The following is a 55,760-nucleotide window of genomic DNA, read 5'->3' as shown; positions in this document are numbered from 1 at the left end:
ATCGCGCTGCAGCCCGGCGTGGGGGCGGTCGGTGCCAAGCTGCTCTACCCGGACAACACGGTGCAGCATGCCGGCGTGCTGCTGGGCCTTGGCGGCATCGCCGGACATGCCCACAAGCACCTCGCGCGCGCCGACGGCGGCTACTTCAATCGCGCGCAACTGGTCCAGTCCTTCGTGGCCGTGACCGCGGCCTGCCTGGTCGTGCGAAAGGCGGTCTACCAGGAAGTGGGCGGGCTCGAGGAAACGAAGCTCAAGGTGTCGTACAACGACGTCGACTTCTGCCTGCGGCTGCGCGAGGCCGGCTATCGCAACGTGTGGACCCCCTATGCCGAGCTCTATCACCATGAATCGGCGACCCGCCCGCGCGACCAGGACCCGGCCCAGCGCGAGCGCGTCGAGCGCGAGGAGGGCTACATGAGGACGCGCTGGGGCGCACTGCTCGAGCAGGACCCGGCCCACAACCCCAACCTGAGCCTGGCGGCGGAAGACTTCCGCCTGGCCTGGCCACCGAGGCCGCTGCCGGAGCTTCGGCCATGAGCACCCCCAACCGCCTCTGGCGCGCCCTGGCCTTCATCCCCAACGCCCTCTACAAGGGCGGCGGCCTCGGCGGCACCGCGCGCCGCGCCGTGAAGATCCTGCGCCAGTCGGGCCTGCGAGGCGTGGTGCGCTCGGTCAGCGTGCTGCTGCGCAACGACGGCCCGCCGCTGATGGCCGATGCCTCGCGGCCCGACCGCTTCCAGTACCGCGAATGGGTCAAGCGCCATGACGCCCCCCTCGCGCCGGCGCAGCGCCAGGCGCTCGAAGCGCGGGCCGCCGGCTGGCCGCGCCAGCCCGGCTTCGTGCTGGTGATGGCGCTCGATGGCGCCGATGCGCAGCAGGCGGAGCGCGCCGTGGCTTCGGTGCGCGACCAGGTCTTCGCGCACTGGCGGCTGGTGCTCGCGGCCGGACCGGGCACGGCGCAGGCGGTCAAGGCGCTGGCCGGCCGGCTGGCCGCGTCCGAGCCGCGCATCGAGCTCGCCGAGGCGACGCTCGCGCAGGCCTTCAACGCCGCCGACCCCGGTGCCGACGGCTGGCTCGCCGCCTGCGACGCGCGCGATGCGCTGGCCGCCGATGCGCTGTGGCGCGTGGCCGAGGCCGCCGTGGCCCGGCCCGAGGCCGCGCTGATCTACACCGACGAGGACCGCATCGCGGCCGACGGGCAGCGCTCGGCGCCGTACTTCAAGCCCGACTGGAACCTCGACCTGCTGCGCTCGCAGGACTTCGTCTCGCGGCTGGCCTTCTTCGCGGCGCCGCTGCTGCGCGAGGTGGGCCGGCTCGACGAGCGCTTCGGCGACGCGGCGCGCTACGACCTGGTGCTGCGCGCGGCCGAGCGCCTCGATGCGGCGCGCATCGTCCACGTGCCGAAGGCGCTGTACCACCGCCATGTCGCCTCCGAAGAGGCGGTGCATGCGATGGACCCGGCCGAGTACGCGCCCGAGGGCGGCGAGCGCGCGCTGCAGGCGCACCTGGCGCGCGGCGGCATCGAGGCCACGGCCGAGCGCGCGGGCGCGGGCTTCCGCGTGCGCCATGCGCTGCCGGCCGAGCCGCCGCTGGTGTCGCTGTTCATCCCCACGCGCAACGGCCTGAAGCTGGTGCGCCAGTGCATCGAGAGCATCCTCGAGAAGACCCTGTACCCGCGCTACGAGATCATCCTGATCGACAACGGCTCGGACGATCCCGAGGCGCTGCGCTACTTCGAGGAGATCTCGGCGCGCGCGGGCGTGCGCGTGCTGCGCGACGACAGCCCCTTCAACTACTCGGCGCTCAACAACCAGGCCGCGGCGGTCGCCAAGGGCGAGGTCTTCGGCCTCATCAACAACGACATCGAGGTGATCTCGCCCGACTGGCTCGGCGAGATGGTCTCGATCGCGCTGCAGCCCGGCGTGGGCGCGGTGGGCGCGCGGCTCTGGTATCCCGAGAACACGCTGCAGCATGCGGGCGTGGTGCTGGGCTACCGCGGCGGCGTGGCCGACCATGCGCACCGCCGGCTCGGCCAGGGCGATGCCGGCTACTTCGGACGCGCGGCGCTGCTGCAGGGCTTCTCGGCTGTGACGGCCGCCTGCCTGATCGTGCGGCGCGCGCTCTACGAACAGGTGGGCGGGCTCGACGAGAAGCACCTCAAGGTCGCCTACAACGACGTCGACTTCTGCCTGCGGCTGCGCGAGGCCGGCTACCGCAACGTCTGGACGCCCCATGCCGAGCTCTACCACCACGAATCGGCCACGCGGCCCTCGGACCTGTCGGAGGCGCAGATCCAGCGCTTCCTCGGCGAGGAGGGCTACATGAAGCAGCGCTGGGGCGAGTTGCTCTTCAACGACCCGGCCTACAACCCGAACCTGAGCCTCGCGATCGAGGACTTCAGCTACGCCTGGCCGCCGCGCGCGGCGAAGGTGGCGGCGCCATGAGCGTGGTTCCTGCTTCTTCCGCCGAGGCGTTGACCGTTTCGGTTGCCCTGTGCACCTACAACGGCGAGCGCTTCGTGCGCGAGCAGGTCCGCAGCATCTGCCTGCAGACCCGGCCGCCGATCGAGATCGTGCTGTCCGACGACGCCTCACGCGATGCCTGCGTCGAGGTGGCGCGCGCCACCGTCGAGGAATGCCTGCGCGAGCGGCCCGGCCTCGCGATCGCGCTGCGCGTCATCGTCAATCCCGTCGGCCTGCGCGTGGTCAAGAACTTCGAGCAGGCGGTGCGCGCCTGCGGCGGCACGCTGATCGCGCTGTCGGACCAGGACGATGCCTGGGTGCCCGAGCGGCTCGAGCGGCTGGTGGCCGAGTTCGAGCGCCGGCCCGAGCTGCGGCTGTTGCACTCGGACGCGCGCCTCGTCGACGCCCAGGGCGCGCCGCTGGGCGGCACGCTGTTCCATGCGATCGAGGTCACGGCCAGCGAGATCGAGCGCATGCATGCGGGCCAGGCCTTCGACGTGCTCCTGCGCCGCAACATCGTCACCGGCGCGACCACGGTGTTCCACCGCGATCTGCTCGACGCGGTGCTGCCGTTCCCGGTCGAATGGGTGCACGACGAGTGGATCGCCACGGTGGCCTCGGCCTTCGCGCGCATCGACACCGTCGAGGCGCAGCTGATCGACTACCGCCAGCATGGCGGCAACCAGATCGGCGCGCGGCGCGACACCTTCATGGAGAAGGTGCGCAAGGCCCTGGCCTCGCGCGGCACCACCCACGTCGAGCGCGCGCGCAAGGCCGAACTGCTGCTCGAACGCCTCGAGCAGGTGGCGCGCGCCGGCCGCCCGGTGACTGCCGACACCCTCGACAAGCTGCGCGGCAAGATCGTGCACCAGCGCTTCCGCACGCAGCTGCCGGCCTCGCGCTGGGCGCGCGTGCTGCCGATCCTGCGCGAGGCCCGAACGGGTCGCTACGACCGGTTCGGCCGCGGTTTTCGCGGCGTGGTGCGCGATCTGTTCGAATCCGTCTGATCCATTCCAGAGCCATCCGTGAGCCACATCCCCCAGACCTCCGTCCCCGTGCCGCCGACCGTGGTGGTCGTGATCCCGTTCTACAACGGCGCGGCCTTCATCGAGCGCTCGGTGGCGAGCGTGTTCGCGCAGTCGATGCCGGCCAGCGAGGTCATCGTGGTCAACGACGGCTCGCGCCCCGAGGAGCGCGCCAGCCTCGACGCGCTGGCCGCGCGCTTCCCGTTCCGCATCCTCGACAAGGAGAACGGCGGCCAGGGCTCGGCGCGCAACGCCGGCGTGGCGGCCTCGACGGCCGAGTACATCTGCTTCCTCGACCAGGACGACTTCTACCTGTCGAACCACATCGAGATCCTGGTCAAGGGCATCCCGGCGGACGACCCGCGCCTGGGCTTCGTCTATGCCGACCTGGCCGAGGCCGACGGCGAGGGCAACATCATCCGCGCGGCGATGGTCAAGGACCACACGCTGCACCATCCGAAGACCAACATCTTCGAGATGCTGCGCCACGACATCTTCGTGTTGCCCTCGGCCGCGATCGTGACGCGCAAGGCCTTCGAGGCGGTGGGCGGCTTCGACACCCAGTTCATGGGCTTCGAGGACGACGACCTGTTCCTGCGCATCTTCCGCAAGGGCTTCACGAACCACTTCATCGACAAGGTGGTCACGGTCTGGTGCATCCACACCGGCAGCACCTCGTTCGACATGCGCATGATCCGCAGCCGCTTCAAGTACTTCAAGAAGCTGGTCGGCATGTTCCCCGACGAACCGAAGCGCAACCGCTACGTGCTGCGCGACTGCCTGATGCCGCGCTTCGGCCGCTTCTTCATGGACCACGTGATCGAGGCGGTGAAGGCCAACGACCCGAACCGCGCCGAGATGAGCGCGGTGCTCGCCGAGTACGCGGCGATCGTCTATGCGAGCCCGGCGGTCAGCGGCCGCAAGAAGCTCGAGCTGCGCGCCACCGTCTTCATGGCCGAGCACAGCCCGCCGGGGCTGATCCGCGCCATCGGCAAGCTGACGCGGCTGCCCGGGGTGCGCTCGCTGCGCCGATTGCTGGGCTGAGGGGCGGGCCGATCAGGCCGCCGGGCGGCGCAGCCGGCGATAGCGCCAGAACGCGCCCGACGCCCAGATCTTCAGCAGGCTGGTGACATGCCAGTAGAGGTACTTGCTGCTGCGGTGGCTCGCGCGCTGCGCGTCGTGCCGCGCGCGCAGCTGCTCGCCGACCTGCAGCCGCCAGCCGGCCAGCTGCACCCGCGCGCAGATGTCGAAGTCCTCGCCGTACATGAAGAAGCGCTCGTCGAAACCGCGAACGGCGGCATAGGCCTCGGCGCGGAACAACATGAACAGGCCCGGCACCCAGGCCGGAACCGTGGGACGCGCATAGCCGGGCTTCTTGCGCGTGAGGATCTCCAGCGGCGTCAGGATGTCGCGGTGCTGCTCGGGCTCGCGCTTGCCGGGCTCCATGATGCGCGGCGTGAGCAACCCCGCGTCGGGTGCCGCCAGCGCCATCAACGGCGCCAGCACGTCGGCATCGAAGCGGATGTCGGGGTTGAGCACCAGGAACCATGGCGTGGCGCAGCGCTCGAAGGCCTGGTTGTGGTTGGCGCCAAAGCCCTTGGGCTGCGCGTTCTCGATGCGTTCGAGCGCGAAGCCCCAGGCGGCGCCGGCCAATGGCGCGTCGGACTCGGGGATGTTCAGCGTCAGCACCACCTTGGCCACCTGTTCGCGGCTGAAGCGGTCGATCTGGTCGAGCAGGGGGCGCACGAGTTCGAGCTGCCCGTGGCTCACGATCGAAATCGTGACGGCGGGGGAGGTCGTAGCGGGGGTGGCCATGGTCTAATTTCGCCCGGGGATTCTAGGGGCCCCGCTACCACCCATGATTGCCCTGATCGTCATCAGCTTCTTCGTCGCCGCCTTCGCGGTCCAGATCTTCATGCGCCGCGCGCGCCGCCATGCGCGGCTGTACGGCGCCGACATGCCGCAGCGCTTCCACAAGGGCCATGTGCCGCGCCTGGGGGGCGCGGGCATCATCCTCGGCATGGGCGTGGCCTGGCTCGCGGCCGGCATCACCGGCACCGATCCGTTCAACGTCTCGTGGCCCGCGTCGGCCTCGATGCTGATGCTGGTCTGCATCCTGCCGGCCGTGCTCGGCGGCATCGTCGAGGACGTCACCCAGCGTGTGCAGGTGCGCTGGCGGCTGATGCTCACCCTGGGCGCGGCGCTGCTGGTGTGCTGGGTGCACGGCCTGAGCCTCGCGCGCACCGGCATCCCGCTGGTCGACGGCTGGCTCGCGGCCGTGCCCTATGCCTCGGTGCTGTTCGCCGCGCTCGCCATCGGCGGCCTGCCGCATGCCTTCAACATCATCGACGGCTACAACGGCCTCGCGGGCACGGTGGCGGTGCTGGTCTGCCTCGCGATCTCGCACGTGGCGCTGCAGCTCGGCGACCGCCAGCTCGCGGCCATGATGGTCTGCCTGGTCGGCGCGACCTTCGGCTTCCTGATCTGGAACTACCCGCGCGGCAAGATCTTCGCGGGCGACGGCGGCGCCTACGTCTGGGGCATGGTGATCGCCGTGGCCTGCGTGACGCTGGTGCAGCGCCACCGCGTGGTCTCGCCCTGGTTCCCGATGCTGCTCTTGATCTATCCGGTGTGGGAGACCCTGTTCTCCATCTACCGCAAGCTCGCGCGCGGCCAGTCGCCGGGCACGGCCGACGCGCTGCACTTCCACCAGCTGATCTTCCGCCGCATCGTGCGCGTGGCCTTCGCCGACGACGAGGCGCGCCAGCTGCTCGCGCGCAACAACCGCACCTCGCCCTACCTGTGGATCTTCGCCGCGATGTCGGTGGTGCCCGCGGTGCTGTTCTGGAACAACACCTGGGTGCTGATGTTCTTCTGTCTTCTGTTCGTCACGACCTATGTCGGCGCCTACCTCATGATCGTGCGATTCAAGGTGCCGCGCTGGCTGCGACCCTGATCGTTCGTCTTTGCGAGAATCCCGTCCCATCGTCCACCGTCCCGGAGCCTGACCGCCCATGACCGACCCCGTCCTCAACATTCCCCCGCGCGACAAGGCCGAGATCCTGGCCCAGGCGCTGCCGTACATCCGCAAGTTCCACGGCAAGACCATCGTCATCAAGTACGGCGGCAACGCCATGACCGACCCGGCGCTGCAGGCCGACTTCGCGGAAGACGTGGTGCTGCTCAAGCTGGTCGGCATGAACCCGGTGGTGGTGCACGGCGGCGGCCCGCAGATCGAGGCCGCGCTCAACCGCCTGGGCAAGAAGGGCAGCTTCATCCAGGGCATGCGCGTGACCGACGCCGAGACCATGGAAGTCGTCGAATGGGTGCTGGCCGGCGAGGTGCAGCAGGACATCGTGGGCCTGATCAACCAGGCCGGCGGCAAGGCCGTGGGCCTGACCGGTCGCGACGGCGGCCTGATCCGCGCGCAGAAGCTCAAGCTGGCCGACCGCGCCGATCCCAACGTGCACCACGACGTGGGCCAGGTCGGCGACATCGTCTCGATCGACCCGAGCGTGGTCAAGGCGCTGCAGGACGACGCCTTCATCCCCGTCGTGAGCCCGATCGGCTTCGGCGAGGAGAACGAGAGCTACAACATCAACGCCGACGTGGTGGCCGGCAAGCTGGCCACCGTGCTCAAGGCCGAGAAGCTGATGCTGCTGACCAACACGCCCGGCGTGCTCGACAAGGACGGCAAGCTGCTCACCAACCTGAGCGCGCGCGAGATCGACGACCTGTTCGCCGACGGCACGATCTCGGGCGGCATGCTGCCGAAGATCGAGGGTGCGCTCGACGCGGCCAAGAGCGGCGTCAATGCCGTGCACATCATCGACGGCCGCGTGCCGCACGCGATGCTGCTCGAGATCCTGACCGATCAGGCCTACGGCACGATGATCCGCGCGCGCTGAGCGCGTGGGGCCGGCCCCGAGGCGGGCCGGCGGCCAGCGGGCGCGCGGGGAGGCGCGCGCTCACTGCTGTGCGAGAATCAATTGTTTACATCTTCCGCACGCGCCTCCCATGCAAAACGAAGAGACAGTCGTCCCCGGTGCAGAGACCCAGGCCGAGACCGCGCCGGCCGCTCCGGCGCGCAAGCGTCCCAAGCCCGGCGAGCGGCGCGTGCAGATCCTGCAGGCCCTGGCCGCGATGCTCGAGCAGCCCGGCGCCGAGCGCGTGACCACCGCGGCGCTGGCCGCCCGCCTCGAGGTCAGCGAGGCCGCGCTCTACCGCCACTTCGCGAGCAAGGCGCAGATGTTCGAGGGCCTGATCGACTTCATCGAGCAGAGCGTGTTCACCCTGGTCAACCAGATCCTCGAGCGCGAAGCCACGGGCAAGGAGCAGGCGGCCCGCATCATCGCGATGCTGGTGCAGTTCGCCGAGCGCAACCCCGGCATGACGCGCGTCATGGTCGGCGATGCGCTGGTCTACGAGAACGAGCGGCTGCAGCAGCGCATGAACCAGTTCTTCGACAAGATCGAAGCCAGCATCCGCCAGGCGCTGCGCGAGGACCGCGCCGCCGAAGGCTCGGCCACGCCGAGCGTCGATGCGCAGGTGCGCGCCTCGGCGCTGACCTCGCTGGCGGTCGGCCGCCTGCAGCGCTTCGCGCGCTCGGGCTTCCGGCGCGAACCCTCGGAACACCTCGACGCGCTGCTCGCGCTGGTGCTCTGAACCGCTGAGGACAGGGCCGCGCAGCGGGCGTGGCTTATCGTCGGCATAGGCAATCACAATCGAAACTGGTCATTCGATTGCTGAAAATAAACGGGCTCCCACAACCGATAGGAAAAGCCCAATGACCGATCCCCGCAAGCTCACCACCGAGAACGGCGCGCCCGTCGAGAACAACCAGCAGTCGCAGACCGCGGGCGTGAACGGCCCCGTGCTGATGCAGGACCATCACCTGATCGAGAAGCTCGCGCGCTTCGACCGCGAGCGTATCCCCGAGCGCGTGGTGCATGCGCGCGGCTCGGGTGCCTTCGGCGCCTTCGAGGTGACGGCCGACGTCACGAAATGGACCAAGGCGAAATTCCTCGGCCAGGTCGGCCGGAAGACGGAGGTGCTGGCGCGCTTCTCGACCGTGGCGCTCGAACTCGGCTCGGCCGACACGGTGCGCGATCCGCGCGGCTTCGCGCTCAAGTTCTACACCGAGGAAGGCAACTACGACCTGGTCGGCAACAACACGCCGATCTTCTTCATCCGCGATCCGCTCAAGTTCCCCGACTTCATCCATTCGCAGAAGCGCGACCCCTACAGCCACGTGCAGGAGCCCGACAACGCCTGGGACTTCTTCTCGCACTCGCCCGAGGCCACGCACCAGTTCACCTGGCTGTTCGGCGACCGCGGCATTCCGAGGAGCTACCGCCACATGGACGGCTTCGGCTCGCACACCTTCCAGTGGGTCAACGCGCAGGGCGAGGCCTTCTGGGTCAAGTACCACTTCAAGACCAACCAGGGCATCGAGACCTTCGTTGCGCAAGAGGCGCAGCGCGTGGGCGGCGAGAACCCGAACCACCACCACCTCGACCTGCTGCACTCGATCGAGCGCGGCGAGTTCCCGAGCTGGCGCGTGCAGGTGCAGATCATGCCGGTGGCCGAGGCGCAGACCTACCGCTTCAATCCCTTCGACCTGACCAAGGTCTGGTCGCACAAGGACTACCCGAAGATCGACATCGGCATCCTCACGCTGAACCGCAACCCCGACAACTACTTCGCCGAGATCGAGCAGGCCGCGTTCAACCCGGCCAACTTCGTGCCCGGCATCGGCCCCTCGCCCGACAAGATGCTGCAGGGCCGCCTGTTCAGCTACGGCGACACGCAGCGCTACCGCCTGGGCATCAACCACACGCAGCTGCCCGTGAACCGGCCGCACGCGACCACGGCGCAGAACTACGGCCGCGACGGCGCGATGCGTGGCGACGGCAATGGCGGCCGCGGCCCGAACTACGAGCCCAACAGCTTCAGCGATGCGCCCAAGCAGAGCAACGAGCCGGTCTACGCGCCGCTGCAGATCCACGGCTGGACCGGCAGCCACCAGTGGCAGCAGCACCCCGAGGACACCGACTTCGTGCAGGCCGGCGACCTCTACCGCCTGATGGACGAGGCCGCGAAGGAGCGCCTGATCCAGAGCATCGCGGGCGGCCTGGGCGCGGTCACGCGCCAGGACATCATCGACCGTTCGGTGAGCTACTTCCGCCAGGCCGATGCCGACTATGGCGCGCGGCTCGAGAAGGCGATCAAGGCCGTGCAGGCCAGGATCAAGGGCGACGACAACAGCGTGCAGGTCGGCAAGCCGGCGCACGAGGCCAGCAAGAGCTAGGCGCCGACGCGAACTCAGGCGGCGACCGCGACCCCCACCTTCGCCCCCGCCGCCACGATCTCCCCCCAGGTCGCATCGTCGACCCAGATCCCGTCGCGCTGGCGCGCCGCGCGCGCCTTGCGCTCGGGCTCGCCTGCGATCTGCACCGTGTCGAAGCCCTGGCCCGGCGGGCTGCGGCGCAGCCACTCGACGAATTCGCGCGCCTCCTGGTCGAAGCTGGCCTGGGTGCCCAGGCGCTCGGGATCGATCAGCACGGTGAGCATGCCGTTGAGCACGCTGCGGCTGGTGTCGGCCGGCCGGTGCCAGGTGCCGCCGCCGGTCAGCGCGCCGCCCAGCAGTTCGCAGGCCAGCGCCATGCCGTAGCCCTTGTGCTCGCCGAAGGTCATGAGCGCGCCGAACAGGCCGTTGCCCTGCGGCACCACCACCACGCCGGGGTCGTCGGTGGGCGCTCCGTTCTCGTCGATGAGGTAGCCCGGGGGCACGCGCTCGCCCTTGTTGTGGGCCACGCGCATCTTGCCCTGCGCCACGCGGCTGGTGGCGTAGTCGAGCACGAAGGGCTCGGCGCCCGCGAGCGGAATGCCGATGCAGCAGGGGTTGGTGCCGAAGCGCCCGTCGCCGCCGCCCCAGGGCGCGACCACCGGGCGCGAGAGCACGTTGACGAAGTGCATCGACACCAGCCCGTGCGAGGTCGCCATCTCGGCGAAGTGGCCGATGCGGCCCAGGTGGTGCGCATGCGCGAGCGTGAGGATGCAGCTGCCGTGGCGGCGCGCGCGCTCGATGCCGAGCTCCATCGCCTGCACGCCCACCACCTGCCCGTAGCCGTGCTGGCCGTCGAGCGAGAGCATCGTGCCGATGTCGAGGTTGATGCGCACCGCCGCGTTGGGATGCAGGCCGCCTTCGGCGACCGCGTCGATGTAGCGCGGCAGCATGCCCACGCCGTGCGAGTCGTGGCCGCTGAGGTTGGCCATCACGAGGTTGGCCGCGACTTGTTCGGCCTCGGCCTGCTGGCTGCCCGCGGCGCGCAGGATGCTCGCGACGGTGGATTGCAGGCTGTCGGCCTGCAGTGTTCTCGGCATGGTTCAGATTCCTTTGGCGTTCACGGTGATGGCGTAGAGCGAGGTGGTGGCGCAGACGAACAGGCGGTTGCGCCTGGGCCCGCCGAAGCAGACATTGGCCACGCGCTCGGGCACGCGCAGCTTGCCCAGCAGCGTGCCGTCGGGGTGGTAGACATGCACGCCGTCGGCGGCGCTGGTCCAGATCCGGCCCTCGGTGTCGAGCCGGAAGCCGTCGAACAGGCCCGCGGTGCATTCGGCGAACACCTCGCCGCCGCGCAGGCTCCTGTTGTCCGGGTTGACGAAGAAGCGGCGGATGTGCCGCGGCCCGTCCGGGTCGTGGCTCGCGCCGGTGTCGGCGATATAGAGCAGGGATTCGTCGGGCGAGAAGGCCAGCCCGTTGGGCTTCACGAAATCGTCGGCCACGCGCTCGACCGCGAAGCTTTCCGGGTCGATGCGGTAGACATGGCAGGCCCCGATCTCGCTGTCGGCGCGCAGACCCTCGTAGTCCGACAGGATGCCGTAGCTCGGGTCGGTGAACCACACGCCGCCGTCCGAATGCACCACCACGTCGTTCGGCGAGTTGAGCCGCCGGCCCTGCCAGTGCGAGGCCAGCACGGTGATCGAGCCGTCGTGCTCGGTGCGCACCACGCGGCGCGCCAGGTGCTCGCAGCTCACGAGCCGGCCCTGGCGGTCGACGGTGTTGCCGTTGGTGTTGTTCGCGGATTCGCGCAGCACCGCGGCCTGGCCGTTGCGCTCGTCCCAGCGCAGCATGCGGTCGTTCGGAATGTCGGACCACACCAGCGTGCGCAGCGCGCCGAACCAGGCCGGGCCCTCGCACCAGCGCCCGCCGGTCCACAGCCGCTCGAGCCGCTCGGGCTTGGGCACCAGGCCCGTGAAGCGCGGATCCAGCGTCTCGAAGCCGGTGCCTTCCAGCGCACCGAAGGGGAGTGTCGTCATCGACCGTGCTCCTACATCACCGCGCCGACCTGCCAGGGCACGAACTCGTTCTGCCCGTAGCCGTGCTGCTCGCTCTTCGAGGGCGTGCCGGAGGCGGTGGCCAGCACCAGCTCGAAGATGCGCTGGCCCATCTCCTGGATCGAGGCCGTGCCGTCGACGATCTCGCCGCAGTTGATGTCCATGTCTTCCTCCTGCCGCTTCCACAGCGCCGAGTTGGTCGCGAGCTTGAGCGAAGGCGAGGGCGCGCAGCCGTAGGCCGAGCCGCGGCCGGTGGTGAAGCAGATCAGGTTGGCGCCGCCGGCCACCTGGCCCGTGGCGCTGACCGGGTCGTAGCCCGGCGTGTCCATGTAGACGAAGCCGTGCGCCGTCACCGGCTCGGCGTATTCGTAGACCGCCTCGAGGTTGCTGGTGCCGCCCTTGGCCACCGCGCCCAGCGACTTCTCGAGGATGGTGGTGAGGCCGCCGGCCTTGTTGCCCGGCGAGGGGTTGTTGTTCATCTCGCCCTCGTTGATGGCCGTGTAGTGCTCCCACCACTTGATGCGGTCCACCAGTTTCTGGCCCACCTCGCGCCGCACCGCGCGCCGCGTCAGCAGGTGCTCGGCGCCATAGACCTCGGGCGTCTCGCTCAAGATCGCGGTGCCGCCGTGCGCCACCAGCAGGTCCACCGCCACGCCCAGCGCGGGGTTGGCGCTGATGCCCGAGTAGCCGTCGGAGCCGCCGCACTGCAGTCCGATCGTGATGTGGGCCGCGCTGCAGGGTTCGCGCGTCACGGCATTGGCGCGCGGCAGCATCTCCTCGATCAGCGCCACGCCCTTGTCGACCGTCTTGCGCGTGCCGCCCGTGTCCTGGATGTTGAAGACGCGCAGGTTCTCGCCCTCGGCGAGGTTGCCGGTCGCGAGCCAGGCGTTGATCTGGTTGGCCTCGCAGCCCAGGCCCACCACCAGCACGGCCGCGAAGTTGGCATGCGTGGCATAGCCGGTCAGCGTGCGCTCGAGGATCTGCATGCCCGTGCCCTGCGTGTCCATGCCGCAACCGGTGCCGTGCGTCAGCGCGATCACGCCGTCGACGTTGGGGAAGGCCGCGAGCGCCGCCGGGTTGGTCTTGCGCGAGAAGTGGTCGGCGATCGCGCGCGCGGCCGTGGCCGAGCAGTTCACGCTGGTCAGCACGCCGATGTAGTTGCGCGTGGCCACGCGGCCGTCGGCGCGCTTGATGCCCATGAAGCTCGCTTCGCGCTTCGCGGGCGCGGGCTTCACGTCGGCGCCGAAGGCGTAGTCGCGTGCGAAGTCGCCCTTGCCAGGGCCCATGTCGAGGTTGTGCACATGCACGTGCTCGCCGGGCGCGATCGCCTTGCTCGCGAAGCCGATGATCTGGTTGTAGCGGCGCACCGGTTCGCCGGCCGCGATGGCGCGCATCGCGACCTTGTGGCCCGGCGGTATCAGGCCGTGGACCTTGACGTCTTCGACGACGGTGCCGCCGAGCAGTTGCGAGCGCGCGATGACGACGTCGTCGGCGGGATGGAGTCTTATGTAGGGGTTCATCGTCAGTAGAACATCTTCGGCAGCCACAGCACGAGCTTGGGCATGTAGGTGATCAGGCCCAGGCTCAGCAGCAGCGGCACCAGCCAGGGCAGGATCGCCATCGTCGTGCGCTCGAAGCTCAGGCCGGCCACGCGTGCCAGCACGAACAGCACCATGCCCATCGGCGGGTGCAGCAGGCCGATCATCAGGTTGAGCACCATCACGAGCCCGAAGTGGATCGGGTCGATGCCCAGCTGGGTGGCGATGGGCAGCAGGATCGGGACCAGGATGGTGATCGCGGCGGTCGGCTCCAGGAAGCATCCCACGAACAGCATCAGCAGGTTGGCGAGCAGCAGGAAGACCCAGGCCTCCTTGGTGAATCCCAGCACCCAGCTGGCGATGTCGGTGGTGACGCCAGTGGCCGTCAGCATCCAGCCGAAGATCGAGGCGGCCGCCACGATGAACAGCACCGTGCTCGTGGTCTCGATGGTGTCGAGGCAGACCTTGACGAACATCCGCCACGACAGCGTGCGGTACCAGGCGAAGCCCAGGATCATCGCCCACACGCAGGCCGCGATCGCGCCCTCGGTGGGCGTGAACAGGCCGGTCGTCATGCCGCCGATCAGCAGCACCGGCGTCATGATCGGCAGCAGCGCCTCGAAGTCGAAGAGCTTGTCGAGCACGAACAGCGAGGCCAGCCCGACGAACACCGAGAGCTGCGCCGGCGCGTCGAACTTCGCCACCACCACCCACAGCAGCAGCGGCCAGCCGATCACCACCGCCAGCTCCACCAGGGCCTTGAACAGCCGCGTGCTCGAGAACTTGATGTCCGCGCCCCACTTGTTCTTGTGCGCGTAGTAGGCCACCGTCAGCATCATCAGGATCGCCAGCAGGATGCCCGGCAGGATGCCCGCGAGGAACAGCGCGCCCACCGAGACGTTGGCCATCATCCCGTAGATCACGAACGGCAGGCTCGGCGGGATGATCGGGCCCAGCGTGGCCGAGGCGGCGGTCACGCCCACCGCGAACTCGGTGGAGTAGCCGTGCTCCTTCATGGCCTTGATCTCGATGGTGCCCAGGCCGGCCGCGTCGGCGATGGCCGTGCCGCTCATGCCCGCGAAGATCACCGAGCCCAGCACGTTCACGTGGCCCAGACCGCCCTTGAGCCAGCCCACCAGCGCGAGCGCGAAGTTGTAGATGCGCGTGGTGATGCCGGCGTTGTTCATCAGGTTGCCGGCGAGGATGAAGAAGGGCACCGCCAGCAGCGGGAAGCTGTCGATGCCGCCGACCATCCGGTGGATCACCACGAAGGGCGGCAGCGTGCTGTCGCTCACCAGGATGTAGACCAGCGAGGCGCCGGCCATGGCGATGGCCACCGGAATGCCGCCGGCCATGAAGAAGAGGAAGATGATTTTCAGCATGGTGTGGGAACCGGGTCTGCCGCGGCCTCAGCGGTCGGCGAGGGTGGATTCGGGACGCTCGAGCACGCTGTAGCCGCGCCGCCAGTGGATGCGCAGCACCTGCACCGAGCGCCAGGCCATCGCGGCGAAGCCGGCCAGGCACAGGCCGTAGACGATGTTCATCGGCGCATCGACGATGGTCATGCGCGTCTGGTTGCCGATCTTCATCATCATCTGCACCGTCATCACGATGGCCGCGAGGAAGAAGGCCACGCGCAGCAGGTCGACCAGCCGCGACAGCCACAGCCCCGGCGCGCCGCGCAGGTAGCGGTAGAAGAAGTCGACCTGGATCTGGTTGTTCTTGGCCACGCCGATCGCCGCGCCGATGAACACCACGCCGATCAGCATGTAGCGCGCGATCTCCTCGGTCCAGGCGGCTGAGTCGTTCATCACGTAGCGCGTGACGAACTGGTAGAACACCGTGAGCCCGAGCAGCCAGAACAGCGCGAGCGCGATCCAGCCCTCGGCGATGGTGTCGGAAAGGTCCACGGCCTCGTCCTGCGCATGGAAGTGGCCTTCTTCGTCGATGATTTTCTCGTCGCTCAAAACGATCTCCTCGCGGATGGTCGGCGCTCGCGGCACGGCCCCCTGGTGCGGGAGGGGCCGGCCGTGCGAGGCGGATGGGAAGGGCGGCGGGGCCGGGGGCCTACTTGATCGCGAGGATGCGGTCGTAGTCCTGCTGGCGGTAGCCGTTGTCGGTGGGCTTGGTGGCCTTGAGCACGGCCTCGCGGAACACGTTCTTGTCGACCGTGATCACGTTGTTGCCCTTCTTCTTGAACTCGTCCACCAGCCGCGCCTCCGAGGCGATGATCTCGCGGCCCGTGCGCTCGGCCGCTTCCTCCATCACCTCGCTGAAGATCTTCTTCTCGTCGGCCGACAGCCGGCCCCAGAGCTGGCCCGAGCAGATGGTGAGCAGCGAGTCGACGATGTGGCCGGTCAGCGAGATGTTCTTCTGCACCTCGTAGAACTTCTTGGCCTCGATGGTCGGCAGCGGGTTCTCCTGCGCGTCCACCGTGCCGTTCTGCAGCGCGAGGTAGACCTCGGCGAAGGCGATCGGCGTCGGGTTCGCGCCCAGCGACTTGGGAAAGGCGAGGTAGGCCGGCGCGTCGGGCACGCGGATCTTCAGGCCCTTCATGTCCTCGGGCTTGCTCACCGGCCGCGCGGCGCTCGAGGTGACGTGGCGCGCGCCGTAGTAGCTCAGCGCCGTGATGTGGTTGCCGCTCTTGTCGTCGTAGCCCTTGGCGAGCTCCCTGAACACGTCGCTCTTCGCGTACTTCAGCTGGTGCTCGGCGTCGCGGAAGATGAACGGGAAGTAGGAGATCGCGAGTGGCGTGTAGGTGCGGCCCGCGAAGCTCGCGCCCGACAGGATGATGTCGACCGTGCCCAGGGTCAGGCCCTGGTTGATGTCGGCCTCCTTGCCGAGGCTGGAGGCCGGGAACACCTGGATGTCGTACTTGCCGTTGGTGCGCTTCTTGATCTCCTCGGCGGCCCACACCGAGTACTTGTGGAAGGGCTCCGAGGTCTCGTAGACGTGGGCCCACTTGAGCTTGGTCTGGGCCGAGGCCAGGCCCGATACCCCGAGCGCGCCGGCCGCGAGGGCGCAGGCGGCGAGGGCCTTGAGGGCGGTGCGTTTGCTGTTTCTGCTGCTGCTGGTCATGTGGCTTGTCTCCGTTATCGTCGTGGCAGGAAGAAGAAGGAACGCTGGCGAGAAGTCAGGAAGGCTTCGCGCGTCGCCAGCTCGCGCTGAATCGCTGGTGGGACTTGTCCATGTGCTCGTGCATCGCGGCGCGCGCGGCCTCGGCGTCGCGCGCGGCCACCGCGTCGCGGATCGCCTCGTGCTCGGCGATGGCCGAGCGCCACGAGGACACCGTCTCGAAGTAGCCGCCCAGGCGCGTGAAGATCGGGCCCTTGCGCGAGTCCCAGAAGTTCTGCACCGTCTCGATCAGCACCGCGTTGCCGCTGGCGCCGACGATCGCGAGGTGAAAGGCGCGGTCGCCCTCGAGCGGCATCACCTTGCGGTCGGCCAGTTCGCGCATGACCTCGATGGCGCGCGTCATCGCATCGACGTCCTTGCGCTTGCCCATCTGCGCCGCGATGGCCGCGGTCTCGCCCTCGATCACGCGGCGCGCGCGGATCAGCTCGAGCGGCCCCCACTCGGTGGGCGCCACCGGCGCGCTCGCGCGGTGCGAGCGGTCGAGCACGTACACGCCCGAGCCGGTGCGCACCTCGACCCAGCCCTCGACCTCGAGCGCGATCAGCGCCTCGCGCACAGAGGGACGGCTCACGCCGAGCTGCTTGGCCAGGTCGCGCTCGGCCGGCAGGCGCGCGCCCACGGCGAACTCGCCCTGGCCGATCAGCGCGCGCAGCTGGTCGGCGATCTGGCGATAGAGGCGTTGGGGTTCGACGGTCTGCAGCGGCACGGGGTCAGAAAAGAAGACGAGTGGGTTTAAGGGTTGTCCTGAATTGGACAAGTGGTAAGGCCAATTCAGAATACGATGAGCGGCCCGTGCCACCCATCGGGCCAAACCCGAATCGGAGACACCATGAGATTGAAGGGAAAGACCGCGCTCGTCACCGCGGCCGGCCAGGGCATCGGCCATGCGAGCGTGCTCGCGCTCGCGGCCGAGGGCGCCCAGGTCTGGGCCACCGACGTCAACGCGCAATTGCTCGAGCGCTACGCCGGCGTGCCGAACGTCACGGCCGCCAAGCTCGACGTGCTCGACAAGGCCGCCATCGGCGCGCTGGTGTCGACCCTGCCGCCGCTCGACGTGCTGTTCAACTGCGCGGGCGTGGTGCACAACGGCACCATCGAGCAGGCCAGCGACGACGACCTCGCCTTCGCCTTCGCGCTCAACGTGCGCGCCCAGATGTGGACCATCCAGGCCGTGCTGCCCGGCATGCTCGCGGCGGGCCGCGGCAGCATCATCAACATGGCGAGCGTGTGCTCGAGCATGAAGGGCCTGCCCAACCGCTTCGTCTACGGCACCACCAAGGCCGCGGTGCTGGGCCTCACCAAGAGCGTGGCGGCCGACTACGTCACGCGCGGCATCCGCTGCAATGCGGTGTGCCCCGGCACGGTCGACACGCCCTCGCTGGGTGAGCGCATCAACGCCAATGCCGATCCCGAGGCCGCGCGCAAGGCCTTCGTCGCGCGCCAGCCCATGGGCCGGCTCGCGCGCGCCGAGGAGATCGCGCCCGTGGTCGTGTTCCTCGCCAGCGACGAATCCATCTTCGCCACCGGCCAGGCCTTCACGGTCGACGGCGGCATCACCATATGAACCAGCTCGACTTCGCCGGACGCCACGCGGTGGTCACCGGCGGCGCCACCGGGCTGGGCTTCGGCATCGCGCAGCGGCTGGTCGCCTCGGGCGGCACGGTCACGCTGTGGGACCGCGACGAAGCCGCGGCCGCGCGCGCCGCCGAGTCGCTGGGCCCGGGCAAGGCGCGCGCGCTCAAGGTCGACGTCTCGCAGCAGCCCTCGGTGGCCAAGGCGGTGGCGGCCACGCTAGCGCATGCGCCGCGCATCGATGCGCTGGTCAACAGCGCCGGCATCACCGGCCCCAACGCCAAGCTCTGGGACTACCCGGTGGACGACTGGCGCCAGGTGATGGAGGTCAACGTCAACGGCGTGTTCCTGTGCTGCCGCGAGGTGGTGGCGCAGATGCGCGCGCAGGGAGGGCAGGGCCGCATCGTCAACATCGCCTCGGTGGCCGGCAAGGACGGCAATCCCAACGCCAGCGCCTACAGCGCCAGCAAGGCCGCGGTCATCGGCCTCACCAAGTCGCTCGGCAAGGAGCTCGCCGACACCGGCATCCGCGTCAACTGCGTGACGCCGGCCGCGGTCAAGACCGCGATCTTCGACCAGATGACGCCCGACCACATCGCCTTCATGCTGTCGAAGATCCCGCAGGGCCGCTTCGGCACCGTCGAGGAGGTCGCGGCGCTGGTAGGCTGGCTGTGCACCGACGACTGCTCGTTCTCGACCGGCGCGGTGTTCGACCTCTCGGGCGGCCGCTCGACCTACTGATCGCCCCTTCCCACAGAACCATCCAACCACCCAAGGAAAAGCAAGCATGAAACTCGTCCGCTACGGCAACCCCGGCAAGGAGAAGCCGGGCCTCGTCGACGCCAACGGCCAGCTGCGCGACCTGAGCGCCGTCGTCAAGGACATCGGTCCCGAGCAGCTCGGCGATGCCGCCATCGCCAAGCTGCGCAAGCTCAAGACCGACAAGCTGCCGCCGGTCAAGGGCAAGCCGCGCTACGGCAGCCCCGTGGCCCGCGTCGGCAAGTTCATCGCCATCGGTCTCAACTACGCCGACCATGCGGCCGAGTCGGGCCTGCCGGTGCCCAAGGAACCCGTGGTCTTCATGAAGGCCACGAGCTGCATCCAGGGCCCGAACGATCCCGTGATGCTGCCCAAGGGCTCGGTCAAGAGCGACTGGGAAGTCGAGCTCGGCGTGGTCATCGGCACGCGCGCGCGCTGCGTCTCGCAGAAGAGCGCGCTCGACCACGTGGCCGGCTACTGCGTCATCAACGACGTTAGCGAACGCGAGTTCCAGATCGAGCGCGGCGGCACCTGGGACAAGGGCAAGGGCTGCGACACCTTCGGCCCCATCGGGCCCTGGCTGGTGACGCGCGACGAGGTCGAGAACCCGCAGAAGCTCGCGATGTGGCTCGACCTCAACGGCCAGCGCGTGCAGACCGGCAGCACCAAGACCATGATCTTCAGCGTGGCGAAGATCGTGAGCTACGTGAGCCAGTTCATGACGCTGGAACCCGGCGACGTGATCACCACCGGCACCCCGCCCGGCGTGGGCATGGGCATGAAGCCGCCGCTGTTCCTCAAGAAGGGCGACGTGATGGCGCTCGGCATCGAGGGCCTGGGCGAGCAGCGCCAGGAAGTGGTGCCCTTCAAGCTCTGAGCCAGGCGGCAGCCGAGCCGCTCGCTTCCTGCCATCGACGGCCCCTTCGGGGGCCGTTTTCGTTTCCGCGCGCCTTTAAATGTCCCATTGACAGAACATTGAAACTGCAAAAACATCGCCTGCATGTCGCAGATGCCCTTGCCCAAGTACCACCAGATCTACCTGGTGCTGCGGGAGCAGTTGCATGAGGGCCGCTTCGCCGCCGACGGGCTGCCGGGCGAGCTCGCGCTCATGCAGCAGTTCGGCGTGGCGCGCGTCACCGTGCGGCGCGCGCTCGAGCAGCTCGCCGCCGAAGGGCTGATCTCGCGCACGCCGGGCCGCCGCACGCGGCCCATCGGCCCCGTCGCGGGCGAGGCGCCGACCGCACCGGCCAGCGAGCGCGCCAACCTGCGCGGCCTGCTCGAGAACCTCGTCACCATGGGCCTGCACACCTCGGTCAAGGTGCTCGAGGTCGCGACCATCACGGCCTCCTCGCAGGTGGCCGAGGCGCTGCAGCTGCAGCTCGGCGACCCGGTGCAGAAGGCGGTGCGCGTGCGTTCCACGCGCGAAGGCCCGCTCTCGCACATCACCACCTACGTGCCCGACACGATCGCGCGCCGCTTCGGCCGCCGCGAGCTCTCGAAGAAGCCGATCCTGGTGCTGCTCGAGGAGTCGGGCGTGAAGGTGGGCCGGGCCCACCAGACCATCTCCGCGCGCCTGGCCGACAACGTGCTCGCGCAGCACCTCGACGTCTCGGTCGGCTCGGCCCTGCTCGCGGTGCGCCGCCTGATCTACGACGAAGCCGAGCGCCCGGTGCAGTGGCTGCACGGCTTCTACCGGCCCGACCGCTACACCTACGAGATGCAACTGTCCCGCGTCGGCAGCATCGACGCCAAGGTCTGGGTCAGCCGGGACGTGTCGGCCAAGTTCAACTGAAGACAAAGAAAAGGAAACGCCCCATGCAGACCCGCCGCCGCTTCGTTTCGCAGTCCGCCACCCTGGCCTCCGCGCTCGCCTTCCCGCTGATCGGCGGGGCCCAACCCAAGCCGCTGAAGGTGGGCGTGCTGCACCCGGTGACGGGCGCGCTCGCCTACTCGGGCCAGCAGTGCCGGCTCGGCGCGCAGCTCGCGATCGAGGACATCAACGCCGCGGGCGGCATCAAGTCGCTCGGCGGCGCGAAGCTCGAGGCCCTGCTGGGCGACGCGCAGTCGCAGCCGCAGGCGGGCGCGGCCGAGGTCGAGAAGATGAACGAGGCCGGCGTCAGCGCCATCGTCGGCGCCTACGCCTCGGCGATCTGCCTGGCCACCACGCAGGCCGCGGCCAAGTACAACCTGCCGCACGTGGTCGACGTGGGCGTGGCCGACCAGATCGTCGAGCGCGGCCTGAAGAACACCTTCCGCTTCGGCCCCGGCTACCGCAAGTCGACCGAGGTCGCGATGGCCAACCTGCTGGTGCTCAACAAGGCCGCGGGCAATCCGGCCAAGACCGTGATGGTGATCCACGAGGAGTCGCTGTTCGGCGCCGGCACCGCGCAGCTGCTGGCGCGCGAGCTGCCGGGCTACGGCTTCGAGGTCAAGGAGGTGGTGAAGCACGCCAACCCCACGCGCGACTTCAACAACATCGTGCTGCGCATGAAGTCGATCAACCCCGACATCGTGATCCCGGCCAACTACTACAACGAGTACGCGCTGCTGGTGCGCACCATGCAGCAGCAGAAGGTGGTGCCCAAGGCGATCTTCTCGGTGCTCGGCGGCGCGGCCTCGAGCTACAAGTTCGTGAAGGAGTTTCCCGATGCGGCCAACGGCATCATCGACTGCAACCACTGGTTCAATCCCAGGGACAAGCGCGCGCAGGAGCTGCGCAAGCGCGTCGAGGCCAAGGGCCAGTTCTTCAGCTACGAGGTCTTCATGACCTATGCCTCGATGTGGCTGCTGGCCGATGCGCTGGAGCGCGCCAAATCGGGCGAGCGCGCCGCGATCGTCGATGCGCTCGAGAAGAGCACCTTCTCGAACCACTTCATGCCCTATGGCCCGACCAAGTTCGTCAATGGCCAGAACGAGGGCGCGCAGCCGCTGATGACGCAGGTGGTGAAGAACGACATCAAGGTCATCATCCCGCGCGACTACCGCGAGGTGGAGCCGCTGTTCCCGCTGAAGGCATGAGCGTGCGACCAACCATGCGACGGTATTCAGGCAGCTGTCGATCAGCCGCGGAGCCCGGCATGTGGTGCGGGGCGGGCGATCCCCTCTGCGCCGCCGAGGAGCGCAGCGTTTCGCGGATCAGGGCTCGCAGCTGTTTGAGCGAAGCGAGTTCTGCGAGACCCCGCGAAACGCGAGCACCGCAGGGCAGCCGCGAAGCGGCCGGCGCAGTGGGGTCGACCGACCCGCACCGCATGCCGGGCGGTCTCCAAAACGAGCGCACGTTCCCAAAATGCTAGACCTCGGCATCCTTTTTCCGTCGGTGCTCAACGGCCTCACGACAGGCGCCGTCTACGCACTGATCGCGCTGGGCCTCACGCTGATCTACGGCGTGCTGCACATCATCAACTTCGCGCACGGTGCCTGCCTGATGGTGGCGTTGTACGCGGTGTACTTCCTCAAGGAGCGGCTGGGCATCGATCCCTACCTCGCGCTGCCCGTGGTGGTGCTCGGCATGTTCGCGCTCGGCTATGCGCTGCAGCGCGTGGTCATCAACCGCGCGGGCCACGGCAAGGACGAAAACATCCTGCTCGCCACGCTCGGCATCGCGATCGTGATGGAGAACCTCGCGCTGCTGTTCTTCAAGTCCGACACGCGCAACATCGACACCGCCTATTCGCTGAGCACCGTGGCCATCGGCCCCGCGATGATCGCCGTGCCCAAGCTGGTGGCCTTCGCGGGCGCGCTCGTGGTCTCGGGCATCCTGTTCTGGATCATGGGCCGCACCGATCTCGGCCGCGCCATCCGCGCCGTCGCCAAGGAGAAGGAGGGCGCCAAGCTCATGGGCATCGACGTCGACCATGTCTACGCCATGAGCTTCGGCATCGGCCTGGCCTGCCTCGGCGCGGCCGCCTGCTTCCTGCTGCCGGCCTACTACGTCAACCCGCAGGTCGGCGGCGGCTTCGTGCTCGTGGCCTTCACCATCGTCGTGCTCGGCGGCATGGGCAGCTTCGTCGGCGCGCTGATCGGCGGCTTCCTGGTCGGCGTGGTGGAGTCGCTCGGCGGCCTCTATCTCGGCGAATCGCTGGGCCAGATCGGCATCTTCGCGATCTTCATCGGCGTGGTGCTGTTCCGGCCGCAGGGCATGTTCGGGGCCAAGGCATGAGCGCGGGCAAGCAACTCGCGGGCATCGCGCTGTTCGCGGTATTGGTGGCGTGCGTGCCGCTGGTCACGACCTCGGGCGTCACGCTCAACTTCGTGATGATGGCGCTCTACGCCACGCTGATCGCGCAGGCCTGGAACATCCTCGGCGGCTTCGGCGGCCAGTTCTCGTTCGGCCATGCGCTGTTCTTCGGCACCGGTGCCTACATCCAGGCCATCGCGCAGCTGCAGGGCGGCATCAATGCCTGGATCGCGCTGCCGCTGGCCATCGCCGGTGCCGCGCTGGTGGGGCTCTTCATCGGCGCGCTGAGCTTCCGCTACGGCCTCAAGGGCTCGTACTTCGCGCTGGTCACGCTGGCCTTCGCCGAGGTGTTCCGCATCCTCGCGCTGTCGGTCGACTTCACGGGCGGTGGTGTCGGCCTGATGGTGCCGCTGCGCGAATCGGTCGCCAACCTGCAGTTCGCCACGCGCGCCGGCTACCTGTGGGTGGTGCTCGCGATGGTCGTGGTGGCGCTGCTCGTCACCTGCTGGCTGCGCAACGGCCGCTTCGGCGCCTACCTGCAGGCGGTGCGCGACAACGAGGACGCGGCGCGCGCCGTCGGCGTGAACCCCTTCCGCGTCAAGCTCGCGGCCATCGGCCTGTCGGCCGCCTTCATGGGCGCGGCCGGTGCCTTCTACGTGCAGGTGTTCCAGTACATCGATGCCGGCATCGCCTACGGCGCGGGCGTGTCGGTCGAGGCGCTGGTGGCGGCCATCGTCGGCGGCATGGGCACCGTGTGGGGCCCGGTGCTCGGCGCGGTGGTGCTGCACCTGCTGTCGGACTTCACGCGCAACCTGTTCGGCGAGCTGCCGGGCATCAACATGGTGATCTACGGCACCGTGCTCGTGCTGATCGTGATCTTCGTGCCGCGCGGCATCGCGGGCATCGGCCAGTCGGTGCGGCAGCTCTGGAGCGCGAAGGGAGGCCGCGATGAGTGAATCGTCCCTGCTGGTGCTCGAGGGCGTCTCGCGTTCCTTCGGCGGGCTCAAGGCGGTGCAGAACGTCAGTCTCTCCGTGCGCGAGGGCAGTCTCAGCGCATTGATCGGGCCCAACGGCGCGGGCAAGACCACGCTGTTCGCGCTGATGTCGGGCTTTCTGAAGCCCGACGCCGGCAGCGTGCGCTTCGCGGGCCAGGACATCACCGGCCGCGAGCCGCATCGCAATGCCGCGCTCGGCATGACCCGCACCTTCCAGATCGTGAAGCCCTTCGCCGCGCAGACCGTGCGCGAGAACATCGCGGTCGGCGCGCACCTGCACCTGCGCGGCCGCACCGATGCGCTGCGCGAAGCCGAGGCCGTGGCGCAGCGCGTGGGCCTCGCGCCGCAGCTCGACAAGCCCGCCTCCGACCTCACCGTGGCCGGCCGCAAGCGCCTCGAGCTCGCGCGCGCGCTCGCCACCCGGCCGCGCCTGCTGCTGCTCGACGAGGTGCTGGCCGGCCTCAACCCGCAGGAGATCGCCGAGATGATGCCGGTGGTGCGCGGCATCGCCGCGAGCGGCGTGACCGTGCTGATGATCGAACACGTGATGCAGGCCGTGATGAACCTCGCCGAGCATGTCTGGGTGCTGGCGCAGGGCCAGCTGATCGCCGAGGGCAGCCCGGCGCAGGTGACCTCCGACGACCGGGTGGTCGAGGCCTACCTGGGGCATGGCACCGCGGCGCGGCTGCGCAAGGCCGCAACGGGAGCCGCAGCATGAGCGCTTTGCTGGAAATCGAAGGCCTGCGCGGCGGCTATGGCCGCGTCGAGGTGCTGCGCGGCGTCGACCTGAAGGTGAACGCCGGCGAGATGGTCGCGCTGCTCGGCAGCAACGGCGCGGGCAAGTCCACGCTCAACAAGATGGTCTGCGGCCTGTGCCCGGCCTGGGGCGGCACGGTGCGCTTCGACGGCAAGGACCTGAGCGGCGCGCACTACCGCGACGTCGTCAAGGCCGGCCTGATCCAGGTGCCCGAGGGCCGCAAGGTGTTTCCCAACCTCAGCGTGCGCGAGAACCTCGAGCTCGGCTCGTTCACGCGGGCGCGCGAGCGCCGCGCGCAGAACCTCGAGAAGTCGTTCGCGCTGTTCCCGCGGCTGCGCGAGCGCATGGACCAGCATGCCGGCACCATGAGCGGCGGCGAGCAGCAGATGCTGGCCATCGCGCGCGGGCTGATGGCCGAGCCGGTGCTGCTGATCCTCGACGAGCCTTCGCTGGGCCTCTCGCCGCTGCTGGTCGAGGAGATGTTCACGCTGATCCGCGAGCTGCGCGATGGCGGCCTGGCCGTGCTGCTGGTCGAGCAGAACGTCGGCCAGTCGCTCGAGATCGCCGACCGCGCCTACGTGCTCGAGAACGGCAGCGTGCGCTTCTCGGGCCTGCCCGGCGAACTGCTCGTGAGCGACGAGCTGCGGCGCGCCTATCTGGGACTCTGAGGCGCTCCTCCCCACGATCTCTTTCGGAGAACAACACATGAAAAGACGCGACATCCTCCTTTCGTCGCTGGCCGCGGCATGGGCCGGCAACAGCCTGGCGCAGATCGGCGGCGCGCCGGTGCGCATCCTGGTCGGCGCACCCGCGGGCGGCTCCACCGACACGCTGGCGCGCTCGCTGGCCGTGAGCATGGGCCCGGCTTTGGGCCGCAACGTCATCGTCGAGAACAAGCCCGGCGCGGGCGGCAACATCGCGGCCGATGCCGTGGCCAAGGCCGCGCCCGACGGCAACACGCTGCTGATGAGCTTCACCAGCCATGCGATCAATGCCACGCTCTATCCGAGCCTGCCCTTCGATCCGGTCAAGGACTTCACCGCGCTCACCTGCGTCGCGACCTCGCCCTCGATCCTTGTGGCTCATCCCTCGCTGCCCGCGAAGGACGTGCGCGAGCTGATCGCGCTCGCCAAGGCGAAGCCGGGCCAGCTCAACTTCGCGATCGGCGCCGTGGGCTCCTCGCTGCACATGGCGGGCGAGGCCTTCAAGATGCAGTCGGGCGTGGACATCGTGAACATCCCCTACAAGGGCACCTCACCTGCCGTGCAGGACGTGCTCGCGGGCCAGGTGCAGCTGATGTTCGCGGCCGTGGGCAACGTCAAGGCCCACATCCAGGCCGGCAAGCTCAAGGCGCTGGGCGTGACCACGGCCAAGCGGCTGCCGGCCTTCCCCGAGGTGCCGGCCATCGCCGAGGCGCTGCCCGGCTACGAGTCGAGCGCCTGGTTCGGCCTGTTCGGCCCCGCGCGCATGCCGGCCGAGCGCATCAAGCAGATCGGCGATGCCGCGCGCCATGCGCTGCAGCAGGCCGACATGCGCCAGCGCCTCGAGATCGAGGGTGCGATCCCCGTCGGCAATTCGAGCGAGCAGTTCTCGGCCTTCGTGCAGAGCGAGATCGTGCGCTGGGCCAAGGTGGTCAAGTTCTCGGGAGCCAAGCCCGAATGAGCGCGACGGCTTCAGCACAGACCCTGGCGCAGAAGCTCATCGCGCGCGCCAGCGGCCGCGAGCGGGTGGCGGTGGGCGAGATCGTGACCTGCGGCGTCGACCTCGCGATGTTCCACGACTCCTCGGGACCGCGCCGCCTGCAGCCCATGCTCGAGGAACTGGGCGCGCAGATCTGGGATCGCTCGCGCGTGGTGCTCGTGATGGACCATTACGTGCCCGAGCGCGACGACGACTCGCGCCGCATCGTGCGCATCGCGCGCGATTGGGCGCGCGATCAGAAGCTGCCGCATGTCTACGACAGCCAGGGCATCTGCCACGTGGTGGTGCCGCAGCACGGCCACATCCGCCCCGGCATGTTGTGCGTGGGCGGCGACTCGCACTCGCCCACGGGCGGTGCCTTCGGCGCCTACATGTTCGGCGTCGGCAGCACCGAGATGCTCGGCGTGGTGGTCACGGGCGAGATCTGGCTGCGCGTGCCCGAGACCCTGCGCATGTGGTGGGACGGCGCGCTGCCCGCGGGCGTGACCGCCAAGGACATGATGCTGCACATGATCGGCCGCTTCGGCATGAACGGCGGCCGCTACCAGGCCGTGGAGTTCGCGGGGCCGGCGGTGGTCGCGCTGTCGATGCAGGAGCGCATGACGCTCTCGAACATGAGCGCCGAGCTCGGCGCGCAGGCCGGGCTGATCGCACCCGATGCCACCACGGCCGCGTTCCTGGCCGGTGCCGGCGCGCCGCCGGTCGACATGGCGCCATGGTTCACCGACGCCGATGCCGCGCTCACGGACCACCGCTTCGATGCCGCCACGCTCGAACCCCACGTGGCCGCGCCGCACAGCCCGGCCAATGCGCATGGCGTGAGCCGCTTCGTCGGCACGCCGGTCGACGTGGCCTACATCGGCGCCTGCACCGGCGCCAAGCTCGACGACCTGCGCGCCGCCGCGCAGGTGCTGCGCGGCCACAAGGTCGCGAACGGCATCCGCCTGATCGTGGCACCCGCGAGCCTGCGCGACCAGGAGCAGGCGCGCGAGGAGGGCGTGCTGCAGGTGCTGATGGAGGCCGGCGCCGAGCTGTTCCCCACCGCCTGCGGCGCCTGCTCGGGCTATGGCGACCCGATGGGCGACGACATCACTGTCATCTCGACCACCGCGCGCAACTTCAAGGGCCGCATGGGCTCGCCGACCGCGCAGGTCTACCTGGGCTCGCCCTACACGGTGGCCGCCGCCGCCTTGCGTGGCTGCGTGACCGATCCGCGCGAGGTGCTGGGATGAGCGATCAAAACATGCACCGGGTCTGGCGCCTGGGCGCCGACATCGACACCGACGCGCTCGCGCCCGGCCATGCGATGAAGCATGGCATCGACCGCATCGCGCAGCACTGCCTCGAAGCCATCCGCCCCGAGTTCGCGCGCGAGGTTCGCTCGGGCGACGTGATCGTGGCCGGCCCCAACTTCGGCATCGGCTCCTCGCGCGAGCAGGCCGCGGCCGTGCTGGTGCAGCTGGGCGTGGCCGCGGTGATCGCGCCCTCGTACAGCGGGCTCTTCTTCCGCAATGCCTTCAATGTCGGCCTGCTGCTGCTGACCTGCGCGGAGGCCGAGTCGCTGCACGACGGCGAGCGCATCGCACTCGACATCGGCACGCCCGCGCTGCGCGGTGCCGACGGGCGCACGCTGGTCTGCGAGCCCGTGCCGGGCTTCCTGACCGAGATGGTCGAGGCCGGTGGCCTGTTGCCGCTGCTGCGCCGTCGCATGGCGGCGAAGAAGGAAGCCGATGCCGCCTGACATCGATCCGCAACGCGCGGTGCTGCAGGCCGTGGTGGCGCTGCATGCGGCGCGGCCGGCCAATGCCGAGGCCGCCTCGCAGGCGCGGCGGCTGCTGGCCGACACCGTCGGCTGCGCGCTCGCGGGCCGGCAGGCGGGCGAGGTGCGCCGGCTCGAGGCCGCGCTCGCCGCCTGCGAACCGGGCGGCTTCGCGTTCCCCGCCGGGCAGTCGTTGTCGGTGCAGGCGGCCGCGCAGGTCATCGCCATGGCCGCGACCTGGGACGAAGCCTGCGAAGGCCATGCGCTCGCGCACGGCCGGCCCGGCGTACCGCTGGTGGCGGCGCTGCTGCCGCTCGCGCTGCGGCGCGATGCCAGCCTCGGCGAATTCGTCGATGCCTTCGTGCTCGGCTACGAGGTCGGCGCGCGCTGCGGCGCCTGGCTGCGCATCCGCCCCGGCATGCATGTGGACGCCAACTGGCCCGCGCTCGGCGTGGCGGCGGGCGCGGCGCGGCTGCTGGGCCTGGCGCCCGAAGCCATCGTGCAGGCCATCGACATCGCGGCCTGCCAGCTCGCCACCAGCCTCTACCTGCCGGTGGCGCAGGGCCGCACCGCCCGCAACACCTACCTGGGCCACAGCGCCTCGCTGGGGCTGCAGGCGGCCTTCGCGAGCGCGGCCGGCATCGACGCGCCCGAGGGCGCGCTGGCCCACTACGCGGCGAATCATGCGGCAGCGGCCGCGCAGCCGCTGCCCGATGCGTCGACGCTGCTGCTGCGCGACGCCTACCTCAAGCCCTTCGCGGCCGTGCGCCACGTGCACTACGGCGCGACCGCCGCGCGTGCGTTGCGCGAACGGCTGGGCGGCGACACCGCGGGCATCCGCCGCATCGTGCTCACGGTGTACGAGGAGGCGATCGTCTACTGCGGCAACCGCGCGCCGCGCACGCCGATCCAGGCGCAGTTCAGCCTGAGCTTCGGCCTCGCGGCGATGCTGCGCTTCGGCGATGTCGACCCCTCGGTGTATGCCGCGCCGCGCTTCGACGACGCCGAGCTGCGCCGGCTCGAGGCGCTGGTCGAGCTCGAGGTCGATGCCGGTCTCACGGCGCGCCGCGAGCGTGGCGCCACGCTCGCGCTGACGCACGACGGCGTCACGCACGAAGAGACCGTGACCACCATCGCGGGCGACGCCCAGAACCCGCTGGACCGCGCAACCCTGCTCGCCAAGTTCGCGCACTACGCAGCCCGGTCCGTCGCACCCGCGCGCGCCCAGGCCTTCTGCGACGGCGTGCTCGACGCGCCCGCCGGCACCGCGCTCGGCGCGCTGTGGCAACGGCTCTGACCCGATTCCTCTTCACCACCTTCACGCCCCACCCACCATGAAACTCCTGCGCTACCTCGCCAGCACGCTGCTCGTGTGCCTGCCGCTCGTCGCCGCCGCCCAGGCCGGCGGCTTTCCCGACAAGGCGATCCGCATCGTCGTGCCCTTCCCGCCGGGCGGTGCCACCGATGCCGCGGCGCGGCTGGTCGCGGTGAAGATGAGCGAGCACTGGGGCCAGCCCGTGGTGGTCGACAACCGCGCGGGCGCGGGCGGCAACGTGGGCTCGGACCTCGTGGCCAAGGCGCCGGCCGACGGCTACACGCTGGTGATGGGCGTGACCGGCTCGCACGCCATCAACACCTCGCTCTACAGCAGGATGCCCTACGACCCGGTGGCTGACTTCGTCGCCATCAGCCAGGTGGCCGTGGTGCCCAACGTGCTGGTGGTGCATCCCTCGGTGCCCGCGAAGAACCTGGCCGAGCTGGTCGCGCTCGCGAAGAAGGAGCCCGGCAAGCTCAACTACGCGTCGCTGGGCAACGGCACGGCCGCGCACCTGGGCATGGAGATGCTCAAGGCCGAGGCCGGCGTCGACATCACGCACGTGCCCTACAAGGGCAGCGCGCCGGCGGTCTCCGACCTGCTGGCCGGCCAGGTGCAGATGATGGTCGACGGGCTGCCCTCGGCGCTGCCGCACGTCAAGGCCGGCAAGCTGCGCGCGATCGCGCTCACCAGCCTGCGCCGTTCGCCTTCGCTGCCGGACCTGCCGACCATCGCCGAGAGCTACCCGGGCTTCTATGCCGATGCCTGGTCGGGCCTGTTCGCGCCCAAGGGCACGCCGCAGCCGGTGGTCGACAAGCTCTCGGCCGAGGTGCAGCGCATCCTCAAGTTGCCCGAGGTGCGCGAGAAGCTGGCCGCGCTGGGCGCCGAGCCGGTGGGTTCCACGCAGGCGGAATTCGCCGCCCACGTGAAAAAGGAAATCGACAAATGGGCCAAAGTCGTGAAGACCAGCGGCGCAAAAGTTGACTGACCCCCAGGCTTGCCCACTTCGTGTGGCCGCCAACCCCCTTCCAGGGGGCAATACCTGCGGCCCGGCAAAGCCGGTTCCGCGGTATTCCGCGAAGAGAGCCGCATCGACATGGAGAACCGAATGAACGACACACTCGACCCCGTCACGCTCGCCGTGCTGCGCGGCCGCCTCGAGCAGGTGGCCGACGAGATGGACGCCACGCTCTACCGCAGCGCGTTCAATCCCATCATCGCCGAGGCGCACGACGCCTGCCACGGCCTGTACGACGCGACCAGCGGCGACACGCTGGTGCAGGGCAAGTCGGGCCTGCCGGTGTTCGTCGGCGCCATGGCCTTCGCGGTGCGCGCCACCATCGCCGCGGCCGCGCCGCGCGGCGGCATGAAGGACGGCGACATCTGGATCAGCAACGATGCCTACGACGGCGGCACGCACGCCAACGACTTCAAGCTGGTCAAGCCCTTCTTCCGCCACGGCAAGCTCTACTGCCACATGGCCTCGGCCGCGCACTGGCACGACGTGGGCGGCGCGGTGCCCGGCAACTACAACCCCGCGGCCACCGAGTGCTGGCAGGAGGCGGTGCAGATCCCGCCGGTGCGCATCGTGCGCGACGGAAAGCTCGATGCCGACGTGCTCGCGATCCTGCAGGCCAACACGCGCCTGCCCGACAGCCTCTGGGGCGACCTCAACGGCCAGCTCGCGGCGCTCGAGCTCGGCGCGAAGCGGCTGCACGGCCTGCTCGACGAGTACGGCGATGAGCTGGTGCTGAACGCGCTCGGCGAGCTGCGCGGCCGCGCGCTGCGGCTGATGCGCTCGCACATCGCCTCGCTGCCCGACGGCCGCTACAGCTTCGAGGACCTGCTCGACAACGACGGCATCGTGAACGAGCCGCTGACCATCGCGCTCGACATGACGGTGGCCGGCGACCGGCTGCTGCTCGACTTCTCGCGCACCTCGGCGCAATGCGCGGGGCCGGTCAACATCTCGCGCGCCACGGCCGTGGCGGCCTGCTACGTCGCGCTCAAGCACCTGTTCCCCGACGTGCCCGCCAATGCCGGCGTGCTCGACGCGGTGGATTTCCTGATTCCCGACAAGCTGGTGATCAGCGCCGAGCGGCCACGCCCGGTCGGCGGCTACACCGAGACCATCCTGCGCATGATCGACGTGATCTTCAGCGCCGCCGCGCAGGCCGATCCCACGCGCGCCGTCGCGCAGGCCTACGGCACCATCAATGCGCTGTCGATCGCGGGCCACCGCAGCGACAAGGGCCGCGAGGGCCAGCGCTGGGTGATGTTCAGCTTCTTCGGCGGCGGCCATGGCGGCCATTCGGGCGGCGACGGACTCTCGCACGGCAATGCGCCGATCTCGACCGCGACCATTCCGCCGCTGGAGATCCTCGAGGCCGCCTATCCGGTGCGCTTCACCGAATGGTCGCTGCGCGCCGATTCGGGCGGCGACGGCCGGCACCGCGGCGGCCTCGGCGCCGTCTACGAGATCGAACTGCTCGAGCAGGACGCCGAAGTCTTCGTGTTCGGCGAGCGCGGCACCTCGCCGCCCAAGGGCATCGCGGGCGGCGGCGCAGGCGCGGTCAACGTGTTCCGCTACGAGAACGCGGGCGAATGGCACGTGCCGCCGATGGTCTCGAAGATGCGCGGCATCCGGCTCGAGCGCGGCGAGCGCGTGCGGCTCGAGACGCCGGGCGGCGGCGGCTGGGGCGAGGCCGCCGAGCGGCCCGCGGCGCAGCGCGCGGCCGACCGCGCGATGGGCTATGTGACGACCGGCAACGACGACAAGGCATCCGAATGAGCTCCCCTGGCAACTCCCGCAATTCCCTGGTCGTCGGCGTCGACGTCGGCGGCACCTTCACCGACCTGTTCGTGCTCGACGAGGCGAACGGCACGGCACGCATCGTCAAGGTGCCGTCCACGCGCGGCGAGGAAGCGCGCGGCTTCATGAACGGCGTGGCACGCGTGGCGGATTCGGCCGCGGCCATCGCCACCATCGTGCACGGCACCACCGTCGGCACCAATGCGCTGCTCGAGCGCAAGGTGGCGCGCACCGGCATCATCACCACGCGCGGCTTCCGCGACGTGCTCGAGATGCGCCGCCGCGACCGGCCCCAGACCTGGGGCCTGCGCGGCAGCTTCCTGCCCGTGGTGCCGCGCGACCTGCGCCGCGAGGTCGACGAGCGCGTGCTGGCCGACGGCACCCTGCACACCGCGGTCGATCTCGACCAGGTGCGCGCCGAGGCGCGCGCGCTGCTCGAGGCCGGCTGCGAGGCGGTCTGCGTGTTCTTCATCAACACCTACGCCAACCCGGCGAACGAGCGGCTCGCGGTCGCGGCGGTGCGCGAGCTCTGGCCGAATCCGCACGTCACCTCGGCCAGCGAGGTGCTGCCCGAGATCCGCGAATTCGAGCGCTGCTCGACCGCCACGCTCAATGCCGCGCTGCAGCCGGTGGTGGGCAGCTACCTCGGCCGGCTCGAGTCGGACCTGCGCGCGCAGGGCTTCGCGGGCGAGTTGCTGGTGGTGCAGAGCAACGGCGGCGTGATGTCGCGCCAGACCGCGAGCGACCTGCCGGTGCGCACCGCGCTGTCGGGCCCGGCGGCCGGCGTGATCGCCTGCGCGGCCATCGCGCGCGCGGCCGGCTTCCCGAACGCGATCACGGGCGACATGGGCGGCACCTCGTTCGACGTCTCGCTGGTGGCCAACGGCGAGGCCGCGCTGGCGGCGCAGACCGCGATCGAGTTCGGCATGGTGATCCGCTCGCCGATGATCCAGATCGAGACCATCGGCGCGGGCGGCGGATCGATCGCCTCGGTGGATGCGAGCGGCATGCTGCAGGTGGGCCCCGAGTCGGCCGGCAGCGTGCCGGGCCCGGCCTGCTACGGGCGCGGCAACATGCGCCCCACGGTGACCGACGCCAACGTGCTGCTGGGCCGCATCGCGGCCGATCGGCCGCTCGGCGGCGGCCTGCTCGCGGCGCTCGACGGCGAGAAGTCGCGCCAGGCCATCGAGGAACACGTCGCGCGCCCGCTGGGCCTGGACGTGCACGCGGCCGCCGAGGCCATCCTCACGGTCGCCAATGCGCGCATGGCTGGCGCCATTCGCCTGGTGTCGATCGAGCGCGGGCACGATCCGCGCCGCTTCGCCTACATGCCCTTCGGCGGCGGCGGCGCGCTGCACGTGTGCGCGATGATGCGCGAGGTCGGCGTGGCCACCGGCATCGTGCCGCGCTATCCCGGCGTGACCTCGGCGCTGGGCTGCGTGATCGCCGACATGCGCCACGACGCGGTGCAGACCCTCAACAAGCCGCTGGCCGAACTCGACGTGGCGGAGGTCCAGCGCCGCATCGACGAGCTGGCCGCGAGCTGCCAGCAGCGCCTCGATTCCTCGGGCGTGCGCTTCGAGGAGGTGCGCGAGGTGATCGCGCTCGACATGCTCTACGCGGGCCAGACGCACACGCTGCCCGTGGTGCTGGGCAGCGCGCCGCTCACGGCCGCGGCCATCCGCGCCGCCTTCGAGGCCAGCTACACGGCTGCCTTCGGCCGCGTGCTCGAGGGCATCGCGATCCGCGTGATGAACCTGCGCTATGCACGCATCGGCGTGCGGCCCAAGTTCGACCTCAAGGTGCTCGCGCCCGAGGGGCAGGGCAGCACCGCGCCGCTGGGCACGCAGCGCGTGTTCCACGACGGCCGCTGGCACGAGGCGCAACGCTATGCGCGCCTGGAGCTGCCGGTGGCCGCGCGCATCGAGGGACCCGCGATCCTCGAGCAGGCCGACACCACCGTGTGGCTCGAACCCGGCTTCCATGCCGAGGTCGATGCGCACGGCAACCTTCTCGTGAGGCTGTCATGAGCGAAGCCAGGCAACCGATCGCGGCACGCACCGCGCTGGTCATCATCGACCTGCAGAACGACTTCCTCGATGCCCGGGGCGCCTATGCGCGCGGCGGCGATACCAACCCGCCGGCGCTGCTGCTGCCGGCGCGCGTGGCCGCGGTGGCGCGCGCGCTCAAGGCCGCGGGCGGCATGGTGGTGGCGAGCCAGTTCACGCTGTGGCCCGATGCTTCGGGCGAGCCGATGGTGTCGCCGCACCTGAAGGCGCTGCGCCCGTACCTCGCCAAGGGCGACTTCGCGCCCGGCAGCTGGGGCCAGGCCAATGTCGACGCGCTGGCCGGGCTGGTCGACGTGAACGTGAGCAAGGTCGCGTACTCGGCCTTCTTCAACACCCAGCTCGACTGGGTGCTGCGCCGCGCGGGCATCGACACGGTGGCGGTCTGCGGCATCGTCACCAATGGCGGCGTCGCGAGCACGGTGCGCGATGCGCACATGCGCGACTACCGCACGCTGGTGCTGGCCGACGGCTGCGCGGCCTTCGGCGAGGAAAGGCACCAGACCTCGCTGGCCGACATGCGCAACGTGGCCGAGGTGACGGACTGCGCGGCCTTCGCCGCGTCGCTCGCATGAGTTCGAACCCGTCGCGACCGGTGCGCCGCGCGGCCTCGGTCGAGGCCGAGGTGCGCGTGCCGGTGGCGATCGTCGGCGGCGGCGCCTGCGGGCTCACGGCCGCGCTGATGCTGGCCGACGCGGGCGTGGACTGCGTGGTGCTCGAGCGCGATGCGCTGCCCAGCGGATCGACCGCGCTCTCCTCGGGCTTCATCCCCGCGCCCGGCACGCTCGCGCAGCGCGCGCACGGCGTGCTCGACGACAGCGCCGAGCGCTTCGCCGCCGACATCCAGGCCAAGGCCCATGGCCGCGCGGCACCCGCGCTGGTCGCGGCCTATGCGGGGGCCATCGGCCCGGCGCTCGATGCGCTGCAGGCACGGCACGGGCTGCGGTGGCTGCTGCTCGATGGCTTCCTCTATCCGGGCCATGGCGTGCACCGCATGCATGCGCTCGAACAGAAGACCGGCGCCGCGCTGATGGCGGCGCTGCAGTCGGCCGCCGAGGCGGCCGGCATTCCGGTGCTGACGCAGGCGCTGGTCGACACGCTGGTGCTCGATGATGGCGACCGCGTGGTCGGCGTCGAGTACGCGCGCCCCGACGGCAGCCGCGAGACGCTGGGCTGCGATGCGCTGCTGCTGGCCTGCAACGGTTTCGGCGGCAATGCGCGGATGGTGCGCACGCTGCTGCCCGAGATGGCCGAGGCCGCGTTCGGCGGCCACGTGGGCAACGACGGCAGCGCGATCCTCTGGGGCGAGGCGCTGGGCGCGAGGCTGCGCGACCTCGGCGGCTACCAGGGCCATGGCTCCTGGGTCACGCCGCAGGGCGCGCTCATGTCCTGGGCCGTGATGATGGAAGGCGGCGTGCAGCTCAACTGCGAGGGCCGGCGCTTTCATGACGAGACCCAGGGCTACTCGGAAGCCGCGGTGCATGTGCTCGCGCAGCCGGGCGGCATCGCCTGGAACGTGTTCGACGCGCCGCTGCTCGCGCTGGCGCGCGGCTTTCCCGACTTCTGCGAGGCCGAGGCGGCGGGTGCCGTGCGGCGCTGCGAGTCGGTGGCCGCACTGGCCGACTGCATCGGCTGCGAGGCCGCGGTGCTGCAGGCCACGCTCGACGCGATGCGCACCGGCACGCCTACGTCCGACGGCCGCGCGTTCGCGCGCGGACTCGAGGCACCGTACTTCGCGGTCAAGGTCACGGGCGCGCTGTTCCACACCCAGGGCGGCCTCGACACCGCGCCCGACATGCGCGTGCTGCGCCACGACGGCATGCCCTTTCACAACCTGCTGGCCGCGGGCGGCGCGGCGGGTGGCGTGTCGGGCGACGCGGTCTGGGGCTATCTCTCCGGCAACGGCCTGCTGAGCGCCGTGGCCGGCGGCTACATCGCGGCGCGCACGCTCGCCGCACGCAATCCAACCAGGACGAACTCCGCATGACGAATCCCTCTTTCAAGACCCGGCTCGCGCGCAACGACATCGTGCTCGCGCCCGGCGTGTACGACGCGCTCAGCGCGCTGGTGGCCGAGCAGGCCGGCTTCGAGGCGCTGTACCTCTCGGGCGCCTCCATCGCCTACACGCGGCTCGGCCGCTCCGACGTCGGCCTCACCACCTTCACCGAGGTGGCCGACACGCTGGCGCGCATCACCGAGCGCGTGCGCGTGCCGGTGATCGTCGATGCCGACACCGGCTTCGGCAACGCGCTCAACACCCAGCGCACCGTGCGCGGCTTCGAGCGCGCGGGCGCGGCCATGGTGCAGATCGAGGACCAGACCTTTCCCAAGCGCTGCGGCCATCTCGACGGCAAGGCCGTGGTGTCCGAGCGCGAGATGGTCGGCAAGCTCAAGGCCGCGCTCGACGCGCGCAGCTCGAGCGAAACCCTGATCCTCGCGCGCACCGACGCGGTGGCGGTCGAGGGCATGGAGGCCGCGCTCGACCGCGCCGAGGCCTATCTCGCCTGCGGCGTGGACGCGCTCTTCATCGAGGCGCTGCGTTCGCCCGAGCAGATGGACGCGGCCTGCCGGCGCTTCGGCGACCGCGTGCCGCTGCTGGCCAACATGGTCGAAGGCGGCAAGACGCCGATCGAGGATGCCGACGCGCTGCAGCGGCACGGCTTTCGCATCGCGATCTTCCCGGGCGGCACGGCGCGCGCCGTGACGCACACGCTGCAGGGCTACTACGCGAGCCTGCGCCGCCACCGCACCACGCAGCCGTGGCGGCCGCAGATGCTGGACTTCGATGCGCTCAACGCGGTGATCGGCACGCCCGAGCTGATGCTCGAAGGACAGAAGTACGAGTAGGTCTCAGCGCAGCGCGCGCACGAGTTCGTCGTAGACCAGCCGCACGCGCGCCGGCACCGGCGCGCGCTGCGAGCGGTAGACATGGATCGGCCAGGACTCGGGCGCCTCGGCCTCGAGCACCTCGACCAGCTCGCCCGACGCGATCAGCGGCTCGGCCAGCGGCCCCGCGAGCTGGCCGAAGCCCAGGCCCGCGCGCACGGCGGTGCACTCGGCCTCCACGTCGTCGCTGATGAAGGCCGGCGCCGCCACCGGCATCTGCCGCCCCTTGCTGAAGAACCAGGACCACGGCCGGCCCACGCTGCGGTCGAGCAGCGCGGTGAGCGGAAAGCCCGGCAGCGCCTCGATGTTCTGCGGAATGCCGGTGCGCGCGATCAGCGCCGGCGCCGCCACCACGCGCAGCTGCATGCGCCCGACCGTGCGCGCGACGAAGCGCGCATCGCGGATCGGGCCGGCGCGCACGCCGATGTCGATCTGCTCGTCGACCACGTCGGCATGTTCCTCCGACAGCCGCAGGTCGAGCACCAGGCCCGGGTGCGCGGCCAGCATCGGCGCCAGCGCCTCGGGAATCAGCCGCCGGCCATAGACGTTGGGCGCGGTGACGCGCACCGTGCCCGCGTGCTGCGAGAGCGCGCGCCGGTCGGTGCGGTGGAACAGCGCATCGACGCCGCCGACCGCGGTGCGCGCGCGCTGCGCGAGCTGGCGGCCGAAGTCGGTGAGCTGCACGCCGCGCGTGCTGCGGTGGAACAGCGGCTCGCCCAGTTCCTCCTCGAGCTCGCGCACGGCGCGCGTGACCACCTGCGGCGAGACCGCCAGGCGCACGGCGGCATCGCGGAAGTTGGCCGCATCGGCGGCGGCGCAGAACACGCGCAGGGCTTCGAGCCGGTTCGACATGGGGGGAGACAGGTGGGTTGGGTATTCCTGAATCAGGAATTCTGAAGTCGTGAGAGTTTCATTTACGGGAACGCCCGGATTTTCCACACTGCATGCACTTCTTCAAGTTCTTCAACGCCCACCCCAAGGAAAACACCATGACTTCCGTTCAAGACAACATCCGCGGCAAGGTTGCCATCGTCACCGGCGCCAGCAGCGGCCTCGGCGAATCCACCGCCCGCCACCTGGCCGCCCGCGGCGCGAAGGTGGTGCTGGCCGCGCGCCGCACCGATCGGCTCGAGAAGGTGGTCGCCGAGATCCGCGAGGCCGGCGGCGAGGCGATCGCGGTCGCCACCGACGTGGCGAAGCGCGAGGACCTCGAGCGGCTCGCCGCCGCCACCGTCGAGGCCTTCGGCCGCATCGACGTGCTGGTCAACAACGCGGGCGTGATGCCGCTGTCGCCGATCGAGAAGCTCAAGGTCGACGAATGGGACCGCACCATCGACGTCAACATCAAGGGCGTGCTCTACGGCATCGCCGCCGTGCTGCCGCGCATGCAGGCGCAGGGCAGCGGCCACATCGTCAACGTGGCCTCGATCGCCGGCATCAAGGTGTTCACGCCGATCGGCACCGTCTACAGCGCCACCAAGTACGCGGTGCGCGCCATCTCGGAAGGCCTGCGCGTGGAGGTCGGCAACACCGGCATCCGCGTGACCATCGTCTCGCCCGGCGCGGTCGAGTCCGAACTGAAGTTCGGCACCACCGATGCCGAGACCGCCGCGGGCGTGCAGGCCTTCTACGAGGCCAGCCAGATCCCCTCGGACTCGGTGGCGCGCGCGGTGGTGTACGCGGTGGAGCAGCCCGCGAACGTGGACATCAACGAAGTCGTGCTGCGGCCGGTGGCGCAGGACTTCTGATCCTCGAGCCCGATGGCGCGGATGCCGCTCAGAACGGCATCTGCGCCGAGAAGGCCACGCTGCGCGGCGCGCCCACGTAGTAGCTGTTGAGCCAGTCGCTCTTGTTGGCGACGTTGTTGACGTTCAGCCGCAGGGTCAGCGGCCGGCCCGAGAGCTTCATGGCGTAGCGCAGGCCGAGGTCGGCGGTGGTCACGGCGGGCAGGCGGTCGGTGTTGGCCGCGTCGGCCCACTGGCGACCTGTGTAGTAGACGCCGCCGGTTAGCACCAGGCCGGGCACCGGCAGCTCGTATTCGGCATAGACCTTGGCGATGAGCTTCGCCACGTTCTGCGGCGCCTTGCCGTCGAACTCGGAGCCCCTGACCTTGGCGTCGAGCGCGGTCAGGCCGCCCACCACCGTCCATTTGTCGGCCGGCTTTCCCGAGACGTTGAACTCGAAGCCCCGGTGCTTTTGCCGGCCGTTCTGCGTGTAGGTGTTGGCCGTGTCGATGTATTCGTAGGCCTTCTCGATGTCGAACAGCGCGCCGGTCAGCAGCAGTTCGCCGACCGTTGCCTTCAGGCCGATCTCCTTCTGGCGGCTGACCATCGGCGGCAGCACGGCACCGAAGTTGGCGGCGGTGTCGGGCGCGGTGCCGCCGGCTTCCAGGCCCTCGATGTAGCTCGCGTAGGCGGTCAGCCAGGGTACGGGCTTGTACATCAGCGAGACCGAGGGCGAGCTGCGGCTCTTGTCGTAGTCGGGCTGCGATTTCGCGCCCTCGCCGTCGAGCGCGACGGTGCGGATGTTGCTGCGCGTCACGCCCAGCAGCATCGACCACTGCTCGCCGAACTGGAGATGGTCGGCGATCATCTGGTTGCGGTTCATCACGCGGCCCGCGTAGTAGGGCGTGTAGATGTTCGGCGTGAAGTAGGGCTCGGGCACGTAGGTCGGCTGCGAGAACGGATAGGGGCCCTGCCAGCCGGTGTTGGGGCTGCTGCGCGTGGCCCAGGACTTGTCGGAATACATGTAGGCGCCCACCGTGAGCTTGTGCGACACGGGGCCGGTCTCGAAGCGGATGTCGGCCAGGGCGGAGCCGGCCTCGAAGGTGTCCTCGGTGCGGCCCGAGCGGATGCGGATCTGGCTGAAGCCCTCGGCCGAGCTCACGCTGTTCATCGTGTGGTCCTGCACCGGTCGGTCGATGCCGTCGCGCATGTAGGCGGCGCGCAGCGTGATGCGGTCGTCGAGCCGGTAGGTGGCCTTGGCCATCAGCTTGGTGTTCTCGAATTCGTCGCGCACCCAGGGCTGGCTCCAGTTCCTGCGCGCGTCGGGCGCGCGGCCGCGCGGGATGTCGTAGAACCAGTAGGCCGAGGTGCCCGCGCTGCGGTACTTGTTGTAGACCGCGTTCATCTCGACCAGCAGGCGGTCGGTGAGCTGCCAGTCGACGGCCGCGCTGACCAGCGTGCGGTCGATCTTCTGGTCGTCGACCGCGGTGTTGCCGTTCTGCCGGACCACGTTCAGCCGGTAGCCGGCGCGGCCGGCTTCGTCGAAGCGGCCACCGAAGTCGCCGTGCACGTAGGCCTGGCTGCCGCCGTAGTTGCCCACGGTGATGCTGTTGAGCCGCTCGAGCGTCGGGCGCTTGTAGACGTAGTTGATCATCCCGCCCGGCGAGGCCGCGCCGTAGAGGAAGCCCGAGAGGCCGCCGAGGATCTCGACGCGCTCCTTGTCCTCGACCACCGCGGCATGGTTGTAGGCGCGGCGCAGGCCGTCCTCGGCCGTGTCCGAGCTGTTGAAGCCGCGGATGCTGACCACCGGCGTCCAGCTCGTGATCTGTGGCGTGGCGGTGCGCGTGGAGGGGTTGAGCTTGTAGATGTCGTCGGGCGACTGGCCCTGGATGTTCTGTATCAGCTCGCGCGGCACCACGCTGATCGAGAACGGCGTGTCCTGCAGCGCCATGCTGCCGAGCGCGCCGACCGAGGAGACGGTCTTCGCGCGGTAGCCGTCGGCGGCGCTGCCGTCCTGCTGCAGCTCCGTTGTCGCGTCGATGGCCGAAGCGTTCACCACCACCGGCGGCAGCGTCGCGCCGCCCGCGGCCGAGGGCATGGCGCGGATCACCGCCGCGTTGCCGTCGAGGCTCGCGCCCAGGCCGCTGCCCGCGAGCAGGCGCTCCAGCGCCTGGCTCGCGGTGAACTGGCCCGACACCGCCGGCGCCTGCTTGCCGGCGACGAGATCGGGATGGACCATCAGCTGCAGCCGGGCCTGGCGCGCGAGTTCGTTGAGCGCCGAGCCCAGCGGCTGGGCGGGCAGGGCGATCGGGTAGACCGCCGCCGCCTGCACGGCGGGCGCGGGCTGGGCGTGCGCGGGCGAGGTGCCCCAGGCGGCGAGGGCAAGGGCCGCCGCGAAGGCGGTGGCGGCGGGACGGAAGCGCGGGTGCGGCATCAAGGCGGACTCCGGAAGGGCGATGGGTAGATGGAAAGAACTACCCATGCAGACGCATCAGTTCCGGCGCAGTGGAGGTCCGTCGCGAATTTTTTTGAAGAAATTTCGGCGCAGGCCTGGCGGGGCGTCAGCGCGGCGCGATCTCGGTCGTGCCGTCGCGCGGCTGCAGCCGCACCGGCAGCACCTGCGGCAGCGCCTTGGCGAAGGCACCGAACTGCCGCAGGTCGAAGCTGCCGTTGATCCGCATCGCGGCCACCGCGGGGTCGCGCACCGTGAGGCCGGTCGGGCCGTAGCGCTCGAACTCGGCCAGCGCCTGCGCGAGCGGCGTGTTCTCGAAGTTGGCGCGGCCTTCGCGCCAGAGCAGGGCGCCCGCGGCGGGGGCGACGGGCGCGCTGCGCAGGTGGCCGTCCGCGTCGGCGGCGACGGCTTCGCCCGGGCCCAGCAGCCGTGACTCGGCACCGGCCGTGGGGTCGGCAGAGGCCACGCGCACCCGGCCTTCCTCCACCGTCACGCGCACGCCGCCGGCATCGAGCCCGGTCTGCGTGTGGCGCACCGAGAAGCGCGTGCCGACCACCGTGATGCGCAGCGGGCCGGCCAGCACGTCGAAGGGCCGGGCGGCATCGGCCTGCACGCTGAAGTGGGCCTGGCCCTCGGGCAGGCGCACCTCGCGCCGCTGGCGGTAGAGCGTCACCTCGGCGCGCGTGGCGGTGTCGAGCCTGAGCACGCTGCCGTCGGGCAACTGCACGTCGAGCTGCTGGCCGCGCGCGGTGGCGAAGCTGTTGGCATAGACCGGCTGCTGCTGCCACAGCACCCAGCCGCCCGCCACCACGAACAGCGCGCAGGCCGCCGCGGCCAGCGGCATCCAGCGGCGCGTGCCCTGCCAGCCGCGGCGCGGTTGCGTGGCAGCCTGCGTGCGCGCGCGCAGCGCGGCCAGCTCGGCGGCGGGCAGCGTGTCGAGCCGCTGCCAGGTGCCTTCGAGTCGCTCGAGGGCGGCGCGGTGCGCGGGCGCGGCCGCGAGCCAGGCCTCGAATTCGGTCGCCTCGTCCGGCGCCAGCCCGTCCTGCCGGCGCACCAGCCAGCGCGCGGCGGCCAGTTCGGCATCCGGCGCGCGGTCGGTGGGCGGGGGCGGGGACACGGTCATGCGGGGAAATTCTCTGTTCTGGATGGAGACGCTCGAGCGGCCTCGAAGTGGAGGTCAGCGCGGCGACGCGCTATCGATTGTGGTCGCTGGTCCCGGTGCCGAAAGAGTCCTCGCAGGCCTTGCAGGCCAGCACGCCGCGGATCACGTGCTGCGCCACCATGTTCTTCGAGATGCCCATGCGCTCGGCCACTTCCTGATGCGACAGGCCCTCGAAGCGGTTCAGCACGAAGGCCTCGCGGCAGCGCGGCGGCAGGGCCTCGATCACCGCGAGGATGGCCTGGGCATGCTGGGCCGACGCGTAGGCCTCCTCGGGCTGCGCATGCCGGGGCGCGATGGCGTGGTCGGCATCGGCCAGCGCATCGATGTCCTCGTGGTCGCGCAGCACGGCGCGGCGGTGCCGGTCGATCACCAGGTTGCGCGCCGTGCGGTAGAGCAGCGCGCGCACGTTGGAGATCGCCTCGCCCGACTGCCGCAGCGCGAGCACGCGCGCATAGCTCTCCTGCGCTAGGTCGGCCGCGGCATCGCGGTCGTTCACCGTGCGGGAAAGGAAGTTCAGCAGTTCGCGGTAGTAGCGCTCGAGCACGATCGACCCATGCCATGGAAGGAAGCGTTCCGTCGACAGGCTGGCGTGGGATGTGGCGGCGGCTGACCTTGCGCGCATCGTGGATGGGAACTCTTCTCATTATCGACGAAGCCCCGCGCGGCGGGCCCTCGGCACCGGTTGTCATCGGCGGGTTGCTTTTTGTTGATAACCTTTTTCGGCTCAAGGTCTTTGCCGGCCAAAAATCGAAAGCCCCTGCAAAATAGAACGACCGTTCGTTTTTGTCTGGAACCCCACGATGTCCGTCAATGCCGTTTCCGCCAAGCCGGCCCGCGCCGCCCAGAAGGGCCAGCAGACCAAGGCCGTGATCGTCGACGCCGCATTGGCGCTCGCCGCGCAGATCGGGCTCGAGGGCCTGTCGATCGGCGCCGTGGCCGAGATCACCAAGATGAGCAAGTCGGGCGTGTTCGCCCACTTCGGCTCGCGCGAGGAGCTGCAGATCTCGGTGGTGCGCGAGTACCACGCGCGCTTCGAGCAGGAAGTGTTCTTCCCCGCCATCGAGGCCGATCGCGGCCTGCCGCGGCTGCGCGCGATGTTCGCCAACTGGATGAAGCGCACCTCGACCGAGATCGACTCGGGCTGCATCTACATCAGCGGCGCCTCCGAATTCGACGACCGCCCGGGCCCGGTGCGCGACGCGCTGGTGGAGTCGGTCTCGATCTGGCAGGCCGCCGTGCTGCGCGCGATCGTGCAGTCGAAGGAGGAGGGCCATCTCAACGCCGACGCCGACGAGCGCCAGGTCGCGTTCGAGATCCATGGCCTGATCCTCGCGCTGCACTACGAGGCCCGCTTCCTGCGCGTGCCCGGCTCCATCGGCCGCGCCAACACCGGCTTCGACAACATCCTCGGCCGCTATGCGGCGGCCGGGACGCCCGCGCCGACCACGAGCGCCGCCGCGCCCTCGCGCGTGCGCCGCCTCAAGACCGTGCGCTGAGCGCGCGGCACCGTTTTCCCTTTTTCTTTTCCCTTTCATCTTTCAGTTCGACCAGGAGAGTTCCGGATGCCCAGCTACAACCCACCCGTGCGCGACATGCAGTTCGTGCTGCACGAAGTGCTCAACGTCGCCGAGGAACTCAAGGCACTGCCCGCGCATGCCGAGACCGACGCCGACACCATCAACGCGGTGATCGAGGAGGCCGGCAAGTTCGCGGCCGAAGTCACCTTCCCGCTCAACATCAGCGGTGACGAGGAAGGCTGCGTGCTCGACAAGGCCACGCACGAAGTGAAGACGCCCAAGGGCTTCAAGGAGGCCTATGCCAAGTACGTCGAGGGCGGCTGGCCCGCGCTGTCGTGCGACCCGGCCTTCGGCGGCCAGGGCCTGCCCTTCGTGGTCAACCAGTGCCTGTTCGAGATGCTCAACAGCGCGAACCAGGCCTGGACCATGTACCCGGGCCTCTCGCACGGCGCCTACGAGGCGCTGGTGGCGCACGGCACCGACGAGCAGAAGAAGACCTACCTGCCCAAGCTGGTGAGCGGCGAATGGACCGGCACCATGTGCCTGACCGAACCCCATTGCGGCACCGACCTCGGCCTGCTGCGCACCAAGGCCGAACCGCAGCCCGACGGCAGCTACCGCATCACCGGCAACAAGATCTTCATCTCGGCCGGCGAGCACGACATGGCCGGCAACATCATCCACCTGGTGCTGGCCCGCCTGCCCGACGCGCCCAAGGGCAGCAAGGGCATCAGCCTGTTCGTGGTGCCGAAGTTCAAGGTCAAGGCCGATGGTTCGCTCGGCGAGCGCAACCCGATCTTCTGCTCCGGCCTCGAGCACAAGATGGGCATCCACGGCAACGCCACCGCGCAGATCGTGATCGAGGGCGCCACCGGTTCGCTGGTGGGAGAGCCCAACAAGGGCCTGGCCGCGATGTTCGTGATGATGAACGCCGCGCGCCTGGGCGTGGGCAACCAGTCGCTGGGCCTGACCGAGGTGGCGTTCCAGAACGCGCTGGCCTATGCCAAGGACCGCATCCAGATGCGTTCGCTGTCGGGCGTGAAGGCCAAGGACAAGGAAGCCGATCCGATCATCGTGCACCCCGACGTGCGCAAGATGCTGCTGACCGCCAAGGCCTATGCCGAGGGCGGCCGCGCGCTGCAGGTGTTCTGCACCCTGCTGCTCGACAAGGAGCACCACCATCCCGACGAGAAGGTGCGCAAGGACAGCGGCGAGCTGGTCGCGCTGCTCACGCCGATCGTGAAGGCCTTCATCACCGACAACGGCCACATCGCGACCAATGCCTGCATGCAGGTCTTCGGCGGCCATGGCTTCATCAAGGAATGGGGCATGGAGCAGTACGTGCGCGACAACCGCATCAACATGATCTACGAAGGCACGAACACCGTGCAGTCGCTCGACCTGCTGGGCCGCAAGGTGCTGGGCAACAACGGCGCCTCGCTGAAGAAGTTCGGCAAGCTGGTCGCGAAGCTGGTGGAAGAGGAGGGCGTGAACGAGAAGATGGCCGAGTTCATCAACCCGATCGCGGGCCTGGGCGACCAGCTCACCAAGTTCACGACCGAGATCGGCTTCAAGGGCTTCCAGAACCCCGACGAAGTGGGCGCCGCCGCGGTGGACTACCTGCGCGTGGCCGGCCACTTCGTGTTCGGCTACCTGTTCGCCCGCATGGCGCAGGTCGCGCTGCGCGAGATCGCGGCCGGCAACACCGATCCGTTCTACGTCGCCAAGCTGCAGACCGCGCGCTTCTACTTCGCCAAGCTGTTCCCCGAGACCGCGACGCTGATGCGCACGGCCCGTGCCGGCAGCAAGGTGCTGATGGACACCGACGCCGCGCTGGCCTGAGTCCGCGCTTCCCCTCTTCGACCACTTCCCGGAGCCGACCATGAAAGCAACGCTTGCAGCCCTCGTCCTCGTCGCGACCTCGGTCACGGCCCTGGCCCAGACCACCCCGGTGGGCCTGTGGCGCAACGTCGACGACAAGACCGGCGAGGCCAAGGCCGAGATCCGCATCGGCGAGGCCGGCGGCGCGCTGCTGGGGCGCATCGAGAAGTCGTTGAAGAAGGACGGCAAGCCCGACGCGGTCTGCGACGAATGCTCGGACGACCGCAAGGGCCAGCCGATCGCGGGCCTGGAGATCATCCGCGGCGGCAAGAAGGCCGACGGCAAGGACGTCTGGGAGGGCGGGAAGATCCTCGACCCCGAGAACGGCAAGGAATACCGCGCGAGCTTCACGCCGATCGACGGCGGCAAGAAGCTCGAAGTGCGCGGCTACCTGGGGCCCTTCTGGCGCACCCAAACCTGGAACCGTGTGCAGTAAGCCTGCGCGCAACCTATCCAAGAAATACCAAACATGTCCCGATTTCAAGTGAAGAAGGTCGCCGTGCTCGGCGCCGGCGTGATGGGCGCGCAGATCGCGGCCCACCTCGTCAACGTGCGCGTGCCGGTGGTGCTGTTCGACCTGGCGGCCAAGGAAGGCCCGAAGAACGGCATCGTCACGCGCGCCATCGACAACCTCAAGAAGCTCAAGCCCGCGCCGCTGGGCGACGTGGCCGACGCGGGCCTGATCCAACAGGCCAACTACGACGACAACCTCGACCTGCTCGGCGAGTGCGACCTGGTGATCGAGGCGATCGCCGAGCGCATGGACTGGAAGCTCGATCTCTACAAGAAGATCGCGCCGCACGTCGCCAAGCACGCGATCCTGGCCTCGAACACCTCGGGCCTGTCGATCACCCAACTCAGCGAGGCATTGCCCGAAGCACTGAAGCCGCGCTTCTGCGGCATCCACTTCTTCAATCCGCCGCGCTACATGTTCCTGGTGGAGCTGATCAACACGCCCACCACGCAGCCGCAGGTGCTCGACGACCTCGAGGCCTTCGTCACCAGCACGCTCGGCAAGGGCGTGGTGCGCGCGCACGACACGCCCAACTTCATCGCCAACCGCGTCGGCATCGCCGGCATGCTGGCCACGCTCAAGGAAGTCGAGAAGTTCGGCCTCACGCCCGACGTGGTGGACGACCTCACGGGCAAGAAGCTGGGCCGCGCGAGCTCGGGCACCTTCCGCACCGCCGACGTGGTGGGCCTGGACACCATGGCCCACGTGGTGAAGACGCTGCAGGACAACCTGAACGCCGAGACCGATCCCTTCTACGCCAACTTCGCGACGCCGCCGGTGCTCGCCAAGCTGCTGGAACTGAAGAACCTGGGCCAGAAGACCAAGGCCGGCTTCTTCAAGAAGGTGGGCCGCGACATCCTGCGCTTCGACCTCCAGAGCGGTGACTACGTGCCCGCCGGCGCCAAGGCCGACGAGGTCTACGGCCGCATGCTCAAGAAGCCCGCGGGCGAGCGCCTGAAGTTGCTGCGCGAGAGCGAAGGACCGCAGGGCCAGTTCCTGTGGGCGATCCTGCGCGACGGCTTCCATTACGCGGCCGTGCACCTGGGCGACATCGCCGAGAGCGCGCGCGACATCGACTTCGCGATGCGCTGGGGCTTCGGCATGAAGCAGGGCCCGTTCGAGCTCTGGCAGGAAGCCGGCTGGTCGCAGGTCGCGAAGTGGGTGCAGGAAGACATCGACGCCGGCAAGGCGCTGAGCAGCGCGCCGCTGCCGAAGTGGGTGTTCGAAGGCCCGGTGGCCGAGGCCGGCGGCGTGCACACGCCCGAAGGCTCGTGGAGCGCTTCGCAGAACAAGTTCGTGCCGCAGCGCAAGCTGCCGGTGCACGACCGCCAGCTGTTCCCCGAGAGCGTGCTCGGCGCGAACGCGGCCGATGCCAACACGGCCGGCACCACGATCAGCGATGAAGGCGACGTGCGCGTGTGGACGCTCGACGGCGAGGTGCTGATCGCGAGCATCCATTCGAAGATGCACGCCATCAGCCCCGACGTGGCCGAGGCGCTCGGCGCCGCGGTCGACCTGGCCGAGGCCGAGTACAAGGGCCTGGTGATCTGGTCGCCCGACGAGATGTTCTCGGTCGGTGCCGACCTGCAGGCGATGCTGCCGGCCTTCGTGGTCGCGGGCATCGGTGCGGTCGAGGGCGCGGAGGAAGAGCTGCAGAACGTGATGCTCAAGATCCGCTATGCCAACGTGCCGGTGGTCTCGGCCGTGCGCGGCCTGGCGCTGGGCGGTGGCTGCGAACTCGCCGTGTACTCGTCGAAGCGCGTGGCGGCGATGGAAAGCTACATCGGCCTGGTCGAGGTCGGCGTGGGCCTGATCCCCGGCGCCGGCGGCCTGACCTACATCGCGCGCCGCGCGGCCGAGAACGCCTCGGCCTCGACCGGCACCGACCTGCTGCCCTTCCTCACCGAGGGCTTCACGGCCGCGGCAATGGCCAAGGTGGGCACCGGCGCACTCGATTCGAGGAAGCTCGGCTACCTGCTCGGCAGCGACGTGATCGTGCCGAACAAGGACGAGCTGCTCTACGTGGCGCTGCAGCAGGCCAAGGCCATGGCCGACGCCGGCTACCGCCCGCCGCTGCGCCGCACCTTCCGCGTGGCGGGCCGCAGCGGCGCCGCGACGATCAAGGGCCAGCTCGTGAACATGCGCGACGGCGGCTTCATCAGCGCGCACGACTTCCACATCGCGAGCCTGATCGCGAACGTGGTCACCGGCGGCGACGTGGACGCGGGCTCGCTCGTGACCGAGGAATACCTGATGGCGCTGGAACGCAAGGCGTTCTGCTCGCTCATCGTGCACCCCAAGACGCAGGAGCGGATCATGGGGATGCTCAGCACCGGCAAGCCGGTGCGCAACTGAGGACGGATTTCATGAGCAAGCAAGTACAAGACGCCTACATCGTCGCGGCCACCCGCACCCCCATCGGCAAGTCGCACCGCGGCTACTTCCGCAACCACCGTCCCGACGACCTGCTCGCGACCACGCTGAAGGCCGCGCTGGCGGCGGTGCCCGGTCTCGATCCGAAGGCCATCGAGGACATCATTTGCGGCTGCGCCATCCCCGAGGCGCAGCAGGGCCTGAACGTCGCGCGCATCGGCGCGGTGCTCGCGGGCCTGCCGACCAGCGTGGGCGGCATCACGGTCAACCGCTTCTGCGCCTCGGGCCTGTCGGCGGTGCAGATGGCGGCCGACCGCATCCGCGTCGGCGAGGCCGACGTGATGATCGCGGCCGGTGTCGAGAGCATGAGCATGGTGCCGATGATGGGCAACTCGCCCTCGCTGTCGCCGTCCATCTTCGAGCGCGATGGCGACGTGGGCATCGCCTACGGCATGGGCCTGACGGCCGAGAAGGTCGCGCAGCAGTGGAAGGTGAGCCGCCAGGCCCAGGACGAGTTCGCGCTGGCCTCGCACCAGAAGGCGCTGGCCGCGCAGAAGGCCGGCAAGTTCGCGGACGAGATCACGCCGATCGAGGTGACCGACCGCGCGCCCGACCTCGAGAGCGGCGAAGCGATCGCGACCACGCGCACCGTGAACCTCGACGAAGGCGCGCGCCCCGATACCAGCATCGAAGGCCTCGCCAAGCTGCGCACCGTGTTCGCCGCGCGCGGCACGGTCACGGCCGGCAACAGCTCGCAGACCTCCGACGGCGCGGGCGCGCTGATCCTGGCCAGCGAGAAGGCGGTCAAGCAGTTCGGCCTGACGCCGCTGGCGCGCTTCGTGAGCTTCGCGAGCAAGGGCGTGCCGCCGCACATCATGGGCATCGGCCCGATCGAGGCGATTCCCGCGGCGCTGCGCTATGCCGGCCTGAGCCAGCAGGATATCGACTGGATCGAGCTCAACGAAGCCTTCGCGGCCCAGTCGCTCGCGGTCATCAACACCCTGGGGCTCGACCCGTCGAAGGTCAACCCGATGGGCGGCGCGATCGCGCTGGGCCATCCGCTGGGCGCGACCGGCGCGATCCGCTCGGCCACGGTCGTGCACGCGCTGCAGCGCGAGAAGCTCAAGTACGGCATGGTCACGATGTGCGTGGGCATGGGGCAGGGCGCCGCCGGCATCTTCGAGCGCGTCTGATCGATCACGCGCCAGGCAACGCGACGAGTGCCGGTGCAACCAGGAGACAGGACAGTGATGGAACAGATGCAGCAGCAGCTTCCGGTCGACGGTGGCGCGCAGCAACTGGCGGTGCGCCGCTACGAACCCGCGGGCGCGCCGCGCGCCAGCATCGTGATCGGCGGCGCCATGGGCGTACGCCAGTCCTTCTACGAAGCCTTCGCGCGCTGGCTCGCGGGCCAGGGGCTGCGCGTCTGGACCTTCGACTACCGCGGCTCGGGCGACTCGCGTGGCGCCGCCTCGCTGCGCGGCTTCGAGGCCGACCTGTTCGACTGGGCGCGCGACTACGAGGCGGTCATCGACGCCGCCAAGGCCGCGCTGCCCGCGCAGCCGCTCTACCTGCTGGGCCACAGCCTCGGCGCCCAGCTGCCGGGTTTCCTGCAGCGCCCCGAGCAGGTCGACGGCCTGGTGAGCATCGCGGCCGGCAGCGGCTACTGGCGCGAGAACGCGCCGCGGCTCAAGCGCAGCATCCTCTACTTCTGGTTCGTGCTGGTGCCGCTGGTCACGCGGCTGTGCGGCTACTTCCCGGGCCGCAAGCTCAGGAAGGTGGGCGACCTGCCGCGCGGCGTGATCCTGCAATGGCGGCGCTGGTGCCTGAACCCGCGCTACAGCGTGGGTGCCGAGGGCGAGCTGGCGCAGAAGAGCTACAGCCGCGTGCGCTTCCCGGTGCTCGCGCTGTCGATGACCGACGACGAGCTGATGACGCTGGCCGGCACGCACAGCCTGGTGAGCTTCTACGACCAGGCGCCGCGCGCCATCGAGCGCATCGCGCCGGCCGACGTGCAGGCGCGGCGCATCGGCCACTTCGGCTTCTTCCGCGAGCAGTTCAGCCAGAGCCTGTGGCCCGCCACGGTCGACAAGCTGCATCGGCTGGGCGCGTTGACGACCGCGCCCGGCGTCCCGCACACGACTGCCTGAGGCCGCGCGCCGGAGCACACTGCGGCCATGAGCACGAGCACTCCCCATCCCTTCGACAAGGCCATTGCGCTGCAGCACAGCGACCTGCGCGCGGGCCATTTCACGGGCACCACCAGCCCCGACTACTGGAACATGGTCGGTCCCTTCGGCGGCACCACGGCGGCGGTCGCGCTGCAGGCGGTGCTGCAGCATCCGGACCTGCTGGGCACGCCGATCGCGCTGACCGTGAACTACGCGGCCGCGCTCGAGGCCGGTGCCTTCGACGTGCAGGCGACCGCGGTGCGCACCAACCGCTCGACCCAGCACTGGACCGTGCAGATCACCCAGCCCGGCGCGAGCGGCGCGCCGAACATGACGACCACCGCCACCGTGGTGACGGCCGCGCGCCGCGAGACCTGGGGCCGGAGCGACCTGGCCATGCCCGAGGTGCCGAAGCCCGAGGCGGTCGAGCCGATCCGCATCGGCCCGGCCGGCGTGGCCTGGGTGCAGCAGTACGAGATGCGCCCGTTCAGCGGCGGCATTCCCGCGCAGTGGGACGGCAGCCTGCAGCACAGCGAGACCCGCATCTGGGTGCGCGACGCGCAGGCGCGGCCGCTCGACCTGCCCTCGCTCGCGGCGATGAGCGACGTGTTCTATCCACGCATCTGGCTGCGCCGCGCCAGGCACGTGCCGGCCGGCACGGTGTCGATCACCACCTACTTCCACGCCGACGCGGCGCAACTGGCGGAGGTCGGCACCGGCTTCCTGCTCGGGCAGGCCACGGGCCAGCAGTTCTTCAACGGTTTCTTCGACCAGACCGCGCAGCTGTGGAGCGAGGCCGGCGTGCTGCTCGCGACCTCGAACCAGATCGTCTACTACAAGGAATAGCCTCCGGTTCCGCAAGGCCCGCGGCCGCCCGGAGAGAATCCAGCCCACCCAGGAGACAACGCCGCATGACGAAGACCGTCGAGTTCTATTTCGATTTCGGCAGCCCCGCCGCCTACCTCGCCGCGACCCAGCTGCCCCACGTGTGCGCCGACACCGGCGCCGAGCTGGTCTGGAAACCGATGCTGCTGGGCGGCGTGTTCCAGGCCACGGGCAACCACTCGCCGGCCGAGATCGCGCCCAAGGGGTCGTACATGACGACCGACCTGCAGCGCTTCGCCAGGCGCTACGGCGTGCCCTTCGTGCACAACCCGCACTTCCCGATCAACACGCTGCTGCTGATGCGCGGTGCCACCGCGATCCAGCTGCAGCAGCCGGCGCGCTTCGATGCTTACGTCGATGCGATCTACCACGCGATGTGGGTCGAGCCACGCAATCTCAACGATCCGGCCGAGGTGGGCGCGGTGCTGCAGGCGGCGGGCTTCGATCCCGCGGCACTGCTCGCGGCCGCGGGCCAGCAGGAGGTCAAGGACCGCCTGAAGGCCGTCACGCAGGAGGCCGTGGCGCGCGGCGTGTTCGGCGCGCCCACCATGTTCGTGGGCAGCGACATGTTCTGGGGCCAGGACCGGCTCGACTTCGTGCGCGAGGCGCTGGCCGCCTGATCCCTTTCCTCTTTCTTCTTTCCACAGGACACAAGCCATGAGCGACATCCTCGTCCACGCCGAAGCCGGCGTGATGACCATCACCTTCAACCGCGTCGACAAGAAGAACTCGATCACCAGCGCGATGTACGCCGAGCTGGCCGATGCGCTGGCCAAGGCCGAGGGCGACGCGGCCGTGCGCTGCGTGCTGATCCAGGGCGACCCGACCATCTTCAGCGCCGGCAACGACATCGGCGACTTCCTCAATGCGCCGCCCGCGGGCAAGGACTCGCCGGTGTTCCGCTTCCTGCGCGGCATCGCGACCTTCCCGAAGCCGATCGTCGCGGCGGTCTGCGGCCCGGCGGTGGGCATCGGCACCACGATGCTGTTCCATTGCGACCTGGTCTACGCGGGCGACAACGCGGCCTTCTCGATGCCCTTCGTCAACCTCGGCCTGTGCCCCGAGGCGGCCTCCAGCCTGCTGGTGCCGCAGATGCTCGGCTACCACCGCGCTGCCGAGGCGCTGCTGCTGGGCGAACCCTTCATGGCCGAGGCCGCGCTCGAGGTCGGCCTGGTCAACCGCGTGGTGCCGCCGACCGAGGCCAACGCCATCGCCCAGACCCAGGCGCGCAAGCTCGCGGCCAAGCCGCTGAGCGCGCTGGTCGAGACCAAGCGGCTGCTCAAGAAGGCGCAACTGCCCGCGGTCATCGAGCGCATGGACGAGGAGGGCGCGAGCTTCGGCCGCATGCTGCGCGAGCCCGCGGCGCGCGAGGCCTTCGGCGCCTTCATGGAGAAGCGCAAGCCGGATTTCTCCAAGCTCTGAGCACGGCGCGGGTCCGTACCTACAACCTGCGTTCTACGGGCTTTCCACAAGCCGCCGAGGCCCCTTCGGCGGGGTCGCACGCGTACACTGGTCCGCGTGCCAGTCCTCCAGTTACACACGCCAGCAGCCCGCGCCCAGCGGTCGTTCGATGCTACTGAAAAGGTAGCAATTCGGCCGACGCGCAGGCAGGCGCTGGGCCTGCTCGGCGCCACCCTGGCGGCACCGTCGCTGGTGCTCGCGCGCGTGCGGCCGTTGCGCATCGGCGTGCTCGGTCCCTGGTCGGGTGCCTACGTGGGCGGCGGGCGGCAGTTCGATGCCGGCATGGCGGTCTGGCTGGCCGCGCACAACCAGCAGATCGCGGGCCGCCCGGTCGAGCTGCTGCGGCGCGACGTGCCCTTGAGCGCGCCCGACATGGCGCGCCGGCTCGCGCTCGACCTGGTGGAGAACGAGCGCGTCGACCTGCTGACCGGCCTGCACTTCAGCTCCAACGCCTATGCCGTGGCGGCCGTCGCCACGCAGGCCAAGGTGCCCACGGTGATCATGAACGCGGCCTCCTCGGGCATCACCGCGCGCTCGCCCTACACGGTGCGCGTGTCCTTCACCATCGCGCAGGTCACGCTGCCGCTGGCGCGCTGGGCGCTCAAGGAGGGGCTGCGCGAGGTCTGCACCGTGACGGCCGACTACGCCTCGGGCGTCGATGCCGAAACCGCCTTCGTCTCGGGCATCACGGCCGGCGGCGGCAACGTCGGTGCCATGCTGCGCGTGCCGCTGGCCACGCAGGACTACACGGCCTACATGCTGCGGCTGCGCGAACTCAAGCCGCAGGCGGTGTTCTTCTTCCTGCCCTCGGGCCAGATGCCGGCGGGCTTCCTGCGCGCCTGGCGCGACCGCGGCATGGCCGACACCGGCATCCGGCTGCTGTCGACCGGCGAGGCCACCGACGACCACTACCTGCAGAACATCGGCGAGCTGGCCGAGGGGCTGGTCACCAGCCACCACTACTCGTACGCACACGAGTCGCCCGAGAACCGCCGCTTCGCCGCGGCCTTCGAGACCGAGTACGGCTCGCACCTGCGGCCCGGCTATTTCGCGGTGGCCGCGCACGATGCCTTCGCGGCGCTGGACCTCGCGATGGCCTCGCCGCTGATGCGCGGCGGCGGCAGCCCCGAGAAACTGATCGACGCCTTCCGCGGCCTCAAGCTCGAGAGCCCGCGCGGCCCGATCGAGATCGACGCCTACACGCGCGACATCGTGCAGACGGTCTACATCCGCCGCACCGAGCGCCGCGACGGGCGCTGGATCAACCGGGAGTTCGAGCGCTTCGAGAAGGTGCGCGATCCGGCGCTGTGAGGCTGCCCGGGCCGATCAGGCCGCCGGCTGCTCGATCGCCCGCGGCCGCCCGCTGTCGTCGATCGCCACGTAGGTGAAGGTGGCCTGCGTCACCTTGATGTACTCGCCCTGGGCGCGGAAGCGCTCGGCGAAGACCTCCACGGTCACGGTGATCGAGGTGCGGCCGATGCGCACCAGCTTCGAATAGAAGGACAGGATGTCGCCGATGCGCACCGGCTGCTTGAAGATGAATTCGTTGACCGCCACCGTCGCCTGGCGCCCCTTGGCGTAGCGCGCCGGGATCACCGAGCCGGCCAGGTCGCACTGGGCCATGACCCAGCCGCCGAAGATGTCGCCGTTGGCATTGCAGTCCGCCGGCATCGGAATCACCTTGAGCACCAGCTCCATGTCGGTGGGCAGGCTCTTCAGGGTGGCGGCGGCGTCGGCACTGGGGGAATCGGACATGGGCAACAATCAGGGCAGAAAAACGACCACGATTGTCCCTCATGCGCCGCGCCGGCGAAGCTGTTTCCACCCCCACCTCCTCCCCACCGCATGCCGGCGGCCACGCACCCGCGCGCGCCGACCGCTCCGACTGGGCCACGCTGCGGCGCCTCTTTCCCTACCTCTGGGACTACAAATGGCGCGTGCTGTTCGCGCTGGGCTTCATGGTGGCGGCCAAGGTGGCCAACGTCGGCGTGCCGCTGCTGCTGAAGAACCTGGTCGACACCATGACGCCCAAGCCCGACATGGCGCAGGCGCTGCTGGTGGTGCCGATCGCGCTGCTGGTGGCCTACGGGCTGCTGCGCTTCAGCACCTCGCTGTTCAACGAGCTGCGCGAGCTGATCTTCGCCAAGGCCACCGAGGGCGCGGCGCGCCGCATCGCGCTCGAGGTGTTCGGCCACCTGCATTCGCTGAGCCTGCGTTTCCACCTCGAGCGCCAGACCGGCGGCATGACGCGCGACATCGAGCGCGGCACGCGCGGCGTGCATTCGCTGATCTCGATGTCGCTCTACAGCATCGTGCCGACC

At 69.8% G+C, this 55,760-nt stretch carries 52 protein-coding genes (2 of these 52 cut by a window edge); 39 read left to right on the top strand and 13 right to left on the bottom strand.

Annotation, left to right across the window (positions count from 1 at the left end):
• The 4 genes in view from AC07RV_RS23375 to AC07RV_RS23360 are tightly spaced (at most 18 nt apart) and all read left to right on the top strand, a layout consistent with a single transcriptional unit that may run on beyond the window.
• Positions 1-537: the end of a glycosyltransferase family 2 protein gene (locus AC07RV_RS23375; RefSeq protein ID WP_444814131.1), read on the top strand. Its footprint begins 1,317 nt before the window's first position; 537 of the gene's 1,854 nt are visible here — the last part of the coding sequence; the start codon falls outside the window, past its left edge; its stop codon occupies positions 535-537.
• Positions 534-2,444 carry a glycosyltransferase family 2 protein gene (locus tag AC07RV_RS23370; RefSeq protein WP_296776956.1) on the top strand — a complete coding sequence of 637 codons (1,911 nt, stop codon included), beginning with the start codon at positions 534-536 and terminating at the stop codon, positions 2,442-2,444. Before AC07RV_RS23375 ends, AC07RV_RS23370 begins: the two co-directional genes overlap by 4 nt.
• Complete coding sequence (locus AC07RV_RS23365) at positions 2,441-3,469, top strand: glycosyltransferase family 2 protein (RefSeq protein ID WP_296776953.1); 1,029 nt, start codon at positions 2,441-2,443, stop codon at positions 3,467-3,469. Before AC07RV_RS23370 ends, AC07RV_RS23365 begins: the two co-directional genes overlap by 4 nt.
• An 18-nt stretch (positions 3,470-3,487) precedes the next feature.
• Positions 3,488-4,531: a glycosyltransferase family 2 protein gene (locus AC07RV_RS23360; protein ID WP_296776949.1), complete on the top strand. Its 1,044-nt coding sequence runs from the start codon at positions 3,488-3,490 to the stop codon at positions 4,529-4,531.
• Between the two features lie 12 nt (positions 4,532-4,543).
• Here AC07RV_RS23360 and AC07RV_RS23355 read toward each other — a convergent pair whose 3' ends face one another.
• Positions 4,544-5,302, bottom strand: coding sequence for a glycosyltransferase family 2 protein (locus tag AC07RV_RS23355; RefSeq protein WP_296776946.1), 759 nt, complete (start codon positions 5,300-5,302; stop codon positions 4,544-4,546).
• A 43-nt stretch (positions 5,303-5,345) separates the two neighbouring features.
• On the opposite strand from AC07RV_RS23355, the gene AC07RV_RS23350 reads away from it, so the two are divergent.
• From AC07RV_RS23350 to AC07RV_RS23335, 4 genes are all read left to right on the top strand, one after another.
• Positions 5,346-6,443 (top strand): glycosyltransferase family 4 protein, encoded by a 1,098-nt coding sequence (locus AC07RV_RS23350; protein ID WP_093353938.1) that lies wholly within the window; start codon positions 5,346-5,348, stop codon positions 6,441-6,443.
• A 58-nt stretch (positions 6,444-6,501) separates the two neighbouring features.
• Entirely contained in the window at positions 6,502-7,395 is an 894-nt protein-coding gene (gene argB / locus AC07RV_RS23345; RefSeq protein WP_093353940.1) for an acetylglutamate kinase, read from the top strand.
• A gap of 109 nt (positions 7,396-7,504) precedes the next feature.
• Positions 7,505-8,152 carry a nucleoid occlusion factor SlmA gene (slmA, locus tag AC07RV_RS23340; protein WP_093353943.1) on the top strand — a complete coding sequence of 216 codons (648 nt, stop codon included), beginning with the start codon at positions 7,505-7,507 and terminating at the stop codon, positions 8,150-8,152.
• 121 nt (positions 8,153-8,273) lie between these two features.
• Positions 8,274-9,797, top strand: coding sequence for a catalase (locus tag AC07RV_RS23335; protein WP_296776938.1), 1,524 nt, complete (start codon positions 8,274-8,276; stop codon positions 9,795-9,797).
• 14 nt (positions 9,798-9,811) lie between these two features.
• On the opposite strand, the gene AC07RV_RS23330 is transcribed toward AC07RV_RS23335, so the two are convergent.
• From AC07RV_RS23330 to AC07RV_RS23300, 7 genes are all read right to left on the bottom strand, one after another.
• The gene (locus AC07RV_RS23330) at positions 9,812-10,873 is read right to left on the bottom strand and encodes a malate/lactate/ureidoglycolate dehydrogenase (protein ID WP_296776935.1); all 1,062 of its coding nucleotides are present in this window, start codon (positions 10,871-10,873) and stop codon (positions 9,812-9,814) included.
• A 3-nt stretch (positions 10,874-10,876) separates the two neighbouring features.
• Entirely contained in the window at positions 10,877-11,809 is a 933-nt protein-coding gene (locus tag AC07RV_RS23325) for an SMP-30/gluconolactonase/LRE family protein (protein ID WP_296776932.1), read from the bottom strand.
• 11 nt (positions 11,810-11,820) lie between these two features.
• Positions 11,821-13,347 (bottom strand): UxaA family hydrolase, encoded by a 1,527-nt coding sequence (locus tag AC07RV_RS23320; protein WP_296776930.1) that lies wholly within the window; start codon positions 13,345-13,347, stop codon positions 11,821-11,823.
• 2 nt (positions 13,348-13,349) lie between these two features.
• Positions 13,350-14,747: a TRAP transporter large permease gene (locus tag AC07RV_RS23315; RefSeq protein WP_093353960.1), complete on the bottom strand. Its 1,398-nt coding sequence runs from the start codon at positions 14,745-14,747 to the stop codon at positions 13,350-13,352.
• 27 nt (positions 14,748-14,774) lie between these two features.
• Positions 14,775-15,332, bottom strand: a complete 558-nt coding sequence (locus tag AC07RV_RS23310; RefSeq protein WP_093353963.1) for a TRAP transporter small permease — start codon at positions 15,330-15,332, stop codon at positions 14,775-14,777.
• Between the two features lie 100 nt (positions 15,333-15,432).
• On the bottom strand, positions 15,433-16,443 hold the full coding sequence (locus AC07RV_RS23305) for a sialic acid TRAP transporter substrate-binding protein SiaP (RefSeq protein WP_218159444.1): 1,011 nt from the start codon (positions 16,441-16,443) through the stop codon (positions 15,433-15,435).
• A gap of 55 nt (positions 16,444-16,498) precedes the next feature.
• Positions 16,499-17,206 (bottom strand): FadR/GntR family transcriptional regulator, encoded by a 708-nt coding sequence (locus tag AC07RV_RS23300; RefSeq protein WP_057590941.1) that lies wholly within the window; start codon positions 17,204-17,206, stop codon positions 16,499-16,501.
• Between the two features lie 123 nt (positions 17,207-17,329).
• Between AC07RV_RS23300 and AC07RV_RS23295 the strand changes: the two genes are divergently transcribed.
• From AC07RV_RS23295 to AC07RV_RS23205, 19 genes are all read left to right on the top strand, one after another.
• Positions 17,330-18,064, top strand: coding sequence for an SDR family oxidoreductase (locus tag AC07RV_RS23295; RefSeq protein ID WP_208509329.1), 735 nt, complete (start codon positions 17,330-17,332; stop codon positions 18,062-18,064).
• The gene (locus tag AC07RV_RS23290; RefSeq protein WP_261215006.1) at positions 18,061-18,813 is read left to right on the top strand and encodes an SDR family NAD(P)-dependent oxidoreductase; all 753 of its coding nucleotides are present in this window, start codon (positions 18,061-18,063) and stop codon (positions 18,811-18,813) included. The genes AC07RV_RS23295 and AC07RV_RS23290 overlap by 4 nt, the downstream gene beginning before the upstream one ends.
• 46 nt (positions 18,814-18,859) lie before the next feature.
• Entirely contained in the window at positions 18,860-19,708 is an 849-nt protein-coding gene (locus AC07RV_RS23285; protein WP_296776916.1) for a fumarylacetoacetate hydrolase family protein, read from the top strand.
• A 132-nt stretch (positions 19,709-19,840) separates the two neighbouring features.
• Positions 19,841-20,623 (top strand): GntR family transcriptional regulator, encoded by a 783-nt coding sequence (locus AC07RV_RS23280; RefSeq protein WP_093354113.1) that lies wholly within the window; start codon positions 19,841-19,843, stop codon positions 20,621-20,623.
• A gap of 23 nt (positions 20,624-20,646) precedes the next feature.
• The gene (locus tag AC07RV_RS23275) at positions 20,647-21,849 is read left to right on the top strand and encodes an ABC transporter substrate-binding protein (protein WP_296776914.1); all 1,203 of its coding nucleotides are present in this window, start codon (positions 20,647-20,649) and stop codon (positions 21,847-21,849) included.
• Positions 21,850-22,117: 268 nt separating this feature from the next.
• Entirely contained in the window at positions 22,118-22,990 is an 873-nt protein-coding gene (locus AC07RV_RS23270) for a branched-chain amino acid ABC transporter permease (protein ID WP_296776910.1), read from the top strand.
• A complete protein-coding gene (locus AC07RV_RS23265; RefSeq protein WP_296776907.1) occupies positions 22,987-23,964 on the top strand; it encodes a branched-chain amino acid ABC transporter permease in 978 nt (325 codons plus the stop codon). Before AC07RV_RS23270 ends, AC07RV_RS23265 begins: the two co-directional genes overlap by 4 nt.
• Positions 23,957-24,721 (top strand): ABC transporter ATP-binding protein, encoded by a 765-nt coding sequence (locus AC07RV_RS23260; RefSeq protein ID WP_296776904.1) that lies wholly within the window; start codon positions 23,957-23,959, stop codon positions 24,719-24,721. The genes AC07RV_RS23265 and AC07RV_RS23260 overlap by 8 nt, the downstream gene beginning before the upstream one ends.
• Entirely contained in the window at positions 24,718-25,428 is a 711-nt protein-coding gene (locus AC07RV_RS23255; protein ID WP_093353985.1) for an ABC transporter ATP-binding protein, read from the top strand. Before AC07RV_RS23260 ends, AC07RV_RS23255 begins: the two co-directional genes overlap by 4 nt.
• A gap of 37 nt (positions 25,429-25,465) precedes the next feature.
• Positions 25,466-26,422 (top strand): tripartite tricarboxylate transporter substrate binding protein, encoded by a 957-nt coding sequence (locus AC07RV_RS23250; protein ID WP_093353988.1) that lies wholly within the window; start codon positions 25,466-25,468, stop codon positions 26,420-26,422.
• Positions 26,419-27,693: a 3-isopropylmalate dehydratase large subunit gene (locus AC07RV_RS23245; RefSeq protein ID WP_296776897.1), complete on the top strand. Its 1,275-nt coding sequence runs from the start codon at positions 26,419-26,421 to the stop codon at positions 27,691-27,693. Before AC07RV_RS23250 ends, AC07RV_RS23245 begins: the two co-directional genes overlap by 4 nt.
• Entirely contained in the window at positions 27,690-28,202 is a 513-nt protein-coding gene (locus AC07RV_RS23240; protein ID WP_296776894.1) for a LeuD/DmdB family oxidoreductase small subunit, read from the top strand. The genes AC07RV_RS23245 and AC07RV_RS23240 overlap by 4 nt, the downstream gene beginning before the upstream one ends.
• A complete protein-coding gene (locus AC07RV_RS23235) occupies positions 28,192-29,517 on the top strand; it encodes an MmgE/PrpD family protein (protein ID WP_296776892.1) in 1,326 nt (441 codons plus the stop codon). Before AC07RV_RS23240 ends, AC07RV_RS23235 begins: the two co-directional genes overlap by 11 nt.
• A gap of 37 nt (positions 29,518-29,554) precedes the next feature.
• Positions 29,555-30,523: a Bug family tripartite tricarboxylate transporter substrate binding protein gene (locus AC07RV_RS23230; protein WP_057590954.1), complete on the top strand. Its 969-nt coding sequence runs from the start codon at positions 29,555-29,557 to the stop codon at positions 30,521-30,523.
• A 120-nt stretch (positions 30,524-30,643) separates the two neighbouring features.
• Complete coding sequence (locus tag AC07RV_RS23225; RefSeq protein WP_296776890.1) at positions 30,644-32,326, top strand: hydantoinase B/oxoprolinase family protein; 1,683 nt, start codon at positions 30,644-30,646, stop codon at positions 32,324-32,326.
• Complete coding sequence (locus AC07RV_RS23220; RefSeq protein ID WP_296776888.1) at positions 32,323-34,377, top strand: hydantoinase/oxoprolinase family protein; 2,055 nt, start codon at positions 32,323-32,325, stop codon at positions 34,375-34,377. The genes AC07RV_RS23225 and AC07RV_RS23220 overlap by 4 nt, the downstream gene beginning before the upstream one ends.
• Complete coding sequence (locus AC07RV_RS23215) at positions 34,374-34,988, top strand: cysteine hydrolase family protein (protein WP_296776886.1); 615 nt, start codon at positions 34,374-34,376, stop codon at positions 34,986-34,988. The genes AC07RV_RS23220 and AC07RV_RS23215 overlap by 4 nt, the downstream gene beginning before the upstream one ends.
• A complete protein-coding gene (locus AC07RV_RS23210; RefSeq protein WP_296776883.1) occupies positions 34,985-36,400 on the top strand; it encodes an FAD-dependent oxidoreductase in 1,416 nt (471 codons plus the stop codon). Before AC07RV_RS23215 ends, AC07RV_RS23210 begins: the two co-directional genes overlap by 4 nt.
• Entirely contained in the window at positions 36,397-37,260 is an 864-nt protein-coding gene (locus tag AC07RV_RS23205) for an isocitrate lyase/PEP mutase family protein (RefSeq protein ID WP_296776879.1), read from the top strand. The genes AC07RV_RS23210 and AC07RV_RS23205 overlap by 4 nt, the downstream gene beginning before the upstream one ends.
• A 3-nt stretch (positions 37,261-37,263) precedes the next feature.
• Here AC07RV_RS23205 and AC07RV_RS23200 read toward each other — a convergent pair whose 3' ends face one another.
• On the bottom strand, positions 37,264-38,151 hold the full coding sequence (locus AC07RV_RS23200; RefSeq protein WP_296776877.1) for a LysR family transcriptional regulator: 888 nt from the start codon (positions 38,149-38,151) through the stop codon (positions 37,264-37,266).
• A 137-nt stretch (positions 38,152-38,288) separates the two neighbouring features.
• On the opposite strand from AC07RV_RS23200, the gene AC07RV_RS23195 reads away from it, so the two are divergent.
• Positions 38,289-39,047, top strand: a complete 759-nt coding sequence (locus AC07RV_RS23195; RefSeq protein WP_057590961.1) for an SDR family oxidoreductase — start codon at positions 38,289-38,291, stop codon at positions 39,045-39,047.
• Between the two features lie 28 nt (positions 39,048-39,075).
• On the opposite strand, the gene AC07RV_RS23190 is transcribed toward AC07RV_RS23195, so the two are convergent.
• From AC07RV_RS23190 to AC07RV_RS23180, 3 genes are all read right to left on the bottom strand, one after another.
• Positions 39,076-41,457 carry a TonB-dependent receptor gene (locus AC07RV_RS23190; protein ID WP_296777056.1) on the bottom strand — a complete coding sequence of 794 codons (2,382 nt, stop codon included), beginning with the start codon at positions 41,455-41,457 and terminating at the stop codon, positions 39,076-39,078.
• Between the two features lie 127 nt (positions 41,458-41,584).
• On the bottom strand, positions 41,585-42,598 hold the full coding sequence (locus AC07RV_RS23185) for a FecR family protein (protein WP_296776874.1): 1,014 nt from the start codon (positions 42,596-42,598) through the stop codon (positions 41,585-41,587).
• Between the two features lie 70 nt (positions 42,599-42,668).
• On the bottom strand, positions 42,669-43,181 hold the full coding sequence (locus AC07RV_RS23180; protein WP_296777052.1) for a sigma-70 family RNA polymerase sigma factor: 513 nt from the start codon (positions 43,179-43,181) through the stop codon (positions 42,669-42,671).
• Between the two features lie 256 nt (positions 43,182-43,437).
• Between AC07RV_RS23180 and AC07RV_RS23175 the strand changes: the two genes are divergently transcribed.
• The 10 genes from AC07RV_RS23175 (at position 43,438) to AC07RV_RS23130 (ending at position 54,750) form a co-directional block, all read left to right on the top strand.
• Positions 43,438-44,133: a TetR/AcrR family transcriptional regulator gene (locus AC07RV_RS23175; RefSeq protein WP_296776871.1), complete on the top strand. Its 696-nt coding sequence runs from the start codon at positions 43,438-43,440 to the stop codon at positions 44,131-44,133.
• Positions 44,134-44,199: 66 nt separating this feature from the next.
• Positions 44,200-45,996 (top strand): acyl-CoA dehydrogenase C-terminal domain-containing protein, encoded by a 1,797-nt coding sequence (locus AC07RV_RS23170; RefSeq protein ID WP_296776870.1) that lies wholly within the window; start codon positions 44,200-44,202, stop codon positions 45,994-45,996.
• 40 nt (positions 45,997-46,036) lie between these two features.
• Positions 46,037-46,471, top strand: coding sequence for a DUF2147 domain-containing protein (locus AC07RV_RS23165; protein WP_093354021.1), 435 nt, complete (start codon positions 46,037-46,039; stop codon positions 46,469-46,471).
• 33 nt (positions 46,472-46,504) lie between these two features.
• Positions 46,505-48,904: a 3-hydroxyacyl-CoA dehydrogenase/enoyl-CoA hydratase family protein gene (locus AC07RV_RS23160; protein ID WP_296776866.1), complete on the top strand. Its 2,400-nt coding sequence runs from the start codon at positions 46,505-46,507 to the stop codon at positions 48,902-48,904.
• 11 nt (positions 48,905-48,915) lie between these two features.
• Positions 48,916-50,115, top strand: a complete 1,200-nt coding sequence (locus tag AC07RV_RS23155; protein ID WP_093354026.1) for an acetyl-CoA C-acyltransferase — start codon at positions 48,916-48,918, stop codon at positions 50,113-50,115.
• A gap of 66 nt (positions 50,116-50,181) precedes the next feature.
• On the top strand, positions 50,182-51,072 hold the full coding sequence (locus AC07RV_RS23150) for an alpha/beta hydrolase family protein (RefSeq protein ID WP_444814237.1): 891 nt from the start codon (positions 50,182-50,184) through the stop codon (positions 51,070-51,072).
• Positions 51,073-51,099: 27 nt separating this feature from the next.
• Positions 51,100-51,939, top strand: a complete 840-nt coding sequence (locus tag AC07RV_RS23145) for an acyl-CoA thioesterase (protein WP_296776859.1) — start codon at positions 51,100-51,102, stop codon at positions 51,937-51,939.
• Positions 51,940-52,004: 65 nt separating this feature from the next.
• Positions 52,005-52,598: a 2-hydroxychromene-2-carboxylate isomerase gene (locus AC07RV_RS23140; RefSeq protein WP_296776857.1), complete on the top strand. Its 594-nt coding sequence runs from the start codon at positions 52,005-52,007 to the stop codon at positions 52,596-52,598.
• Between the two features lie 37 nt (positions 52,599-52,635).
• The gene (locus AC07RV_RS23135; protein WP_208509310.1) at positions 52,636-53,400 is read left to right on the top strand and encodes an enoyl-CoA hydratase; all 765 of its coding nucleotides are present in this window, start codon (positions 52,636-52,638) and stop codon (positions 53,398-53,400) included.
• Positions 53,401-53,643: 243 nt separating this feature from the next.
• Positions 53,644-54,750: an ABC transporter substrate-binding protein gene (locus tag AC07RV_RS23130; protein WP_444814238.1), complete on the top strand. Its 1,107-nt coding sequence runs from the start codon at positions 53,644-53,646 to the stop codon at positions 54,748-54,750.
• 15 nt (positions 54,751-54,765) lie between these two features.
• Here AC07RV_RS23130 and AC07RV_RS23125 read toward each other — a convergent pair whose 3' ends face one another.
• Complete coding sequence (locus AC07RV_RS23125) at positions 54,766-55,194, bottom strand: acyl-CoA thioesterase (RefSeq protein ID WP_057590974.1); 429 nt, start codon at positions 55,192-55,194, stop codon at positions 54,766-54,768.
• Between the two features lie 41 nt (positions 55,195-55,235).
• On the opposite strand from AC07RV_RS23125, the gene AC07RV_RS23120 reads away from it, so the two are divergent.
• A protein-coding gene (locus AC07RV_RS23120) for an ABCB family ABC transporter ATP-binding protein/permease (RefSeq protein ID WP_296776851.1) crosses the window boundary here: on the top strand, positions 55,236-55,760 show its 5' portion. 1,320 nt of this gene lie beyond the right edge of the window; the window shows 525 of its 1,845 coding nt (coding positions 1-525); its start codon is at positions 55,236-55,238; its stop codon lies off the right edge, out of view.

This window comes from Variovorax sp. GW821-FHT09B01, from assembly GCF_059418345.1.
The sequence above is the reverse complement of the archived record's forward strand: the minus strand, read 5'-3'. Positions and strand labels throughout refer to the sequence as shown.

What these genes read in the sequence shown, in the direction of transcription:
- AC07RV_RS23370 (WP_296776956.1), top strand. Translation starts at nt 534, where the DNA reads ATGAGCACCCCCAACCGCCTCTGGCGCGCCCTGGCCTTCATCCCCAAC.
- AC07RV_RS23365 (WP_296776953.1), top strand. Translation starts at nt 2,441, where the DNA reads ATGAGCGTGGTTCCTGCTTCTTCCGCCGAGGCGTTGACCGTTTCGGTT.
- AC07RV_RS23355 (WP_296776946.1), bottom strand. Translation starts at nt 5,302, where the DNA reads ATGGCCACCCCCGCTACGACCTCCCCCGCCGTCACGATTTCGATCGTG.
- AC07RV_RS23350 (WP_093353938.1), top strand. Translation starts at nt 5,346, where the DNA reads ATGATTGCCCTGATCGTCATCAGCTTCTTCGTCGCCGCCTTCGCGGTC.
- argB (WP_093353940.1), top strand. Translation starts at nt 6,502, where the DNA reads ATGACCGACCCCGTCCTCAACATTCCCCCGCGCGACAAGGCCGAGATC.
- slmA (WP_093353943.1), top strand. Translation starts at nt 7,505, where the DNA reads ATGCAAAACGAAGAGACAGTCGTCCCCGGTGCAGAGACCCAGGCCGAG.
- AC07RV_RS23335 (WP_296776938.1), top strand. Translation starts at nt 8,274, where the DNA reads ATGACCGATCCCCGCAAGCTCACCACCGAGAACGGCGCGCCCGTCGAG.
- AC07RV_RS23330 (WP_296776935.1), bottom strand. Translation starts at nt 10,873, where the DNA reads ATGCCGAGAACACTGCAGGCCGACAGCCTGCAATCCACCGTCGCGAGC.
- AC07RV_RS23325 (WP_296776932.1), bottom strand. Translation starts at nt 11,809, where the DNA reads ATGACGACACTCCCCTTCGGTGCGCTGGAAGGCACCGGCTTCGAGACG.
- AC07RV_RS23320 (WP_296776930.1), bottom strand. Translation starts at nt 13,347, where the DNA reads ATGAACCCCTACATAAGACTCCATCCCGCCGACGACGTCGTCATCGCG.
- AC07RV_RS23315 (WP_093353960.1), bottom strand. Translation starts at nt 14,747, where the DNA reads ATGCTGAAAATCATCTTCCTCTTCTTCATGGCCGGCGGCATTCCGGTG.
- AC07RV_RS23305 (WP_218159444.1), bottom strand. Translation starts at nt 16,443, where the DNA reads ATGACCAGCAGCAGCAGAAACAGCAAACGCACCGCCCTCAAGGCCCTC.
- AC07RV_RS23295 (WP_208509329.1), top strand. Translation starts at nt 17,330, where the DNA reads ATGAGATTGAAGGGAAAGACCGCGCTCGTCACCGCGGCCGGCCAGGGC.
- AC07RV_RS23290 (WP_261215006.1), top strand. Translation starts at nt 18,061, where the DNA reads ATGAACCAGCTCGACTTCGCCGGACGCCACGCGGTGGTCACCGGCGGC.
- AC07RV_RS23285 (WP_296776916.1), top strand. Translation starts at nt 18,860, where the DNA reads ATGAAACTCGTCCGCTACGGCAACCCCGGCAAGGAGAAGCCGGGCCTC.
- AC07RV_RS23280 (WP_093354113.1), top strand. Translation starts at nt 19,841, where the DNA reads ATGCCCTTGCCCAAGTACCACCAGATCTACCTGGTGCTGCGGGAGCAG.
- AC07RV_RS23275 (WP_296776914.1), top strand. Translation starts at nt 20,647, where the DNA reads ATGCAGACCCGCCGCCGCTTCGTTTCGCAGTCCGCCACCCTGGCCTCC.
- AC07RV_RS23270 (WP_296776910.1), top strand. Translation starts at nt 22,118, where the DNA reads ATGCTAGACCTCGGCATCCTTTTTCCGTCGGTGCTCAACGGCCTCACG.
- AC07RV_RS23265 (WP_296776907.1), top strand. Translation starts at nt 22,987, where the DNA reads ATGAGCGCGGGCAAGCAACTCGCGGGCATCGCGCTGTTCGCGGTATTG.
- AC07RV_RS23260 (WP_296776904.1), top strand. Translation starts at nt 23,957, where the DNA reads ATGAGTGAATCGTCCCTGCTGGTGCTCGAGGGCGTCTCGCGTTCCTTC.
- AC07RV_RS23255 (WP_093353985.1), top strand. Translation starts at nt 24,718, where the DNA reads ATGAGCGCTTTGCTGGAAATCGAAGGCCTGCGCGGCGGCTATGGCCGC.
- AC07RV_RS23250 (WP_093353988.1), top strand. Translation starts at nt 25,466, where the DNA reads ATGAAAAGACGCGACATCCTCCTTTCGTCGCTGGCCGCGGCATGGGCC.
- AC07RV_RS23245 (WP_296776897.1), top strand. Translation starts at nt 26,419, where the DNA reads ATGAGCGCGACGGCTTCAGCACAGACCCTGGCGCAGAAGCTCATCGCG.
- AC07RV_RS23240 (WP_296776894.1), top strand. Translation starts at nt 27,690, where the DNA reads ATGAGCGATCAAAACATGCACCGGGTCTGGCGCCTGGGCGCCGACATC.
- AC07RV_RS23235 (WP_296776892.1), top strand. Translation starts at nt 28,192, where the DNA reads ATGCCGCCTGACATCGATCCGCAACGCGCGGTGCTGCAGGCCGTGGTG.
- AC07RV_RS23230 (WP_057590954.1), top strand. Translation starts at nt 29,555, where the DNA reads ATGAAACTCCTGCGCTACCTCGCCAGCACGCTGCTCGTGTGCCTGCCG.
- AC07RV_RS23225 (WP_296776890.1), top strand. Translation starts at nt 30,644, where the DNA reads ATGAACGACACACTCGACCCCGTCACGCTCGCCGTGCTGCGCGGCCGC.
- AC07RV_RS23220 (WP_296776888.1), top strand. Translation starts at nt 32,323, where the DNA reads ATGAGCTCCCCTGGCAACTCCCGCAATTCCCTGGTCGTCGGCGTCGAC.
- AC07RV_RS23215 (WP_296776886.1), top strand. Translation starts at nt 34,374, where the DNA reads ATGAGCGAAGCCAGGCAACCGATCGCGGCACGCACCGCGCTGGTCATC.
- AC07RV_RS23210 (WP_296776883.1), top strand. Translation starts at nt 34,985, where the DNA reads ATGAGTTCGAACCCGTCGCGACCGGTGCGCCGCGCGGCCTCGGTCGAG.
- AC07RV_RS23205 (WP_296776879.1), top strand. Translation starts at nt 36,397, where the DNA reads ATGACGAATCCCTCTTTCAAGACCCGGCTCGCGCGCAACGACATCGTG.
- AC07RV_RS23200 (WP_296776877.1), bottom strand. Translation starts at nt 38,151, where the DNA reads ATGTCGAACCGGCTCGAAGCCCTGCGCGTGTTCTGCGCCGCCGCCGAT.
- AC07RV_RS23195 (WP_057590961.1), top strand. Translation starts at nt 38,289, where the DNA reads ATGACTTCCGTTCAAGACAACATCCGCGGCAAGGTTGCCATCGTCACC.
- AC07RV_RS23190 (WP_296777056.1), bottom strand. Translation starts at nt 41,457, where the DNA reads ATGCCGCACCCGCGCTTCCGTCCCGCCGCCACCGCCTTCGCGGCGGCC.
- AC07RV_RS23185 (WP_296776874.1), bottom strand. Translation starts at nt 42,598, where the DNA reads ATGACCGTGTCCCCGCCCCCGCCCACCGACCGCGCGCCGGATGCCGAA.
- AC07RV_RS23175 (WP_296776871.1), top strand. Translation starts at nt 43,438, where the DNA reads ATGTCCGTCAATGCCGTTTCCGCCAAGCCGGCCCGCGCCGCCCAGAAG.
- AC07RV_RS23170 (WP_296776870.1), top strand. Translation starts at nt 44,200, where the DNA reads ATGCCCAGCTACAACCCACCCGTGCGCGACATGCAGTTCGTGCTGCAC.
- AC07RV_RS23165 (WP_093354021.1), top strand. Translation starts at nt 46,037, where the DNA reads ATGAAAGCAACGCTTGCAGCCCTCGTCCTCGTCGCGACCTCGGTCACG.
- AC07RV_RS23160 (WP_296776866.1), top strand. Translation starts at nt 46,505, where the DNA reads ATGTCCCGATTTCAAGTGAAGAAGGTCGCCGTGCTCGGCGCCGGCGTG.
- AC07RV_RS23155 (WP_093354026.1), top strand. Translation starts at nt 48,916, where the DNA reads ATGAGCAAGCAAGTACAAGACGCCTACATCGTCGCGGCCACCCGCACC.
- AC07RV_RS23150 (WP_444814237.1), top strand. Translation starts at nt 50,182, where the DNA reads ATGCAGCAGCAGCTTCCGGTCGACGGTGGCGCGCAGCAACTGGCGGTG.
- AC07RV_RS23145 (WP_296776859.1), top strand. Translation starts at nt 51,100, where the DNA reads ATGAGCACGAGCACTCCCCATCCCTTCGACAAGGCCATTGCGCTGCAG.
- AC07RV_RS23140 (WP_296776857.1), top strand. Translation starts at nt 52,005, where the DNA reads ATGACGAAGACCGTCGAGTTCTATTTCGATTTCGGCAGCCCCGCCGCC.
- AC07RV_RS23135 (WP_208509310.1), top strand. Translation starts at nt 52,636, where the DNA reads ATGAGCGACATCCTCGTCCACGCCGAAGCCGGCGTGATGACCATCACC.
- AC07RV_RS23125 (WP_057590974.1), bottom strand. Translation starts at nt 55,194, where the DNA reads ATGTCCGATTCCCCCAGTGCCGACGCCGCCGCCACCCTGAAGAGCCTG.